Origin of the sequence: Winslowiella sp. 2C04 (assembly GCF_050037805.1) — a bacterium.
Lineage (GTDB): Bacteria > Pseudomonadota > Gammaproteobacteria > Enterobacterales > Enterobacteriaceae > Erwinia > Erwinia toletana_A.
Genome location: NZ_CP188300.1, coordinates 2,530,838 through 2,587,672 on the forward strand (window position 1 = coordinate 2,530,838; position 56,835 = coordinate 2,587,672).

Annotated in this window: 53 protein-coding genes, 3 tRNA genes and 1 other annotated feature (2 of these 57 only partly in view); of the genes, 26 read left to right on the forward strand and 30 right to left on the reverse strand. The window is 52.8% G+C overall.

Going from position 1 to position 56,835, the window contains the following annotated elements:
• Window positions 1–72: the end of a lactoylglutathione lyase gene (gene gloA / locus ACP3TC_RS11265; protein WP_313857352.1), read on the forward strand. Its footprint begins 336 nt before the window's first position; 72 of the gene's 408 nt are visible here — the last part of the coding sequence; its start codon lies off the left edge, out of view; it ends in the stop codon at window positions 70–72.
• 106 nt (window positions 73–178) lie between these two features.
• Window positions 179–835 (forward strand): ribonuclease T, encoded by a 657-nt coding sequence (rnt, locus tag ACP3TC_RS11270; RefSeq protein WP_313857351.1) that lies wholly within the window; start codon window positions 179–181, stop codon window positions 833–835.
• Window positions 836–897: 62 nt separating this feature from the next.
• Here rnt and ACP3TC_RS11275 read toward each other — a convergent pair whose 3' ends face one another.
• A complete protein-coding gene (locus ACP3TC_RS11275) occupies window positions 898–1,230 on the reverse strand; it encodes a Grx4 family monothiol glutaredoxin (protein WP_313857350.1) in 333 nt (110 codons plus the stop codon).
• A gap of 407 nt (window positions 1,231–1,637) precedes the next feature.
• On the opposite strand from ACP3TC_RS11275, the gene ACP3TC_RS11280 reads away from it, so the two are divergent.
• Window positions 1,638–2,426 carry a C40 family peptidase gene (locus ACP3TC_RS11280; RefSeq protein ID WP_426816472.1) on the forward strand — a complete coding sequence of 263 codons (789 nt, stop codon included), beginning with the start codon at window positions 1,638–1,640 and terminating at the stop codon, window positions 2,424–2,426.
• Window positions 2,427–2,485: 59 nt separating this feature from the next.
• Here the strand turns inward: ACP3TC_RS11280 and ybiO are convergent, their stop codons facing one another.
• On the reverse strand, window positions 2,486–4,768 hold the full coding sequence (gene ybiO, locus ACP3TC_RS11285) for a mechanosensitive channel protein (RefSeq protein ID WP_426816473.1): 2,283 nt from the start codon (window positions 4,766–4,768) through the stop codon (window positions 2,486–2,488).
• Window positions 4,769–4,961: 193 nt separating this feature from the next.
• Window positions 4,962–5,051, reverse strand: a complete 90-nt coding sequence (locus ACP3TC_RS11290; RefSeq protein ID WP_156322070.1) for a YnhF family membrane protein — start codon at window positions 5,049–5,051, stop codon at window positions 4,962–4,964.
• Window positions 5,052–5,334: 283 nt separating this feature from the next.
• Between ACP3TC_RS11290 and purR the strand changes: the two genes are divergently transcribed.
• Complete coding sequence (gene purR / locus ACP3TC_RS11295; protein WP_313857347.1) at window positions 5,335–6,360, forward strand: HTH-type transcriptional repressor PurR; 1,026 nt, start codon at window positions 5,335–5,337, stop codon at window positions 6,358–6,360.
• A 31-nt stretch (window positions 6,361–6,391) separates the two neighbouring features.
• Here the strand turns inward: purR and punR are convergent, their stop codons facing one another.
• On the reverse strand, window positions 6,392–7,300 hold the full coding sequence (punR, locus tag ACP3TC_RS11300) for a DNA-binding transcriptional activator PunR (protein WP_313857346.1): 909 nt from the start codon (window positions 7,298–7,300) through the stop codon (window positions 6,392–6,394).
• A 118-nt stretch (window positions 7,301–7,418) separates the two neighbouring features.
• On the opposite strand from punR, the gene punC reads away from it, so the two are divergent.
• Entirely contained in the window at window positions 7,419–8,627 is a 1,209-nt protein-coding gene (punC, locus tag ACP3TC_RS11305) for a purine nucleoside transporter PunC (RefSeq protein ID WP_426816474.1), read from the forward strand.
• 425 nt (window positions 8,628–9,052) lie between these two features.
• Window positions 9,053–10,201, forward strand: a complete 1,149-nt coding sequence (gene cfa, locus ACP3TC_RS11310; protein ID WP_313857344.1) for a cyclopropane fatty acyl phospholipid synthase — start codon at window positions 9,053–9,055, stop codon at window positions 10,199–10,201.
• Window positions 10,202–10,278: 77 nt separating this feature from the next.
• Here the strand turns inward: cfa and ACP3TC_RS11315 are convergent, their stop codons facing one another.
• The gene (locus ACP3TC_RS11315; RefSeq protein WP_313857342.1) at window positions 10,279–10,929 is read right to left on the reverse strand and encodes a riboflavin synthase subunit alpha; all 651 of its coding nucleotides are present in this window, start codon (window positions 10,927–10,929) and stop codon (window positions 10,279–10,281) included.
• 233 nt (window positions 10,930–11,162) lie between these two features.
• Between ACP3TC_RS11315 and ACP3TC_RS11320 the strand changes: the two genes are divergently transcribed.
• The 6 genes from ACP3TC_RS11320 (at window position 11,163) to ACP3TC_RS11345 (ending at window position 15,317) form a co-directional block, all read left to right on the forward strand.
• Window positions 11,163–12,536, forward strand: coding sequence for an MATE family efflux transporter (locus ACP3TC_RS11320; RefSeq protein WP_426816475.1), 1,374 nt, complete (start codon window positions 11,163–11,165; stop codon window positions 12,534–12,536).
• 151 nt (window positions 12,537–12,687) lie between these two features.
• Window positions 12,688–12,764: transfer RNA gene (locus ACP3TC_RS11325), tRNA-Val, on the forward strand.
• Between the two features lie 40 nt (window positions 12,765–12,804).
• A tRNA-Val gene (locus ACP3TC_RS11330) sits at window positions 12,805–12,881 on the forward strand.
• A gap of 23 nt (window positions 12,882–12,904) precedes the next feature.
• Window positions 12,905–12,981, forward strand: a tRNA-Val gene (locus ACP3TC_RS11335).
• A gap of 383 nt (window positions 12,982–13,364) precedes the next feature.
• On the forward strand, window positions 13,365–14,777 hold the full coding sequence (gene pykF / locus ACP3TC_RS11340) for a pyruvate kinase PykF (RefSeq protein WP_313857340.1): 1,413 nt from the start codon (window positions 13,365–13,367) through the stop codon (window positions 14,775–14,777).
• A gap of 303 nt (window positions 14,778–15,080) precedes the next feature.
• Window positions 15,081–15,317, forward strand: coding sequence for a major outer membrane lipoprotein (locus ACP3TC_RS11345; protein ID WP_052898670.1), 237 nt, complete (start codon window positions 15,081–15,083; stop codon window positions 15,315–15,317).
• Between the two features lie 124 nt (window positions 15,318–15,441).
• Here the strand turns inward: ACP3TC_RS11345 and ACP3TC_RS11350 are convergent, their stop codons facing one another.
• From ACP3TC_RS11350 to sufA, 7 genes are all read right to left on the reverse strand, one after another.
• A complete protein-coding gene (locus ACP3TC_RS11350) occupies window positions 15,442–16,482 on the reverse strand; it encodes a L,D-transpeptidase family protein (RefSeq protein WP_313857338.1) in 1,041 nt (346 codons plus the stop codon).
• 68 nt (window positions 16,483–16,550) lie between these two features.
• Window positions 16,551–16,967 carry a cysteine desulfuration protein SufE gene (sufE, locus tag ACP3TC_RS11355; protein WP_313857337.1) on the reverse strand — a complete coding sequence of 139 codons (417 nt, stop codon included), beginning with the start codon at window positions 16,965–16,967 and terminating at the stop codon, window positions 16,551–16,553.
• Between the two features lie 29 nt (window positions 16,968–16,996).
• Window positions 16,997–18,220: a cysteine desulfurase SufS gene (sufS, locus tag ACP3TC_RS11360; protein ID WP_313857336.1), complete on the reverse strand. Its 1,224-nt coding sequence runs from the start codon at window positions 18,218–18,220 to the stop codon at window positions 16,997–16,999.
• The gene (gene sufD / locus ACP3TC_RS11365) at window positions 18,210–19,499 is read right to left on the reverse strand and encodes a Fe-S cluster assembly protein SufD (RefSeq protein WP_426816476.1); all 1,290 of its coding nucleotides are present in this window, start codon (window positions 19,497–19,499) and stop codon (window positions 18,210–18,212) included. The genes sufS and sufD overlap by 11 nt, the downstream gene beginning before the upstream one ends.
• Complete coding sequence (gene sufC, locus ACP3TC_RS11370) at window positions 19,474–20,220, reverse strand: Fe-S cluster assembly ATPase SufC (protein WP_313857333.1); 747 nt, start codon at window positions 20,218–20,220, stop codon at window positions 19,474–19,476. The genes sufD and sufC overlap by 26 nt, the downstream gene beginning before the upstream one ends.
• Window positions 20,221–20,271: 51 nt before the next feature.
• Entirely contained in the window at window positions 20,272–21,768 is a 1,497-nt protein-coding gene (gene sufB, locus ACP3TC_RS11375; RefSeq protein ID WP_313857332.1) for a Fe-S cluster assembly protein SufB, read from the reverse strand.
• An 8-nt stretch (window positions 21,769–21,776) separates the two neighbouring features.
• On the reverse strand, window positions 21,777–22,151 hold the full coding sequence (gene sufA / locus ACP3TC_RS11380) for a Fe-S cluster assembly scaffold SufA (RefSeq protein WP_313857331.1): 375 nt from the start codon (window positions 22,149–22,151) through the stop codon (window positions 21,777–21,779).
• Window positions 22,152–22,545: 394 nt separating this feature from the next.
• On the opposite strand from sufA, the gene ACP3TC_RS11385 reads away from it, so the two are divergent.
• From ACP3TC_RS11385 to ACP3TC_RS11400, 4 genes are all read left to right on the forward strand, one after another.
• Window positions 22,546–22,953 carry a hypothetical protein gene (locus tag ACP3TC_RS11385; RefSeq protein WP_313857329.1) on the forward strand — a complete coding sequence of 136 codons (408 nt, stop codon included), beginning with the start codon at window positions 22,546–22,548 and terminating at the stop codon, window positions 22,951–22,953.
• 752 nt (window positions 22,954–23,705) lie between these two features.
• Entirely contained in the window at window positions 23,706–25,130 is a 1,425-nt protein-coding gene (locus ACP3TC_RS11390; protein ID WP_313857328.1) for a cytochrome ubiquinol oxidase subunit I, read from the forward strand.
• A gap of 1 nt (window position 25,131) precedes the next feature.
• A complete protein-coding gene (gene cydB / locus ACP3TC_RS11395; protein WP_313857327.1) occupies window positions 25,132–26,139 on the forward strand; it encodes a cytochrome d ubiquinol oxidase subunit II in 1,008 nt (335 codons plus the stop codon).
• A gap of 59 nt (window positions 26,140–26,198) precedes the next feature.
• Window positions 26,199–26,348, forward strand: coding sequence for a DUF2474 domain-containing protein (locus tag ACP3TC_RS11400; protein WP_313857326.1), 150 nt, complete (start codon window positions 26,199–26,201; stop codon window positions 26,346–26,348).
• Window positions 26,349–26,357: 9 nt separating this feature from the next.
• Here the strand turns inward: ACP3TC_RS11400 and ACP3TC_RS11405 are convergent, their stop codons facing one another.
• Both ACP3TC_RS11405 and ydiJ read right to left on the reverse strand, forming a co-directional pair.
• Window positions 26,358–26,792 carry a hotdog fold thioesterase gene (locus tag ACP3TC_RS11405; protein ID WP_426816477.1) on the reverse strand — a complete coding sequence of 145 codons (435 nt, stop codon included), beginning with the start codon at window positions 26,790–26,792 and terminating at the stop codon, window positions 26,358–26,360.
• Window positions 26,792–29,845 (reverse strand): D-2-hydroxyglutarate dehydrogenase YdiJ, encoded by a 3,054-nt coding sequence (ydiJ, locus tag ACP3TC_RS11410; protein ID WP_313857324.1) that lies wholly within the window; start codon window positions 29,843–29,845, stop codon window positions 26,792–26,794. Before ydiJ ends, ACP3TC_RS11405 begins: the two co-directional genes overlap by 1 nt.
• 301 nt (window positions 29,846–30,146) lie before the next feature.
• On the opposite strand from ydiJ, the gene ydiK reads away from it, so the two are divergent.
• Entirely contained in the window at window positions 30,147–31,280 is a 1,134-nt protein-coding gene (gene ydiK / locus ACP3TC_RS11415; RefSeq protein ID WP_313857321.1) for an AI-2E family transporter YdiK, read from the forward strand.
• A gap of 391 nt (window positions 31,281–31,671) precedes the next feature.
• On the opposite strand, the gene ACP3TC_RS11420 is transcribed toward ydiK, so the two are convergent.
• Window positions 31,672–32,826 (reverse strand): RHS repeat-associated core domain-containing protein, encoded by a 1,155-nt coding sequence (locus ACP3TC_RS11420; RefSeq protein ID WP_313857319.1) that lies wholly within the window; start codon window positions 32,824–32,826, stop codon window positions 31,672–31,674.
• A gap of 208 nt (window positions 32,827–33,034) precedes the next feature.
• The gene (gene ppsA / locus ACP3TC_RS11425) at window positions 33,035–35,410 is read right to left on the reverse strand and encodes a phosphoenolpyruvate synthase (RefSeq protein WP_426816478.1); all 2,376 of its coding nucleotides are present in this window, start codon (window positions 35,408–35,410) and stop codon (window positions 33,035–33,037) included.
• A gap of 474 nt (window positions 35,411–35,884) precedes the next feature.
• On the opposite strand from ppsA, the gene ppsR reads away from it, so the two are divergent.
• The 8 genes from ppsR (at window position 35,885) to ACP3TC_RS11465 (ending at window position 44,044) form a co-directional block, all read left to right on the forward strand.
• Window positions 35,885–36,718: a posphoenolpyruvate synthetase regulatory kinase/phosphorylase PpsR gene (gene ppsR, locus ACP3TC_RS11430; protein ID WP_313857315.1), complete on the forward strand. Its 834-nt coding sequence runs from the start codon at window positions 35,885–35,887 to the stop codon at window positions 36,716–36,718.
• Between the two features lie 158 nt (window positions 36,719–36,876).
• Window positions 36,877–37,923 carry a 3-deoxy-7-phosphoheptulonate synthase gene (locus ACP3TC_RS11435; RefSeq protein ID WP_426816479.1) on the forward strand — a complete coding sequence of 349 codons (1,047 nt, stop codon included), beginning with the start codon at window positions 36,877–36,879 and terminating at the stop codon, window positions 37,921–37,923.
• Window positions 37,924–38,082: 159 nt separating this feature from the next.
• Window positions 38,083–38,250, forward strand: coding sequence for a hemin uptake protein HemP (hemP, locus tag ACP3TC_RS11440; protein WP_313857311.1), 168 nt, complete (start codon window positions 38,083–38,085; stop codon window positions 38,248–38,250).
• Window positions 38,251–38,358: 108 nt separating this feature from the next.
• Entirely contained in the window at window positions 38,359–40,374 is a 2,016-nt protein-coding gene (locus ACP3TC_RS11445) for a TonB-dependent hemoglobin/transferrin/lactoferrin family receptor (protein ID WP_426816480.1), read from the forward strand.
• 53 nt (window positions 40,375–40,427) lie between these two features.
• Entirely contained in the window at window positions 40,428–41,459 is a 1,032-nt protein-coding gene (locus tag ACP3TC_RS11450) for a hemin-degrading factor (protein WP_313857308.1), read from the forward strand.
• Window positions 41,456–42,274 carry a heme/hemin ABC transporter substrate-binding protein gene (locus tag ACP3TC_RS11455; RefSeq protein WP_313857307.1) on the forward strand — a complete coding sequence of 273 codons (819 nt, stop codon included), beginning with the start codon at window positions 41,456–41,458 and terminating at the stop codon, window positions 42,272–42,274. Before ACP3TC_RS11450 ends, ACP3TC_RS11455 begins: the two co-directional genes overlap by 4 nt.
• The gene (locus tag ACP3TC_RS11460; protein ID WP_313857305.1) at window positions 42,271–43,272 is read left to right on the forward strand and encodes a FecCD family ABC transporter permease; all 1,002 of its coding nucleotides are present in this window, start codon (window positions 42,271–42,273) and stop codon (window positions 43,270–43,272) included. The genes ACP3TC_RS11455 and ACP3TC_RS11460 overlap by 4 nt, the downstream gene beginning before the upstream one ends.
• On the forward strand, window positions 43,265–44,044 hold the full coding sequence (locus tag ACP3TC_RS11465) for a heme ABC transporter ATP-binding protein (RefSeq protein ID WP_313857304.1): 780 nt from the start codon (window positions 43,265–43,267) through the stop codon (window positions 44,042–44,044). The genes ACP3TC_RS11460 and ACP3TC_RS11465 overlap by 8 nt, the downstream gene beginning before the upstream one ends.
• Here the strand turns inward: ACP3TC_RS11465 and ACP3TC_RS11470 are convergent.
• The 9 genes from ACP3TC_RS11470 to mdtJ form a co-directional block, all read right to left on the reverse strand.
• Complete coding sequence (locus tag ACP3TC_RS11470) at window positions 44,041–45,480, reverse strand: protein adenylyltransferase SelO (RefSeq protein WP_426816481.1); 1,440 nt, start codon at window positions 45,478–45,480, stop codon at window positions 44,041–44,043. The two genes, ACP3TC_RS11465 and ACP3TC_RS11470, sit on opposite strands and share 4 nt — an antisense overlap.
• Window positions 45,481–45,595: 115 nt before the next feature.
• Complete coding sequence (locus tag ACP3TC_RS11475) at window positions 45,596–46,342, reverse strand: EAL domain-containing protein (RefSeq protein ID WP_426816482.1); 747 nt, start codon at window positions 46,340–46,342, stop codon at window positions 45,596–45,598.
• Window positions 46,343–46,723: 381 nt separating this feature from the next.
• Window positions 46,724–47,182: an NlpC/P60 family protein gene (locus tag ACP3TC_RS11480; RefSeq protein ID WP_313857300.1), complete on the reverse strand. Its 459-nt coding sequence runs from the start codon at window positions 47,180–47,182 to the stop codon at window positions 46,724–46,726.
• Between the two features lie 73 nt (window positions 47,183–47,255).
• Window positions 47,256–48,008: a vitamin B12 ABC transporter ATP-binding protein BtuD gene (btuD, locus tag ACP3TC_RS11485; RefSeq protein ID WP_426816483.1), complete on the reverse strand. Its 753-nt coding sequence runs from the start codon at window positions 48,006–48,008 to the stop codon at window positions 47,256–47,258.
• The gene (locus ACP3TC_RS11490) at window positions 48,009–48,554 is read right to left on the reverse strand and encodes a glutathione peroxidase (protein WP_313857297.1); all 546 of its coding nucleotides are present in this window, start codon (window positions 48,552–48,554) and stop codon (window positions 48,009–48,011) included.
• Window positions 48,555–48,593: 39 nt separating this feature from the next.
• Window positions 48,594–49,577, reverse strand: coding sequence for a vitamin B12 ABC transporter permease BtuC (gene btuC / locus ACP3TC_RS11495; RefSeq protein ID WP_390902513.1), 984 nt, complete (start codon window positions 49,575–49,577; stop codon window positions 48,594–48,596).
• A gap of 92 nt (window positions 49,578–49,669) precedes the next feature.
• Entirely contained in the window at window positions 49,670–50,056 is a 387-nt protein-coding gene (locus tag ACP3TC_RS11500; RefSeq protein WP_426816484.1) for a DUF2502 domain-containing protein, read from the reverse strand.
• A 171-nt stretch (window positions 50,057–50,227) separates the two neighbouring features.
• Complete coding sequence (gene mdtI / locus ACP3TC_RS11505) at window positions 50,228–50,548, reverse strand: multidrug/spermidine efflux SMR transporter subunit MdtI (protein ID WP_313857294.1); 321 nt, start codon at window positions 50,546–50,548, stop codon at window positions 50,228–50,230.
• Window positions 50,538–50,897: a multidrug/spermidine efflux SMR transporter subunit MdtJ gene (mdtJ, locus tag ACP3TC_RS11510; RefSeq protein WP_313857293.1), complete on the reverse strand. Its 360-nt coding sequence runs from the start codon at window positions 50,895–50,897 to the stop codon at window positions 50,538–50,540. The genes mdtI and mdtJ overlap by 11 nt, the downstream gene beginning before the upstream one ends.
• Window positions 50,898–52,183: 1,286 nt before the next feature.
• Here mdtJ and ACP3TC_RS11515 point away from each other — a divergent pair.
• On the forward strand, window positions 52,184–52,552 hold the full coding sequence (locus ACP3TC_RS11515) for a hypothetical protein (protein WP_313857291.1): 369 nt from the start codon (window positions 52,184–52,186) through the stop codon (window positions 52,550–52,552).
• Window positions 52,553–52,662: 110 nt separating this feature from the next.
• On the opposite strand, the gene ihfA is transcribed toward ACP3TC_RS11515, so the two are convergent.
• The 5 genes from ihfA to rplT form a co-directional block, all read right to left on the reverse strand.
• Window positions 52,663–52,962 (reverse strand): integration host factor subunit alpha, encoded by a 300-nt coding sequence (gene ihfA, locus ACP3TC_RS11520; RefSeq protein WP_017802142.1) that lies wholly within the window; start codon window positions 52,960–52,962, stop codon window positions 52,663–52,665.
• A 4-nt stretch (window positions 52,963–52,966) separates the two neighbouring features.
• The gene (pheT, locus tag ACP3TC_RS11525; protein WP_426816485.1) at window positions 52,967–55,354 is read right to left on the reverse strand and encodes a phenylalanine--tRNA ligase subunit beta; all 2,388 of its coding nucleotides are present in this window, start codon (window positions 55,352–55,354) and stop codon (window positions 52,967–52,969) included.
• A gap of 15 nt (window positions 55,355–55,369) precedes the next feature.
• On the reverse strand, window positions 55,370–56,353 hold the full coding sequence (pheS, locus tag ACP3TC_RS11530) for a phenylalanine--tRNA ligase subunit alpha (protein WP_313857288.1): 984 nt from the start codon (window positions 56,351–56,353) through the stop codon (window positions 55,370–55,372).
• A 76-nt stretch (window positions 56,354–56,429) separates the two neighbouring features.
• Window positions 56,430–56,555, reverse strand: a sequence feature (Phe leader region).
• Window positions 56,506–56,550, reverse strand: a complete 45-nt coding sequence (gene pheM, locus ACP3TC_RS11535; RefSeq protein ID WP_106120997.1) for a pheST operon leader peptide PheM — start codon at window positions 56,548–56,550, stop codon at window positions 56,506–56,508. Its footprint overlaps the feature before it by 45 nt.
• 188 nt (window positions 56,556–56,743) lie before the next feature.
• Window positions 56,744–56,835: the final stretch of a 50S ribosomal protein L20 gene (rplT, locus tag ACP3TC_RS11540; RefSeq protein ID WP_052901887.1), read on the reverse strand. 265 nt of this gene lie beyond the right edge of the window; 92 of the gene's 357 nt are visible here — the last part of the coding sequence; its start codon lies beyond the right edge, outside the window; its stop codon occupies window positions 56,744–56,746.

Here is a 56,835-nt window from a genome sequence, read left to right on the forward strand (position 1 = left end):
GTTGAAGATCCGGATGGCTATAAAGTGGAACTGATTGAAAACAAACATGCCGGTCACGGCCTCGGCAATTAATGCCGTCGGGGTGCCTTAATGGCACCCTGCTCCTCGTATCCCCTGCTGCAAGCCTTTCTGAAATTTGCCATAATACGCGCTGCATTTTTCCGTCAACGAGATCCCGATGCCTGAATCGAAAGAATTGAATACCCTAAGCGAGCGTTTTCGCGGTTTTTATCCGGTCGTAATCGATGTAGAAACGGCGGGTTTTAATGCGAAAACCGACGCGCTGCTGGAAATTGCGGCCGTGACCTTAAAAATGGATGAGAACGGCTGGCTGGAAAAAGATGAGACGCTTCATTTCCATGTAGAGCCGTTCGAAGGGGCAATTCTTCAGCCGGAAGCGCTGGCGTTTAACGGCATCGACCCGCACAATCCGCTGCGCGGTGCCGTCAGTGAATATGAAGCGCTGCATGCGATATTCAAAGTGGTGCGTAAAGGCATCAAAGATAAAGGGTGTAACCGGGCGATTATGGTGGCGCACAACGCCACGTTCGATCTGAACTTTATGAGTGCTGCCGCTGAACGGGCCAGCCTGAAGCGCAATCCGTTTCACCCTTTTGTCACCTTTGATACTGCGGCGCTGAGCGGACTGGTGGTCGGACAAACCGTGCTGGCAAAAGCCTGTAAGGCCGCCGGCATTCCGTTTGACAGCACCAAAGCACACTCGGCGCTGTACGACACTGAACAAACTGCCGATCTGTTTTGTGAGCTGGTCAACCGCTGGAAACGCCTGGGCGGCTGGCCGCTGGTGCCGGCACAAGAAGAATCTGAAGAATAAAAAAAGGGAGCCTGATGGCTCCCTTTTTTACGACCTCAATGGCGTTATCGCCGCCGTTGAATTTATTCTGCTTCTTTATACTTCTCAGCAGTTTCTTTGATCAGCGACTGAAGTTCGCCACGCTGATACATCTCAATTACGATATCGCAACCACCAACCAGCTCCCCATCAACCCACAGCTGCGGGAAAGTTGGCCAGTTAGCATATTTTGGCAGTTCAGCACGAATGTCCGGATTTTGCAGAATATCGACATACGCAAAGCGTTCGCCGCAAGCTGAAAGAGCCTGAACCGTCTGGGCAGAGAACCCGCAGCTTGGCAGCTTCGGTGAACCTTTCATGTACAGCAGGATTGGGTTTTCTGCGATCTGACGCTGAATTTTTTCAACAGTACTCATTTTTGACTTCCTTAATTCGTTACTTCGTGTCTATTACTATAACGATTCTCTGTGCCGACTGAAAACGACATTTTGCCCACGGCGAATCACTTAAGGCTCATTATGCCAAATGCGGCGCAGAAAATAACAATTTCTTATCATTACCACTGATTAATCGGTTAATAATTAGCAATACTATTGGTGAGATAAGCGTCTGATCTGGCTCATTTATAATACTAATAACGTGAATGAACTGATTAATTTAAAAAGGCCTTACCTTTTGTGAAAAAGTTAGATTAGAATTGTTTTAAGCCCTGTTTTAGGGCAAACAATTTTAACATGGACCCCAGGCATGCGAACCACGTTCGACGCCGGGAATGTAGTGTGGTCCTCTCGGTTGCAAATGAGAGCCTAACCTGTAACGGACAATGCGTTTACTCATCACACTTTTCCTACTGGCTTTTGCTCAGATGATCTTTAATTTGGCGCACGCATCGCCACACACCGCTATTAATGCCAGTCAGCATAAGGCAGAAAAGAGTAGCGCCCGTGATGACGATCGCCGAAAGCGACGTCAGCAGGTAAAAACCCCGGTAAAGAAACCCCGCCAGATTTCGGAACAGAAACCGAAGCTGAAGAAAAAGAGTAAAGTGCAGACCGCTTCGCTCAGCTCACCGAAAAGTACCCTCACCACGAAGAAACTGGCCAAACGCTATGGTCATAAGCGCAATCGCAAAACCAGCGATGTTGCCACCACTGCCAGTATCAACAATGGTCCGCTTAAGATGAGTAAAGCCCATCGCGTGCGCTATCAGAAAGCACGTGAAACGGCGATGAATAAGCTCATGGGCCAGTTAGGTAAACCTTATCTGTGGGGTGGCGCATCGCCACGAACCGGCTTCGACTGCAGCGGTCTGGTGTGGTACGCCTATAAAGATCTGGTGAAATTCAAGATCCCGCGCACTGCCAATGAGATGTATCACCTGCGCGATGCCGCCCAGGTCAAACGCGAGTCACTGGAAAAAGGTGATTTGGTGTTCTTTCGCATCAATAACCGCGGGGCTGCCGATCATGTCGGCGTTTACCTTGGTAACGGTAAATTTATTCAGTCGCCACGCACCGGCAAAGATATTCAGATTAGCGCGTTAAGCGAAGATTACTGGCAGCGCCACTATGTAGGCGCGCGTCGGGTAATGACGCCAAAAACCATTCGTTAAACGCTTCCGACAGCTTTGATTTAAATGAAACGGGCGGCCTGTGCCGCCCGTTACTGTAATTACGAAGCCGGATTCACTTCGTTCTCACTCTGTTGCATTAACTGTGGATGTTGCCCGGCGCGCGACAGCTGCATCGCCTGTTGCGGCATACTGATCCCTGCACGGTCAAAGTGAATTTTAACCAGGCGATCCAGCGCATACTGCACCACCCACTGTTTGAGCGCCAGCGTGCGCACCGTTACCCTGGTGGTAAACGAGCGGTCGCCCAGGGCCACCACGCCGTTAAACACCGGCTCGCCAATCAGGAAGAATTTCACCTGCTCATCCTGCTTCAGCTCTTCAATTGCCTGATGCAGCACCTGATTAACATGATCGATATCTTCATCACGACTCACGGTGTAATTAGCACGATACACCCCGAATTCACGCGCATAGTTAGCCAGCGTCGTCATCGAAGAGTAAGGCACGATATGGTAGACACCATAGTCATCCCGCAGGCCAACAGAACGGATCGTCATACGCTCGACGGTGCCGGTAATGCCACCCACCGTGACATATTCACTGGTGTTCATGCCGTTCTCGAACTGGATAAACACGCCGGTAATCACATCTTTCACTAACGTCTGTGCACCGAAACTGATTGCCAGTCCGAGCGCACCGGCACCGGCCAACAGCGGCGCGATATTGATGCCTACCTGCGACAACACAATCATAATGGTGATGGTGCTGATAACAATCGCCAGCACATTGCGAAACAGCGTCAGCAGCGTGCGTTCGCGCGCGCTGGGGCGAGTGCCGTTACTCATCTCCAGTACCAGGCGATGCTCAATAATACTGGCCAGAATCGTCCAGCTAAAGGTGGCGATCAGCAGAATAAGCAGAATATGTAACAGGCCGCCGATAACTTTACCGCCGGTCTCGCTGCTGGCCCACTGTTGCAAATTAAACAGATGCCAGGCATCCAGCAGGAACAGTGATACCGCCAGCACCACCATTACGCGCAGAATTTTCAGCCCGTTGGGTATATAAGAGTTGATACGGCGTTCCAGCATCGGATAACGCAGATTCATTTGATCCGGCAGTGAAATCCGCCGGGCGATCCAGCGCGTCATCATACCGGACAACAGTGCGCCAAGCCCAATGACCAGCAGGCTCTTCACCGTGGCACCCATCATAAAGCTCAGGCTGTTGCCGAAATCAAACTGCGAGAGGAAAAACAGCATCAGGAAATAGGCAATCGCCAGCAGGTGCCAGATGTGGCCAAAGCCGCGGAGTATCACACTGAAAAACGCCATTGACCGTTCTGCCAGCAAATCGATTTGGTTATGGATCGATTTACGGTTACGCATAATCAGAGTCAGTGCATAGACCGTCAGCGCCAGCATTACAACCAAATTGACCGCCGCGGCTGCCTGATAACTGATTTGCGTCGCCACCACCGGCACCACCACCATCAGGCCATAACCGATTAAACCACTCAGCCAGGCAAGACGCTGATTCCAGTAGCGCGCGGTGGCATCACTGAACGGGAACGGGCGCAGATAAGCGAAACCGGGCGCGAAAATCAGCCGCAGAACCGCTTTAAAGAACTCTATTACCGCAAAAGCACCGAGGAACAGCGACTGTTGATGAGCGATCACCGCACTGCCGTTGTTGAACTGGTGAGAAAACAGTTTGCCACCTGCCAGCACCAGCATCAGTACTAACAGATCGATGATAAACGCGCCGAGAATGGCGGCCGGTAATTTGTACCACGGTCCACCGTGATCCTTGGCGTTACGACCCCAGCTGCCAATTCGATTGTACAGCGGGCCCACCAGCCGGCGAATCAGATGGAATATGGCAAAAGTCACCACCACCATCAGCAAAAAATAGCCGAGGGCGTGGAAAAATGCACTGGGATCAAACGTGCGCTGCGGCCCGGATTCGACCACTTTCTGCAAGGCGTTCACCCGCTGACTCAGCGCCTGTAACGTCTGTTGCGCAAACTGGCTGACGCTGTCGCTTAAGCTGGTCGCACCGCTGGGTGCGGCAACTTGCGGCACAGCATCCGCCGCCTGAGTTTTAGACTGCGCTTCCGCGGCGCGCTGTAACTGATCAATTAATGCATCACGCGCCTTTTCATCTTTAAGGATGCCCGCCAGCGCGGCGTAAGGAATATCCTGCTCAGTTTGCTGCGCGGTATCGGCAGCAGGCGCGGGTTGCGCAACAGCAACCGGTGAGATAACGCTGATTAACAGCAGCAATAATACGGCGATGAAGGGAAAAAATCCCGACGGGTGCGCTCGCCCTGGCGCCCGACAGCAGATAGTTGATGACATGGTATTCTCGAATAATTTCATTAGCACAATCAAGTGAGTAACAGACCGTCAGCGGCGCATAACAATCCCGCCACTGAGCATATTGCAGCATGCAGGCGCTGTTTAACTCCGCGTGCGCATGGCCATTAAATAGCCAATTTGCGCAAAAAAAAACGTCTGAGGGAATTCATCAGACGTTTTAAAAGGGTTAATCCTGAAGATTAACCGATGTTTATCAATTCATTACCGCGGTGAAACTGAAGGCAATAATTACCAGCAGCGCGCCGACGGTGGTCAGCAGAGAAAACTTCAGATTGGTGTCCATACTTCACTCCTTAAAGACCTTACAATTAATAACTCTCACTATTTTCCCATATAAACAGGTAAAAATCTCGTTTTCTGCTCACAGCCTTGATAGAATTCTGTTTTTCCGTTGCGCAACAACTGCAACACCGCGTCACTTGCCGTGTTTCCTGACGTCAATCTCCTGCCCGACGTCACTCAGATTGCAACAATGAAACCGATCGCGCCAGAAAACGCGAAGCATACGCAAACGTTTAACATGATGCTTATCAATCCTTTAAGATAAGCGCAGGAGTACCATTTTAATGGCAACAATTAAAGATGTGGCGAAACGCGCCGGTGTTTCTACCACCACCGTTTCTCATGTCATCAATAAAACCCGCTTCGTGGCTGAAGAGACCCGCGAAGCCGTTTGGGCCGCCATCAAAGAGCTGCACTATTCGCCCAGCGCCGTTGCGCGCAGCCTGAAAGTGAACCATACCAAATCGATTGGTTTGCTGGCGACTTCCAGTGAAGCGCCCTATTTTGCTGAAATTATTGAAGCAGTTGAAACGCGCTGCTTTGCCAAGGGCTATACCTTGATCCTCGGCAATGCTCATAATGATCTCCAAAAACAGCAGGCTTATCTGTCGATGATGGCGCAAAAGCGCGTCGATGGTCTGCTGGTGATGTGCTCGGAATATCCTGACGAGCTGCTGAAGATGCTGGAAGACAATCGCAACATTCCGATGGTGGTGATGGACTGGGGCGAATCACGCGGCGATTTCACCGATACCGTGCTGGATAACGCTTTTGAAGGCGGTTACCTGGTGGGACGCTATCTGATTGAGCGTGGTCACCGTGATATTGGTGCGATCCCGGGTCAACTTGAGCGAAACACCGGCGGTGGGCGCCATGCCGGTTTTCTCAAAGCGCTGGCCGAGGCCAATATTGCCGTGCGCGATGAGTGGGTTGTGCAAGGCGACTTTGAGCCGGAATCCGGATATCGCGCGATGCAGCAGATTTTATCGCAGAAACAGCGGCCAACCGCGGTATTCTGCGGCGGCGATATTATGGCGATGGGCGCCATTTGTGCAGCAGATGAAATGGGCCTGCGGGTGCCGCAGGATATTTCGGTGATCGGTTATGACAATGTGCGCAACGCGCGCTATTTCACGCCAGCGTTGACGACCGTCCATCAGCCGAAAGAGCGCCTCGGCGAAACCGCATTTGATATGCTGCTGGATCGCATCACCAGTAAACGCGAAGAGCCGCAGACGATTGAAGTACATCCTTCATTAATCGAGCGCCGCTCGGTGGCTGACGGTCCGTTCCGCGACTACCGTCGTTAATCCGCTACCGGCCACCCGTTGGCCGGTCAGTTTATCCTTCGCGAAGCCACTCCTGATTCATGGTCTCCGGTGTACCCAGATACTCCAGCAACCAGCTCAGCGCCGGTGAAGCACTCTGCTCAGCCCAGCTGACGCAGCACGGGCTGTCGGGGAATTCGGCCGGTAGCGTTAATTCGGCCAGCGAACCTTCAGCAATCAGCGGCGCAGCAAAATGCCCGGGAACCATACCCACGCATAACCCTGCCAGCAGGCAATCAAACGCCGATTCCCAGTCCGGTGCCACCAGCCTTCGCTGGTTGTCCAGTGTCCAGGTAATGCGTTTTGGCAGGCTGCGCGAGGTGTCTTCCAGCACCAGCGACGGCCACTGGCGAATTGTATCATCATCAATGCTTCCCACTTGCTGCGCCAGCGGATGGTCGGCTCTGACCACGCAGCGCCAGTTAAGTGCGCCCATATCACGGAAACCAAAGCGACCACCGACCGGGATCGCCTGGGTAGCGCCAATCGCGACATCGACTCGCCCGTCAACCAGCGCATCCCAGACGCCATTAAACACTTCATGCCAGACCAGCAGCTCCATATCCGGGAAATGGCGATAAAAATCGAGCACCAGCTGGCGGGTGCGCTGGGGTTTAACAATTAGATCCACTGCAATGCTCAGCTGTCCGCGCCAGCCGTTAGCGACCTGCTGACACTGACGGCGCGTGGCAAGCATTTTTTTGATAACAGTGCGCCCTTCCTGTATAAATACTTTCCCCGCATCGGTTAATACCACATCGCGATGACGCCGCTGAAACAGCGGAACCGCCAGCCACTCCTCCAGCTGACGCACGGTATAACTTACCGCCGAGGGCACACGATGCAGCTCGGCGGCGGCGGCAGTAAAGCTGCCGGTACGCGCTACTGCATCAACAACTTCAAGAGAATGTTCCGACCACATAGCTTGCCTGCAAAATTTTTGAACGCAATGTGCAAATATTAGCGTTTCACAAGCGACAACGCACGCGATTACACTCTGCAGCGTTAAAATCACCTGCACTAAAATAAAGAGTTAACTGATGATTAAATCAAAAGGATTTATTATTTACCTGGCGGTACTGAGCATGCTGGGTTTCCTTGCTACCGATATGTATCTTCCGGCGTTTGGCGCAATGCAGCAAGATCTGCAGACCCATCCCGGCGCCATCAGCGCCAGCCTGAGTATTTTCCTGGCCGGTTTTGCCTGCGCCCAGCTGCTCTGGGGGCCACTCTCCGATCGTATCGGGCGTAAGCCGGTACTGTTAATCGGCCTGAGTATGTTTGCTGTCGGCTGCGCCGGCATTCTGTGGGTAGAAAATGCCACCATGCTGCTGGTACTGCGATTTGTGCAGGCGATTGGCGTCTGTTCTGCCACCGTAAGCTGGCAGGCACTGGTGGTCGATCGCTACCGTGGTGCACAGGCCAACCGTGTTTTTGCCACCATTATGCCGCTGGTTGCGCTGTCACCGGCGCTGGCCCCCCTGCTGGGTGCCTGGCTGCTGAACCACTTTGACTGGCGCTCGATTTTCGTCGCCCTGCTGCTGATCACCCTGGGGTTACTGATTCCTACCCTGCGCCTGAAAGCTAGCGGAAAGCCAGCGTCAGCGGCTGATGAACCCAAAGTGGGCTTCTTGTCGCTGCTGAAATCTCGCATTTACAGCGGTAACGTCCTGATGTATGCCGCCTGTTCTGCCAGCTTCTTCGCATGGCTAACCGGCTCACCCTTTATTCTGTCTGATTTAGGCCTGACGCCAGGGGATATTGGTCTGAGTTATATCCCGCAAACGCTGGCATTTTTGATTGGTGGTTTTGGCTGTCGCTCACTGCTGCAACGGGTCGAAGGTCGTACCCTGCTACCGTGGCTGCTGCTCGGTTATGCCGTCAGTATCAGCGCAATTTTTGCCGTTGCTCTGTCGGGTCACGTGACGCTCACCGCGCTGTTGATTCCCTTCTGTGGCATGGCCATGGCCAATGGCGCGCTTTATCCTATTGTGGTGGCGAACGCGCTGCTGCCGTTCCCGCAGGCTACCGGCAAAGCCGCAGCATTACAGAATACGCTGCAACTTGGTCTCTGCTTTGTCGCCAGTATGGCGGTCTCCGCGCTGATTTCTCAGCCGCTGCTGACCACCACGGCGATTATGTTGTCGACGGTTGTGCTGGCGTTTATCGGATTCGCACTACAATTTCAGCGTAAGTTGAGTGAAAATCATACTGCAAAAACGGCAGATACCGCGACGCAAAAGGGTTAATCACTTTTAGTTAGCACGCTTACAATAATGCATTGAATATTGCCTCACGTGAGCATATACTCATCTGAGGCATTAATTTATAACAAAAAATCAACATTATTTACCGGGCCCCCATTCCGTTGTACAGGGTCCGGACCTGACAGGGTTGTCGTGGTGTTGTCTGGCGTGGCATTCGTGACGCTTCTCTGCAGGACTCTGGTCGACGATCGTAAACTGGCTTTATAGCTTCCTTGCTCATTGCATCCGGTAAGTGTGGCGGGAGTGCGGTGGCCAAAGCCAGTGACCCGAGTCATTTTCATTAAATTCAATCCTCTGTTTAACGTCGGATAACTGGCGCACGGATAATCCGTGAGTTCTCTCACAATCCTGTAGAAATTGACTATTCTATTTCTCAGGTTCGTATCACAACAGGTGATGGAGAAGCTATGAGTTCATCGTGTATAGAAGAAGTGGGCTTAAAAGAAAATAATTGGTATCGCATCGTCCGCGAAATGTTGCAGACTGCCGATGTCGAGGTAAACGGTTCACGGCCCTGGGATATTCAGGTAAAAAATCCGCAATTTTTCCGTCGGGTATTGCAGGAAGGCTCGCTGGGGCTGGGTGAAAGTTATATGGACGGCTGGTGGGAGTGTGATCAGCTGGATATGTTTTTTTATCGGGTGTTAAAGCACCGACTCGATCAGCAATTACCTCATCATTTTAAAGATACCCTGCGCATCGCCGCGGCCCGCCTGACTAATCTGCAATCAAAAAAACGCGCCTGGATTGTTGGCAAAGAACATTACGATCTTGGCAACGATCTTTTTAGCCTGATGCTCGATTCGCATATGCAGTATTCATGTGGCTACTGGAAACAGGCTGATTCGCTGGAACAGGCGCAACATGCCAAACTGACCATGATCTGCGATAAATTACAGCTGCAACCGGGCATGACGCTGCTGGATATTGGCTGCGGCTGGGGCGGGCTGGCGGAATTCGCCGCGCGTCATTATGGCGTCAGCGTGGTGGGCGTAACGATTTCTGCTGAACAACAGAAACTGGCGCAGGACCGCTGTGCCGGCCTTGATGTTTCCATCCTGTTGCAAGACTACCGCGATCTGAATCAGCAGTTTGACCGTATTGTTTCCGTCGGAATGTTTGAACACGTCGGGCCGAAGAATTACGCCACTTATTTTGAGGTGGTGAACCGTAATTTAAAACCGGACGGTCTTTTCCTGCTGCATACCATCGGCGCGATTCGCACTGATATGCATGTCGACCCATGGATTGATAAGTATATTTTCCCCAATGGTTGTTTACCTTCGGTGCGCCATATTGCCGACGCCAGTGAACCGCACTTTGTGATGGAAGACTGGCATAACTTTGGTGCGGATTATGACACCACCTTAATGGCGTGGTATCAGCGCTTTCTGGAGGCATGGCCGCAGCTGGAAAATAATTACGACGAACGTTTTAAACGAATGTTTAGCTACTATCTTAACGCTTGTGCCGGTGCATTTCGCGCGCGCGATATTCAGCTATGGCAGGTGGTATTCAGTCATGGCGTAGATGGTGGGTTGCGCGTTCCGCATTAAGTAGCTGTCGTATTGGGCGGCGGCAGCGCCGCCCAATACGACGATTGTTATTTCTGTTGCCTGCGGCTGCACCTTGCTCAGTCGGAAATCTGCTCGGCCGCTGCGGCCAGCAATGCCGCTTCGCGCTGTGCCAACACGCGCTCAACGGTTTCAACAATCGCCTGGGTATGAGGATCGATTTCAATATTGACCCGCTGGCCGAGTTTTTTCTTGCCCAGCGTGGTGCGCGCCAGCGTTTCAGGAATTAAATGCACGCAAAATTTGCTTTTGGTCACATCCCCTACCGTCAGGCTAATACCATCAATGCCGATAAAACCTTTATGCAGGATATACTTCATTTGCGAAGCATCTTGCGGTTTAAACCAGATTTCACGGTTATTCTCGGAATTAACGATCTTACAGATCTCTGCGGTGGTCATAATATGACCTGACATTAAATGTCCGCCAATTTCATCACTGAATTTTGCCGCACGCTCGACGTTAATCTGGTCGCCTGGCTGCAAGTCGCCGAGATTAGTAATACGCAACGTCTCTTTTACCAAATCGAAACTGACCCGATCGCCGTCTACCGCAGTGACCGTCAGACAGCAGCCGTTATGGGATACCGACGCACCTAACTCCAGCCCCGGCAGCATTTCAGCCGGTAATCTAACAATATGAGTTCGGAAATTGGTTTTCTCTTCAATCGACAACACCTCTGCGGTGCCCTGCACAATACCGGTAAACATGCTTAATGCCTCAGTCTGTTTTTTTGATCATCCTACCATAAATGCAGGCTGGCACGGGTAACAAGGGATAGCAATCTGTGCTACCGCAAAAACATATTCTGCATATCCTGATGCTGGTCATTGGCTTAATGCGTGGCGACCGTTAAACTGAGCGACTTAATCTGCCGATTTTTATTCAGACGCCCGCCCGGGCGTTAATTTCGTTCATCCTTAATAAACAGACAGGTGTATACGTGCAGAAGTATCTGACAGAAGCGCGTCAATTATTAGCGCTCGCGATCCCGGTGATTCTTGCGCAAGTTGCGCAAACATCCATGGGCTTCGTGGATACCATTATGGCTGGTGCCGTCAGCGCGACCGACATGGCCGCGGTTGCGGTAGGAACCTCAATCTGGCTGCCGGCAATTCTGTTCGGTCACGGTTTGCTGCTGGCGTTAACCCCAACCGTTGCGCAACTTAACGGTTCCGGTCGACGTGACCGCATTGCGCATCAGGTGCGCCAGGCTTACTGGCTGGCCGCTCTGGTTTCACTGCTGATTATGCTGGTGCTGTATAACGCCGGCTATATGATTGCGGCGATGCACGGCATTGATGCCAAAATGGCTGAGATTGCCGTCGGCTATCTGCACGCCCTGCTTTGGGGCGCACCGGGCTATCTGTTTTTCCAGGTGGCACGCAACCAGTGTGAAGGACTGTCGAAGACCAAACCCGGTATGGTGCTGGGCTTTATTGGCCTGCTGGTGAATATTCCGGTTAACTACATCTTCATCTACGGTCATTTTGGCATGCCTGCACTCGGCGGCGTTGGCTGTGGCGTTGCCACCGCATCGGTCTACTGGGTGATGTTTATTCTGATGAAAATCTGGGTTGGCCGCGCCGGTTCGATGCGTGATATTAAACTGGCTACTCGCTTCGATGCGCCGGACTGGAAAGTGCTGTATCGCCTGAGCAGCCTCGGCCTGCCGGTGGCGCTGGCGCTGTTTTTTGAAGTCACGCTGTTTGCAGTGGTGGCGCTGCTGGTGTCACCACTGGGTATCGTCAAGGTGGCCGGTCACCAGATTGCGCTGAACTTCAGTTCGCTGATGTTTGTTCTGCCGCTCTCGCTCGGCGTCGCGGCGACCATTCGCGTCGGCTATCGCCTTGGGCAAGGCTCGGCGGAAGCTGCGCGCGTCGCCGCCTGGACCGCACAAGGCGTCGGCGTAATAATGGCAGCATTCACTGCGACCTTCACGGTGATTTTTCGCGAACAGATAGCCCAGCTTTATACCGACAATCCTGAAGTGATTACGCTGGCGACACAGCTGATGCTGCTGGCCGCGATTTATCAGTTCTCTGATTCGATTCAGGTCATTGGCAGCGGTATTTTGCGCGGCTATAAAGATACCCGCTCGATTTTCTTTATCACCTTTATCGCTTACTGGATACTCGGCCTGCCAGTCGGCTATCTGCTGGGGATGACCGACTGGGTCGTGCCGGCAATGGGTCCGGCCGGATTCTGGTGCGGCTTTATTATTGGCCTGACTTCATCGGCGGTGATGATGATCTGGCGGATGCGTCGTCTGCAACGATTGCCGGCGGAAGTGATCCTCGCACGCGCAGCGCGTTAATTTTAGGGCCATTTATGGCCCTTCTCGTTTAAAAAAACGGCGGGTCGCACAGTAGATCGTCAGTCAGTAACAAAAATGCATGTTTCCACTTGCCAGCGATGTACGCTGCCGTTAATATTCGTCCCCGCTGTCACCCAGACAGCAGCCTAATGCGTTCTTAGCTCAGTTGGTTAGAGCACCACCTTGACATGGTGGGGGTCGGAGGTTCGAGTCCTCTAGAACGCACCAGATTTTCAGGCAAAGTCATTGAAGTTGTAGTGATGTATGTGCGTCCGTAGCTCAGTTGGTTAGAGCACCACCTTGACATGGTGGGGGTCGGTGGTTCGAGTCCACTCGGACGCACCAATCATCAGTGATTGTTCAGGTTTGCGTTCTTAGCTCAGTTGGTTAGAGCACCACCTTGACATGGTGGGGGTCGGAGGTTCGAGTCCTCTAGAACGCACCACTCCCCTTATTTTTCCGCCCGTAAAACACATTCAGCTTATCACCCAGCGTTTGCGCAACATCACTTTTTCTTGATCTGATACCTGTACCATGACAGCTTTTTAATTGGTTTTCGCACACTTAGCGATTATAATGGCAGGCGTTGTTTCACTTGAATGGTTTCAGCCAATTGACGTGCCCTTACTTACAACGATCACAGCTTGCGCAACACAGCCCGGCGGGCATGCTGAACCATCCGCACAACTTCCTCTGCACGCTTTATATCTGTCACCTATCCTTACTGAGTAGATTACGTTCTCTTACCAGGCACCACTTTCTCATTCGCTGGCATCGCCGTCGAAATCAATCCTTTAACATCCATCACAACTTATAGAAAACTTGCTCATGAAAAAGACCAAGATTGTATGTACTATCGGCCCGAAAACTGAATCGGAAGAAATGCTGACCAGCCTGCTTGACGCTGGCATGAACGTCATGCGCCTGAACTTCTCTCATGGCGATTACGATGAACACGGTAAACGCATCGCAAACATGCGTGCGGTGATGAGCAAAACCGGCCACCAGGCTGCGATTCTGCTCGACACCAAAGGTCCGGAAATTCGTACTATGAAGCTGGAAGGCGGCGTTGATGCTGCACTGAAAGCGGGCCAGACCTTTACCTTTACTACCGATCAGTCAGTGATCGGCAATGCCGAACGCGTGGCAGTCACCTACCCGGGTTTCGCGGCTGACCTGAAAATCGGTAATACCGTGCTGGTTGACGACGGCCTGATCGGTATGGAAGTCATTGAAGTCACCGAAAACACCGTGGTATGTAAAGTGCTGAATAACGGCGACCTTGGTGAAAATAAAGGCGTTAACCTGCCAGGCGTTTCTATCCAGCTGCCTGCGCTGGCCGAAAAAGACAAACGCGACCTGATCTTCGGTTGCGAACAGGGCGTGGACTTTGTCGCCGCCTCGTTTATTCGTAAACGTTCTGACGTGCTGGAAATTCGCGAACACCTGAAACAGCACGGCGGCGCGCACATTCAGATCATCTCCAAGATCGAAAACCAGGAAGGCCTGAACAACTTCGACGAAATCCTCGATGCTTCTGATGGCATCATGGTAGCGCGTGGCGACCTCGGCGTAGAGATCCCGGTTGAAGAAGTGATCTTCGCGCAGAAGATGATGATCAAAAAATGTAACCGTGCACGTAAAGTGGTCATCACCGCCACCCAGATGCTCGATTCAATGATCAAAAACCCGCGCCCTACCCGTGCGGAAGCCGGCGACGTGGCTAACGCCATTCTCGACGGTACTGATGCAGTGATGCTGTCTGGTGAAAGCGCCAAGGGTAAATACCCGCTGGAGTCGGTCACCATTATGGCGACCATCTGTGAGCGTACAGACCGTGTGATGAAAAGCCGTATCGACTCCCAGCAAGATAACCGCAAAATGCGTATCACCGAAGCGGTGTGTCGCAGCGCGGTAGAAACCGCTGAGAAACTGGAAGCGCCAGTCATTGTGGTGGCAACCGAAGGCGGTAAATCTGCTAAGTCAGTGCGTAAATACTTCCCTAACGCCACCATCCTGGCGCTGACCACCAATGAGCAGACTGCACGTCAGTTGATTCTCACCAAAGGTGTGGTTACCCATATCGTGAAAGAGATCGCTTCTACCGACGATTTCTACCGTATTGGTAAAGAAGCCGCGCTGGAAAGTGGCTACGCATTGAAGGGCGAAGTGGTCGTCATGGTATCCGGTGCTCTGGTACCAAGCGGCACTACCAATACCTCTTCAGTACACGTTCTGTAATTAAACAATGCCATTAAATTTAAAAAGCGCCTCAGGGCGCTTTTTTTTGGCAGTTGCGTAACTGAAAATTGAGAAATTTCCAATCGATAATAACTATTCAATTTTGGAAATTACAAAGATTAACCCGATTAAATCTGCCTGTTTTCTTTTAATTTTTTATCTTTTTGCGGCAATCAGATGCTTCTTTGAGCGAACGATCAACTTTAGGCATGTTCTCATCAAAAATATATTCTCATTAGAAAAAACTTTGTGTAATACTTGTAACGCTACATGGAGATTAACTCAATCTAGAGGGTATAAATAATGAATCGTACTAAACTGGTACTGGGCGCGGTAATCCTGGGTTCTACTCTGCTGGCTGGTTGTTCTAGCAATGCTAAAATCGACCAACTGTCTACTGACGTTCAGACTCTGAACGCTAAAGTTGACCAGCTGAGCAACGACGTGAACGCAGTGCGTTCTGACGTTCAGGCTGCTAAAGATGACGCAGCTCGTGCAAACCAGCGTCTGGACAACCAGGCTCACTCTTACCGTAAGTAAGAGTTCTGGTTGTAAAAATGGCGCACATTGTGCGCCATTTTTTTTGTCCTGATTTCCGGTTATCTTCCCTTGCTGTTTTCCAGTTACACCCTTACCCAGCAATAGCCATCCATGGCCCCCTGCATCACCGTATGACGCGTACTCCCTCCGCCTGAGAGATGGTAGCGGGTACACGCCCGGACGGCGCAGAGCCCGTCTGCGGCGATATTATCGCAGGCAGTGGCGTATGCTGATCGACAGGCTCACCGCTGTTAACCAATACCGGCATCCCGGAACGCCGCTCGATGGCCTGGTTAATCAGCCCGGAATCACTGAGCTGACTGTCGATAAACGCTTTCGCCGTGTTGCTCAACGCAATTTTCTTGGTTTGAGGATCGTCGCTCTCACTCTTTGACAGCGGCTGGTGCACTTCAACGTAGCGCTTACCATCCGGTTCAATGGCGTATTTAATCGGCTGATTAATCACCTCTACCCGCGTCCCTCTCGGCACGTCATTAAATAACGCCTCGATATCCTCGTTACGTAAACGAATACAACCCGAACTGACGCGCATACCGATGCCAAAATTAGCATTGGTACCGTGAATCAGATAGTGGCCGGCACCGTACGCCAGGCGCAGCGCAAACAGTCCCATTGGATTATCCGGCCCGGCAGGGACCGTACCCGGCAGGGTAATCCCCCGTTCGGCATAGCGCTTGCGGATATTGACGGTGGGTGTCCAGGTTGGATTAGGAATTTTTTGGCTGATACTGGTCACCATGATTGGTGTATTGGCACCCAGCTGGCCAATGCCGATCGGATAAACGATGACTTTATTCTCATCCTTGGGGTAGTAATAGAGTCGCAGCTCCGCGAGGTTAATCACTATCCCTTCGCGTTTGGTGTCAGGTAACAACATTTGGCTGGGAATCGTCAGCTGGCTACCGGCTCTTGGCAACCACGGGTCAGTGCCGGGATTCGCTTGTAGCATGCTCAGCAGTCCAATTTTGTATTCAGCGGCAATCCGTTCCAGCGAACGGTTATCCGCCGGCACCACGTAGATACTGTTCTCGCCGATTAGGCGGCTGTTATCTGGTGGCAAAGGGTATTCTGTCGCGCTGACAACGCGCGTCCCGGCGATCAGCGTCAGGGCAAAAAATGCTGCAAGGCGTAACAAAGGTTTCATGCGCAATCTCTCGTAAGGAATAAAACACCCCGTTATATGTAACGAGGTGTGTTACGAGATATTGTAGCTCAGCTGAGGGCTTGTGCTCTATGGCGAATCGCGCGAATCATCGCTTCCAGCCCCTGCGAACGGGATGGCGTAAGGTGTTGCGTCAGGGCAAGTTGCTCAAACCACGGGCGAACATCAAAGCGGGCAATTTCAGCCGCAGTCATCCCCTGATAAAGGATAAAGACGATAGCAATCAGGCCTTTAACAATTGCCGCATCACTGTCACCCTGCAACTGAATTTTGCCATCGCTGGCCTCATCCATCACAATCCACACCTGGCTTTGACAGCCAGAAATAATGTACTCGGGCTGACGAAATGAATCGGACAATTCAGGCAAAACCGCGCCCAGTTCAATCACGTACAGGTACTTCTCTTCCCAGTTGGCGCAACGATTAAAATTGCGTACCAGCTTTTCTTTGTCTGGCAGTGTTGCCATCAGTTCCTCCCTTGCCTGCTGGCGGTCTGTCAGCCGCCCAGCAAACGATGAATACGTGTCAGACCCGCTACCAGCCGGTCCGCTTCCTCTTCGCTATTGTACATCGCAAAAGAAGCGCGACACATCGCCGGAACCTGGTAATAGTTCATCAGCGGCATAGCACAGTGATGGCCGGTGCGAATCGCAATACCGTACTGGTCGAGGAAACTTCCCACATCATAGGCGTGATGGCGACCGAGATTGAATGCGATCACCCCGGCGCGATTTTGCGGCCCGTAGATAATTAAATCAGGCACCGCGGCCAGCTTATCCAGCGCGTAACGCATCAGCATCTGTTCGTGCTGATGGATATTCTCCAGCCCCAGTTCTTCAACATAGCTCAGCGCCGCACCCAGACCGATAATCGCCGCAGTATTGGGCGTCCCCGCCTCAAAGCGCCATGGCGCAGCAGCAAAAGTCGTCTCTTCGGTCAGGCTGACGTTAGCGATCATCGAACCGCCCCCTTCCCACGGCGGCATCTGGTCCAGCAGCGCTTTGCGGCCGTACAGAATACCAATGCCGGTAGGCCCATAAATTTTATGGCCAGAGAACACATAGAAGTCGCAGTCGATATCCTGGACATCAACCTGGTGATGCATCACCGCCTGGGCACCGTCGATCAGCGTGGTAACCCCCGCGGCTTTCGCTTGCGCCACCAGCTGTTTTACCGGATTTATCGAACCGAGCACGTTGGAGACCTGGGTCACCGCCAGCATCCGGGTGCGACTGTCGATAAGCGTTGGCAACACGGCAATATCCAGCTCGCCTTGCGGCGTCAGCGGCAGCACACGCACTTCAGCGCCAACGCGCTTCGCGACCATCTGCCACGGCACGATATTGGCGTGGTGCTCCATCTGGGTGATGATAATATTATCACCCGCCTGTAACTGACTGCCGCCCCAGCTGCTGGCCACCAGGTTAATACCTTCGGTGGTGCCCTTCACGAACACGATCTCTTCCGGCGAAGCCGCATTCAGAAAACGCGCCGCCTGATTGCGCACGTTTTCCATATCAGTGGTCGCTTCAGCACTCAGCGTGTGAATGCCGCGATGTACCGCGGCATAGCCATGCTGATAAAAATGGCTTTCAGCGTTAATCACCGCTAACGGTTTTTGTGCGCTGGCGGCGCTGTCGAGATAGGCCAACGGCTGACCGTTGACCTCGCGCGCCAGAATCGGAAAATCAGCTCTGACACGCGCCAGATCAAAACTCATTCGTTGCCTCCGGGAAACGCTGGGCGATGCGTTGCAGCACCACCTCTTTCAGCGTTTCATCAGCGATCGCTTCGGTCAGCTCAGCGGCAAACGCGTGAATAATCATTTGCTCTGCCAGCGGCTTATCGATACCGCGCGAGCGCAGATAGAACATCTGCTCGTCGTCAATGCGGCCAATGGTGGCACCATGGCTACATTTCACGTCATCGGCGTAAATTTCCAGCTGCGGCTTGGTGTCCACTTCGGCCAGGCGACCCAACAGCAGGTTGTTGTTGGTCATCTGTCCGTCGGTTTTCAGCGCATGCTTCGCCACTTTAATCATGCCGTTAAACACCGCACGGGCACGGTCGCGCACGATAGTTTTATGCAGCTGACGGCTCTGGCAGTAGCCTTTATTGTGTTCAAGGTAAGTGCGGGTATCACACACTTCTTTGCCCACCGGCAGCACCAGGCTGTTAATCGACAGATTAGTGTTCTCACCGTTCAGCTGTGAACTGGTGTTGTGCCGCGTCAGGCCAGCACCCAGCAGGAAGCTCTGGCTGCTGACGTTAGCATCGCGCAGCAAGATAATGTCGTTGTGCGCAAAGTGATAGCTGCCAACATTCTCAAACGCCAGTTTGGTGTGCGTCAGCTGCGCGTTATTGCCAACCGACATGGTCAGACGCGCGCCGGTAAAGTGCACCGCATCATTCAGGCTGACGTAGTGCTCGATCACTTCTGCCTGCGCGCCATCGTCAATTTGCACATGGTGACGATAGTGCGAAGTATTCATCTGTTCGTCGCCGCTGCCGCTGCTGATATGCAGCAGATACAGCGGACGCGGTGCCACTTTGCCACGCGCCAGCTGTATGGTGGTAGCCTGCTCGGCGAGACTTTCGGTCAGATGCAGAAACACTTCAGGCTGCACCGGCGCGTCAAATGCGCGACGTTCAGCGGCCTGAGAAATCTGTACATCAAACAGATCGAAGTTGCTGTCACTCAGTTCCGCGCTTAATTTGCCGTCAATATAGACCAGACGAACCGCATCAAGCGGCAGTGCAATTTGCGCCAGATCGTCTGCGCTGACGTTACCCGCCTGCGGCAGCACAAAGCTCTCGCTGAACAGCGTCTCCAGCGGAGTGTATTTCCAGTTTTCCTGCTTACGCGTCGGTAAACCTAAGCGCAGCAGTTGCTGCCAGTGCTGCTGTGCCTGCAAGGAGCGATTTTCACCGCGTGACTCAAACAGGTGGTGCCACTGTTGCAGCGCGTTTTCGCTACTCTTCGTCGGTAAGCCAGCCATAGCCCTGCTCCTCCAACTGTTTCACTAAGCTAAAGTCGCCTGATTTAACGATCTTGCCCTGATAAAGCACGTGGACGAAATCAGGTTTGATGTAATCAAGAATACGCTGATAGTGAGTCACGATAATAAATGAGCGGTTACCGTCACGCAGGGTATTGACCCCGTTGGCAACAATTTTCAGCGCATCGATATCCAGACCGGAGTCGGTCTCATCGAGAATGCACAGTTCCGGCTCCAGGGCTGCCATCTGCAGGATGTCATTACGTTTTTTCTCACCGCCAGAGAAGCCAACATTGACTGAACGGGTCAGCAAATCTTCCGGCATCTTCAGCAGTTGAATTTTATCTTCGATAAAGTCCTGGAAATCGAAACGGTCAAGCGCGTCCTGCCCACGGTATTTACGCACCGAGTTCACCGCAGTTTGCAGGAAGAACTGGTTGCTGACGCCCGGGATCTCTACCGGATACTGGAACGCCATAAAGATACCTTCACCGGCACGATCTTCCGGAGCCAGCTCCAGCAGATCTTTGCCTTTAAAACTGATTTCGCCGCCGATCACTTCATACTCTTCGCGTCCGGCCAGAGTCGCGGAAAGCGTACTTTTTCCTGAGCCATTCGGGCCCATAATGGCATGTACTTCGCCCGGCTTCACGTCGAGGTTCAGGCCGCGCAAAATCTGCTTATCTTCAATACTTACCTGTAGATCTTTGATACTTAACATAGAATTTCCTTCGCATTGCCGACGGGCAACGGTTCTTATCGCGACGCGGGTTTAACCCACGCTATGTTCCAGACTGATGGCCAGTAATTTTTGCGCTTCGACAGCGAATTCCAGCGGCAGCTCGGAGAAGACGTCCTTACAGAAACCGTTAACAATCATCGAGATTGCGTCATCTTCGCTGATACCGCGCTGCACACAATAGAACAATTGATCTTCACCGATACGTGAGGTGGTGGCTTCATGCTCCAGCTGCGCGCTGTTATTACGCACTTCAACATACGGGAAGGTATGCGCACCACAATCCGCGCCAATCAGCATTGAATCACACTGGGTGAAGTTACGCGCATTGGTCGCCGTCGGCATAATTTTCACCAGACCACGATAGGTATTTTCACTTTTACCGGCCGAAATCCCTTTCGAGATAATGGTTGATTTAGTGTTTTTACCAATGTGAATCATCTTGGTGCCGGTATCGGCCTGCTGATGACCGCTGGTCAGCGCCACCGAGAAAAATTCACCGATGGAATTATCACCGCGCAGGATCACGCTCGGGTATTTCCAGGTAATCGCCGAACCGGTTTCCGACTGAGTCCACGACATTTTGCTGCCGTCGCCTTCACACAGTGCGCGTTTGGTCACGAAGTTGAGAATGCCACCTTCCGCTTCGCCGCCGGCGAACCAGTTCTGCACCGTTGAATATTTAACTTCGGCATTTTTGTGGATAATCACTTCCACTACCGCCGCGTGCAGCTGATAGGTATCGCGCACCGGTGCAGAACACCCTTCGATATAACTGACGTAACTGTCTTCATCGGCCACCAGAATGGTACGCTCGAACTGACCGGTTTTTGCCGCGTTAATACGGAAATAGGTCGACAGCTCCATCGGGCAACGTACGCCTTTCGGGATGTAGACAAAAGTGCCATCAGAGGCAACGGCGGAGTTCAGCGCGGCAAAGAAGTTATCGTTGGCCGGCACCACGGTGCCAAGGTACTTTTGCACCAGTTCAGGGTGATCGTGAATCGCTTCGCTAAAGGAACAGAAGATGATGCCCTGCTCCGCCAGCTTAGAACGGTAGGTGGTGGAAACTGATACCGAGTCAAAAATCGCATCAACGGCGACTTCCTGGCCTTCACGCACCGGCACGCCCAGCTGTTTAAACGCCTCTTCCACTTCCTGCGTCAGATAGTTGCTGGCCGGCTCGCTGCCGGAGGCCTGGGTGGCGCCCGGCTCAGAAGCGCAGCTGTCATCACAGTTACCGCAGGACGGTGCCGAGTAGTAACTGTAATCCTGGTAATCCAGTGGCTTATATTTGGCTTTCAGCCAGTGAGGCTCTTCCATCTTCAGCCAGGCTTCATAGGCTTTCAGGCGGAATTCCAGCATCCATTCAGGTTCATTACGCTTGGCGGAAATGGCCCGCACCACATCTTCACTGATGCCGTGTGCCAGCTCATCGGTTTGCAGATGGGTAAAGAAGCCCTCTTTGTAACCCTTGTGGCCGCCTTCCCAAATTTGTACATCATCAGATGCATCACTGTGTCGAGACATAACGTTAATTACTCTACGCCAAAGCTTTCACCACAGCCGCAGGCGTGTTGAGCTTTGGGGTTATTGAATTTGAAAATCTGATTCAGGCCTTCACGAACGAAATCAACTTCGGTGCCATCAACAAAAGGCATCGCCTGAAGCGGAACAAACAAGCTGGCACCCTGGTGGGTAAACTGAAGATCATCAGCGGCTGGCTCTTTGACCAGCTCCATCACATATCCGAAACCGGCGCAGCCAGACTGCTTCACGCCAAGCTTAAGGCCCTGGACGTGCGGATCGCTGGCAGACAGCGCAATAATTTGCTGTGCCGCGCTGTCGGTGAGCTTGAGTCCTTTCCAGACGAAGTCGTCAGGAGAGAACGATGCTGGATTAGCAGATTGCATAATTAAGTACCTCGCGATGCGATAGCCCTTCGGGCTAATATCCCTATGTTAGTGATAATGGATATCGCTTCAACCTCTTGTTTTGCAGGGATAAGCCTAAAACGGCATTTTTCTTACCCATTTAATAAGGATAGACCCTACAAAGACGATTGCGATCTGCGCCTCATGCTGCAGAACCGAAGAGATAACCTGTTAAAAAACAACAACTAAATAGTTAACACAACGTAGCGAATAAGAATAATACTCATTTTACCCCTTTATACGCTGCGAAGTATCGTTAATATCAATTTAATTAACAGGCAGCATTTATCGATAAATTTGTCACTGGATTCTCTTGAACATTCCAGGCATTATAATATGATAATGATTATCATTACCGTAATTAGGTGATTGCATGAATGTCTCGATGAGTGCCTGGCTGCAGTACAAAATTGACGAATACAAATTTTCAGTACGTGACATCACGGTTGACTTTTATATGGCGCAAGCAAAACTCAACCGTCCGGACTGCTCACTCGATCAGCTACGCAAATTTAACGACACCTGTTTAGACATGGCTGAATTATGCCAACTCAACGGCGATGATCAAAGCTATCTGCACGCTTTAGGTAAATTACATCACCGGTTAGTGACAGAAATGGTCAATAATGAGCGAGATCGGTTATTTCGTATGCAGGCGTGGCAGCTGGCCAGGCACACCCTGACCCGTTTGTGCCATCAGCTGGCATTGAGCGGCGAGTGGGATAAAGCCACAGTGTTACAGAGTGATTTCGTAAAGCACGCTTCGTGGAACAATATGTAGAATGGCTTTTTCTCCACGGTTTGGGAGCCGTCAGCAGCTCATGCCGGTTACTTTTCTGCAGGGCGACGATTTCGCCGCCCGCGTCAACATTTTCGTTCCTGCATTGATCCCGGACAAACAACATCTACTCTCCGGCAAGATGAAAGTAAGCAAATGTTTCTTAAGGTATCAAAATATTATTATAAAATGTTAAATTTACAAATAAAGGTTTAGCCGGTATTAACTCCGCTGAATTATCACTTCACTGTATAATGTATATTACTCTTCTGCCGTACCCTCTCTCGCCTGCCTGATTTAAATTCCGCTATCGAAAATGCTTACCGCCTGAGTTTAAACAACTAAAATCGCCGTTTATTGTCACGCCTGTCACTTAACTGTTGAATAACTCTCCCAGTCTACATTGCCAGATTTGGCTTAATGACAGATCGGCTTGCGATTAATCGCGGCGCGGCAATCCCGCGCAGCCCGAAAAAAAACCTCGCGCTTACATGCCGTTATCAATCTCGCGCGTTAATTTAACAAACCCGATCCCGGGATTAACAAAGACGGAAAACATATCATCACAATTATCATGGCTGTTATATCCCCAGGTGCCACGACTGATCCTGTTTCTTACCTTATCTCAGGCGTAACATCCTTTTTGCGTTGATATTGCCGTTCAGCTGCAAAGCGCGGGGAAATAAATCCTGGCACTTTGCTCATGAACGACGAATAAAAAAACTAATAAAGTTTGAGTAAGACAGGGGCATGCAATGTTTGGATTAGATGCGTTTCACCTGGCAAGGATTCAATTCGCTTTTACCGTCTCCTTCCATATTATTTTCCCGGCTATTACCATCGGGCTGGCAAGTTACCTTGCCGTGCTCGAAGGTCTGTGGCTGAAAAGCAAAAATGAGGTCTATCGCGACCTTTATCACTTCTGGTCGAAAATTTTCGCCGTTAACTTCGGTATGGGCGTAGTTTCCGGGCTGGTAATGGCCTACCAGTTCGGCACCAACTGGAGTGGATTTTCGCAGTTTGCCGGCAGCATTACCGGGCCGCTGCTGACCTATGAAGTACTGACGGCCTTCTTCCTCGAGGCCGGTTTTCTTGGCGTGATGCTGTTTGGCTGGAACCGCGTTGGTCGTGGCCTGCACTTCTTTGCGACCTGCATGGTGGCGCTCGGCACCATTATTTCCACCTTCTGGATTCTGGCGTCGAACAGCTGGATGCAAACCCCGCAGGGCTACGCAATTCAGGATGGCGTGGTTATCCCGGTTGACTGGATGGCCATCGTATTTAACCCGTCGTTTCCGTACCGCCTGATGCATATGGCAACCGCCGCCTTCCTCGCCAGCGCCTTCTTTGTCGGTGCATCGGCAGCCTGGCATCTGCTGCGTAAAAACGACACGCCAGCCATTCGCAAAATGTTGTCAATGGCGCTGTGGATGGCACTGATCGTTTCGCCAATCCAGGCGATGCTCGGTGATATGCACGGCCTGAACACGCTGAAATATCAACCGGCTAAAATTGCCGCGATTGAGGGACACTGGGAAAATCCGGCTGATGAACCGACGCCGCTGATACTGTTTGGCCTGCCGGATATGGAGCAGGAAAAAACCCGCTACGCGCTGGAAATACCTTATCTCGGTAGCCTGATCCTGACCCACAGCCTGCACCAGCAGGTGCCGGCGCTGAAAAGCTTTCCCAAAGAAGATCGTCCGAACTCCACCATTATCTTCTGGTCGTTCCGCATTATGGCCGGTCTCGGCATGCTGATGGTGCTGCTGGGAGTCGTCAGCCTGTGGCTGCGCTTCCGCAACCGTCTTTACAGCTCGCGTCCGTTCCTGTGGTTTACCCTGTTAATGGGGCCGTCCGGGCTGATCGCCATTCTCGCAGGCTGGTTTACCACGGAAATTGGCCGTCAGCCATGGGTAGTTTATGGACTGATGCGTACCAAAGATGCGGTTTCTGCCCACGGCGATATGCATATGAGCCTCAGCCTGCTGGCGTTTATCGTCGTGTATATGTCGGTGTTTGGCGTCGGCTATCTCTACCTGGTCAAACTGATTAAGAAAGGCCCACAGTCAGGTGAAGGTGGACATACGCCAGAAGGCGGCCCGGGTACTTCCCATACCGCTTCCCGCCCACTGTCTGCGGTGCAGGAAAACTTAAGCGCTTCACAGGAGAAAAAATAAGATGGGTGTCGATCTGTCAATTATCTGGTTTACCATCATTATCTTTTCCACCCTGATGTATATCGTGATGGATGGTTTTGATCTCGGTATCGGCATCCTGTTTCCATTTAATAAGGATGCTGTTGAGCGCGATATGATGGTCAATACCGTTGCGCCGGTCTGGGATGGTAACGAGACCTGGCTGGTGCTGGGCGGTGCAGCGCTGTATGGCGCTTTTCCGCTGGCCTATGCAGTGATTCTTGATGCGCTGACGGTACCGCTAACGGTGATGCTGATCGGCCTGATTTTCCGTGGCGTGGCGTTTGAGTTTCGCTTTAAAGCCACCCCGGAGCATCGTCCGTTCTGGGATAAATCATTTATCGTCGGTTCGATTGTCGCGACGTTCAGCCAGGGCGTGGTGCTTGGTACTCTGATTAACGGACTGGAAGTGACCAACCGTACCTATAGCGGACCGGCACTGGTCTGGTTAACGCCCTTTGCGCTGTTCTGCGGCCTGGGCCTGGTGGTGGCCTATGCGCTGCTGGGTAGCACCTGGCTGATCATGAAAACCGAGAAAGAACTGCATCGTAAGATGACCGCGCTGGCGAAGCCACTGCTGCTGACGCTGTTGGCGATTATCGCCATTGTCAGTATCTGGACGCCGCTGGAGCATGCCGACATTATGCAGCGCTGGTTCAGTCTGCCAAATCTGTTCTGGTTCCTGCCGGTTCCGGTCCTGGTGCTGGCGGTCTCATGGGCACTGCTGCGCGCGCTGAAGCGTCATGCCCACTATGCGCCGTTTCTGCTGACGCTGGCGCTGGTGTTCCTCGGCTTTACCGGTTTAGGTATCAGCATCTGGCCAAATATCATTCCGCCGCACATCACGATCTGGCAGGCAGCGTCACCGCCACAAAGCCAGGGCTTTATGCTGGTCGGCGGCCTGCTGATTATCCCGGTGATTCTGGTGTATACCTTCTGGAGCTACTACGTGTTCCGCGGAAAAATCACGCCGGACGAAGGCTATCACTGATTGTTGTTCTGTGTTCCACCCGGGTGGTGGAACACAACTGAATATTATGGAGGTAAGCGATGGAACAGAGTCAAACTCAGCCCGTCAGCCGCTGGTGGAAACGTGTGTTATGGCTGGTGGTAATTTATGGCGGCAGCGTGCTGGCCCTGGGCCTGGTGGCTACGCTGTTTCGCCTGATGATGACGGCAGCGGGTATGAAGTCGCACTAAGCGAAAACATCAACGCTGCTCAGGTTTGGCCGTTATTACTGAGGTCGTTAGCCGGGATATGCAACACAAGCGCTGCTGCCGATCAAAAATCTCAATTTGCCACACCTGGTGCGAACGGCCAAGATGCAGCGCGCGGCAGACGCCGCGCACCTCACCTTCGCGCGCAGAGCGCAGATGGTTGGCATTAATCTCCAGCCCAACCACCTGCTGCTCCCCGCAAGTACAAAGATAACCCGCCATTGAACCCAGCGTCTCTGCCAGCAACGCGGATGCACCGCCGTGCAGCAGACCAAATGGCTGAGTGGTGCGCTGATCCACCGGCATCACCGCTTCGAGGCTGTCATCATTGAGGGCGATAAAGCGAATCCCGAGATGCCCGACCATACAATCCGCGCTGCGCTGATTCAGTTGTTCCAGCGTCGCCTCGCGTTGCCATATTGCCATTAAATCATCTCCAGCAGCGCCTGCAGAGGATGGCGCATTCCGTTACCTTCGATCCGCTTGACCTGGCTGCGACAAGAGTAGCCGGTCGCCAGACAGCGCTGTCGCGGTAACTTCTGTAACGCCGGATGCCATGACAGCTCATAAATTCCCAACGAGTTATCAAGATTTTTAGTTTCATGACCGTAGGTGCCTGCCATACCGCAGCAGCCCACGCTGATGTTTTCCAGTTTCGCACCAAAGCGGGCAAAAATTCCCTGCCACTGGTTCGGCGTGGCTGGCAGCGCGGTAACTTCAGTACAGTGACCAAACAGATACCAGGCTTCGCCACTGGCAACAGACGTTTCGCGACGATCGAGCGCGGTTGACAGCCACTCATGCACCAGTTGCACATGAAACTCTCCGCGCTGTTCGCCCAGCACCTGACGGTATTCGTCACGGTAGCAGAGCACTAACGCCGGATCGACACCGACCAACGGCATGCCCAGTACGGCAACGCGATTCAGGAAGTCAGCGGTTTTCTGTGCGGTACGGGCGAAGCGTTGCAGGAAACCTTTAATGTGCTGGGCTTTGCCGTTAGGGGAGAACGGCAGCAGCACCGGTTGATACCCAAGCTTTTCAATCAGGCGGACAAAATCTGCCACCAGCTGCGCTTCGTAGTAACTGGTGAACGGGTCCTGCACCACCAGCACGGTTTTCTCGCGCTGTTCGGCGCTCAGCTGCTCGAGGCTTTCCAGCGTGATATTACCAGCACGGTGTCCGGCCAGCTGCTGCTTCAGCGTAGGCGAGGAGAGCAACGGCAGATCGACCATGCCGATATGCTTCTTACTCAGCTCGCGCAGCCACGGCTGCTTCAGGAAGAAGTTAAAGGTTTTTGGCGCGCGCGCCATCAACGGCGCATAACTTTCCACGCTGGCGACCAGGTGATCGCTCACCGGGCGCAGGTAGCGGGTGTGATACAGCTGCAGGAAACGCGAGCGGAAGCCCGGCACATCGATCTTGATCGGGCACTGGGTCGAGCAGGCTTTACAGGCCAGACAGCCAGACATCGCCTCCTTCACTTCATGCGAGAAATCATACTCGCCCTTCTTCGCATGCCAGCTGTTGCGAGTACGCTCAATCAGACCGCGCAGGCTAACACCGGCGGTCGGCAGTTGTCTTTCCAACAGCAGCGGATCGACGCCCCGCTCAGCCAGCAGGCGCAACCATTCACGCGTCAGGGTGGCACGGCCTTTCGGCGAGTGGATACGGTTGCGGGTAATCTTCATTGACGGGCACATCGGGCTGCGCACATCAAAGTTAAAGCACAGGCCGTTACCGTTACACTCCATAGCTCCGCGCCAGTCACTCCGCACATTCACCGGGATTTGCCGATCGTAAGACCCGCGCTTATCCGCATCCACTTTCATCATCGGATCGTCAACGCCGTAAGGGGCGCAGATTTTACCCGGATTCAGCCGGTTAGCGGGATCAAACGCCGCTTTGATACGGCGCAGCTCGTTATACAGCGTCTCGCCAAAGAACGCCGGGCTGTATTCAGCGCGGAAGCCCTTACCGTGTTCGCCCCATAACAGACCGCCGTAGCGTGCGGTCAGCGCGACGACCTCATCGGAGATCTGTTTCATCAGCATCTCCTGTTGAGGGTCGCACATATCCAGCGCCGGGCGCACATGCAGCACGCCCGCATCGACATGGCCAAACATACCGTAGCTCAGGTTGTGGCTATCGAGCAATGCGCGAAACTCAACAATATAATCGGCCAGTTGCTCCGGCGGCACCGCCGTATCCTCGACAAACGGGATCGGTTTGGCGCGCCCTTTAGCATTACCCAGCAGGCCAACGGCTTTTTTACGCATCGCATAAATACGCTCGATGCCGTCAAGGTCGTGACACAGCTGCCAGCCAATCACTCCACCCTGACGTTCGGCCATCAGGCTATCCAGCCGCTGGCACAACGCGGTGACCTGACCGTCAATCAGCGCCTGATCATCGCCGGCGAATTCTACAATATTCAACCCAAGCATCTGCCGATCCGGCACATCGGTAATCAGTTCCTGCACCGAATGCCAGACAATATCCTCACGCGCCAGGTTGAGCACTTTTGAGTCGACGGTTTCTACCGACAGCGCTTGCGCCTCCACCATCAGTGGCGCATTGCGTAGCGCAGAGTCAAACGCATCGTATTTAATATTAACCAGACGGCGGACTTTCGGCAGTGGCGTAATATCCAGCCGCGCTTCGCTGATAAACGCCAGCGTTCCCTCAGCGCCGCACAGAATACGGGTCAGGTCAAAGCGTTGCAGGTCGTCGCTCAGCACATGCCGCAGGTCGTATCCGGTAAGAAAGCGGTTCAGTTTCGGGAACTTTTCAACAATCAGACTGCGCTGCTGGCGACAGCGTTCCAGCACCGTGCGGTAAATCACACCTTCCGGCGACGATTCTCCGGCCAGCACCTCCGCCAGCTCAACCGGCATCTCGCGGGTATCAAGGATTTCGCCCCCCAGCAGTACCGCACGCAGACCCAGCACATGGTCGGAGGTTTTACCGTACACCAGTGAGCCCTGGCCGGAAGCATCGGTATTAATCATCCCGCCGAGAGTCGCGCGGTTACTGGTAGACAGCTCAGGAGAGAAGAAATAGCCGTAAGGTTTCAGATAAGCATTAAGCTGATCTTTAATGACCCCGGCTTCGACCCTGACCCAGCCCTCTTCGGCATTGATCTCCAGAATCCGGTTCATATGGCGTGACATATCGACCACGATGCCCTGATTCAGTGACTGGCCGTTGGTGCCGGTTCCCCCGCCGCGCGGCGTAAACACCAGGCTGGCAAAGCGTGGCTCGGCGGCAACGCGGGCAATCAGCGCAACATCGGCGGTGGAACGAGGGAAAAGAACGGCATCCGGTAACAGCTGGTAAATACTGTTATCCGTTGACATGGTAAGGCGGTCGGCGTAGCTGGTAGCGCTGTCGCCGGTAAAGCCTTGCTGCTGTAAAGCTTCCAAAAACGTCAGCACCAGCTGAACGAGGCCAGGTGCCTGAGAAATTTGTGGGATCATTATCGGGTGACCAGCATGTTGTGTTAATCGTTTGCGTTTGCTTTTTATCAGTGAGTTATCCGTTTTATCATATTTTTTTATCACCTGCCGTTTTTTCAAGAAACGTAAAATCACTTTTTGCTCCAGCACTGTCGCAAAGTGAATAAATGCATCATGATTAGCAAAGTGGCACCGGTTGCCATGGTTATGGAAAAGATATCCCGAATAACTCAGTTGCAAAGGTGGGCACAACCCCGCCACCTGCAATATGAAGCCGGACGGTTATCATCATTAAGGAATTCTTTGAGGTACTGATTTTCGTATGAAAAATCTGGAACGCGGGATCGACTATCCGCAGATAGTATTTACGCTGATGCTCATTACCCTGCTGATCGTCGCGTGTTTTTGGGTCGTACAGCCGTTTATCCTTGGCTTTGCCTGGGCCAGCATGGTGGTGATTGCGACCTGGCCGCTGATGATCAAGCTACAAGGCTTACTGTGGGGTCGCCGCTCGCTGGCGGTGGTCGCCATGACGTTGATTCTGATCTTACTGTTTATTATTCCCATCGCGCTGTTGGTTAACAGCCTGATTGATAATAGTGCGCCGGTGATCCAGTGGGCGACCTCAGGGCAAATGCAGATTCCCCGGCTGGAATGGCTAAAAGAGATCCCGATGATTGGGGATAAGCTTTTTTCGAGCTATCACAAACTGGTGGCTGGCGGCGGCGGCGCGCTGATGACCCAGATACAACCTTATATCGGTCGCACCACTGGATTCTTTGTTGCTCAGGCGGGGCATTTTGGTCGATTAATGATCCACCTTGGCCTGATGCTGCTGTTCAGCGTGCTGCTCTACTGGCGTGGTGAGCAGGTGGGTAACGGCATCCGGCATTTCGCTTTCCGCCTCGCCTCGCGTCGTGGTGATGCGGCGGTATTACTGGCCGGTCAGGCGATCCGTGCTGTGGCGCTGGGCGTGGTGGTTACCGCGCTGGTACAAGGCGTGCTGGGCGGTATTGGCCTGGCGATCTCCGGTATCCCCTACGCCACGCTGTTAACCGTGTTAATGATTCTGTTCTGTCTGGTTCAGCTCGGCCCGCTGCTGGTGCTGGTTCCGGCGATCGTCTGGCTTTACTGGAGCGGTGATACCACCTGGGGCACCGTGCTGCTGGTGTGGAGTTGTGTCGTCGGTACGCTGGATAATGTGCTGCGCCCGGTACTGATCAGGATGGGGGCCGATCTGCCGATGATTCTGATCCTGTCAGGCGTTATCGGTGGCCTGTTCGCCTTTGGCATGATTGGCCTGTTTATCGGTCCGGTGGTGCTGGCGGTCTCCTATCGTCTGGTTTCCGTCTGGATGCATGAAGCCCCTGCGCCGGATGAAGATCCGCAGGAGGTGGTTGAAGAGCTGGCGGAATTTGTCGCGGATCACGAAGCGGATAAAATCCCGTCAAAGTAGTCACTCTCTGCTTATGACTACCGGTAAACGGCCAGCCAATGCTGGCCGTTTACACAATTATTTCGTGACGAATTTATTTAGAAACTTTTATCAGTAAAAGCGTGAATCAACGCACTCCTGCTTAAATCCCAACCCATTGATTACTTTTAATACAGCTTTCATCCTGACTTTAGCTTTTGCGCCTGACAAAAGATTATCAGCTTTAAACTAATGAGAGGATTCTTAAAGACGCGTTACGTGATGCTGCATAGTATGAGGCCTATGTTCAGAATCAACCCCATGATTTCTCAACAACCTTTTCCCTGAGTAAGTAACGAATTGCTGTGTGTAGTCTTTGCCCATCCACGTGATGGGCTTTTTTTTTCGCCGAACTGAGCGTCAGTTACTGAGATCAGATACTGAATCCACCCAGCTCACCGTCCACCTGTAATGCGCGGTTTCGCTCCAGCGAGAAAAAGGTCACCGGTTGGTAGTTATCGTCCAGGCCATTTCCGATTCTGAAATAAGCACGACCAGCGCCATCAAACAGTGAGAAACTGCGTTGTGAATTTCGGTAATTGATCACCTTATGCTCAACTATCCGGCTAATAAAGCGCAAATTCTGTGTAGATGCGCGATAGGGATTACGCTGTAACTGATAGACCTCTCTGATATCTGACGGCAGTTCGCCGTAGCTGGTAACTTTGCCGCGAAAGCCGGTGGTAATTAATCCTGTGGTCTCTCTGAATTGATCGGCAAGGCTGACGACACCGTCTGCGGAGTGACAAATAATGGTTCTGGCGCAGCCATATTCACTAATATTTACCTGCTGCATAATCTCCAGCGCCAGTCTGCGTCCGTTAAATTCCACACCACTGCGTAATAAGATTCTGGCGCTAAAGTCTCGTGCCGTAAATTGGCTATGCGCCATGACGTTCAGCCGCCGCAGACCGTGATGCATATCCGTAAAAATGGTAACCGGGCTCAATGTATCTCTGGGTTCAGCAATCAGCTTAACGTCCTGAATGGAATCCCATCCCCAGACGGTTTTATTCAGCGATGTGGTCATGCGACTAACGCCTGCAGCCAGTTCACTGGCTAAAGAGAGCAGCCCGCTGGCAAAAGAGATCCAGCCCAATACCGCCGAAGCATGAGGATCGCGATGCGCTAACCCCACGCTGGCGATCGCGGTCATATCGGCCACCAGCGCGCTGCCGCCGACCGTCAGGGATGCCAGCGACGCGCTGGTCAGTGCTGCACTGAGGCTGCCTGCCGCCACCAGTGAGCTACCGCCGGTAAAAATGGCACCCAGCACGCCGAGAATGCTGAAACCAATACCCAATGCCGCCTGCCAGTTAAAATGCCCACTGGGATCGGCGCGATTAATCGGATCGCCAGCGCAAAAAATATAGGGGTTAATTCCTCCTGCGCCAAACGGACTCCAGCTATCCGGCGCGTTAAAGCGGTGTAACTGAGGATTATAGGCCCGATAACCGTTTCCCAGGTGATAAGCGCCACTAAGCGGATCCCGGCGCTCACCGTTAAATGCCAGAAGATAGCTGTTCATTTTGACTCCTTGTCTGCTGTCTGTTTTATTAATTAATAAGCATCCTTTTATTTAAATAACTAACAAGCTCCGGGCTGAGCGTAAAGACAATCAACAACACAGCACGGCGACGTGTTGAAGTTTATTTTTTTGTGCTTAAGCGGATGGACAGGCAAAAAAAAACAGCAGCGACAGGTTGCTGCTGTTTAATCGCGTTTACAGGAAGGGATTATTTAATTTGCGCCAGGCTCAGCCAGGTCTGTACCACGGTATCCGGGTTAAGTGACAAACTGTCGATGCCCTCTTCCATCAGCCACGCGGCAAAATCTTCGTGATCGGATGGCCCCTGGCCGCAGATGCCGACATATTTACCCTGCTTCTTCGCCGCGCGAATCGCCATTGACAGCAGCGCTTTCACCGCCTCATTGCGCTCGTCAAACAGCTCGGATACCACGCCGGAGTCTCGATCCAGACCTAACGCCAACTGAGTCATATCGTTAGAGCCAATCGAGAAGCCATCGAAATACTCAAGGAACTGCTCGGCAAGTAAGGCATTTGATGGGATCTCACACATCATGATCAGCTTCAGACCGTCCTCGCCGCGCTTTAGCCCCTGACGTGCCAGCTCCTCGACCACCGCCTTCGCCTGCGCCACGGTACGTACAAACGGCACCATGATCTCAACGTTGGTCAGCCCCATCTCATTACGCACCCGCTTGACCGCTTTGCACTCGAGGGCAAAACAGTCGCGGAAGCTGTCTGAAACGTAGCGCCCGGCACCACGGAAACCGAGCATCGGGTTTTCCTCTTCCGGCTCATAGCGCTCGCCGCCCACCAGGTTGGCGTACTCATTGGATTTAAAGTCAGAGAGACGCACGATCACCCGCTTGGGTGCAAAGGCCGCGCCCAACGTGGCGATGCCTTCGGTCAGGCGGGCAATATAGAATTCAACCGGATCGTCGAAACCTTTCATCATCTCGCGAATCTGCTGTTGCAGTTGCGGGGTCTGTTGATCGAATTCCAGCAGCGCCCTGGGATGCACGCCAATCATACGGTTAATAATAAACTCCAGCCGCGCCAGGCCAACACCTTCATTCGGCAGACAGGCGAAATCAAAGGCACGATCCGGGTTGCCGACGTTCATCATAATTTTCAGCGGCAGGTCCGGCATTTTATCCACCTGCGAACTGGTCACGTCGAAATCAAGCAGATCGTCATAGACGTAGCCGGTATCACCTTCGGCACAGGAAACCGTAACATTATGCCCTTCACTCAGGCGCTCAGTGGCATCACCGCAGCCCACTACCGCCGGAATCCCCAGCTCACGGGCGATAATCGCCGCATGGCAGGTACGCCCGCCCCGGTTGGTGACAATCGCCGAGGCCTTTTTCATGATCGGTTCCCAGTCCGGGTCAGTCATGTCAGTAACCAGCACGTCGCCTTTTTCAATGCGGTTCATTTCACTGATATCGTGAATCACTTTTACCGCACCGGCACCGATGCGATGGCCGATAGCACGGCCTTCAACCACCACCTTGCCTTTGCCCTGTAAGCTGTAGCGCTCCATCACCTGGCCGTTGGAACGCACGGTTTCAGGGCGCGCCTGCACGATAAACAGCTTGCCGGTATGGCCATCCTTCGCCCATTCAATATCCATCGGCCGCTGGTAGTGTTGCTCGATTTGTACCGCCTGCTGCGCCAGCGCCTGCACTTCGTCATCGGACAGGCAGAAACGGTCACGCTGCTGCTGCGGCACATCTTCGATACGAACTTGCTCACCATGCTGTTTCGAGTCAGCATAAACCATGCGAATTTTTTTCGAACCCATATTGCGCCGCACAATTGACGGCCGACCGGCTGCCAGCGTCGGTTTGTGCACGTAAAATTCATCAGGGTTAACCGCGCCCTGCACCACCATTTCTCCCAGTCCCAGAGCAGCGGTGATAAACACCACCTGATCAAAACCGGATTCGGTATCAATGGTAAACATCACGCCTGAGGAAGCGAGGTCAGAACGCACCATGCGCTGCACCCCGGTGGAGAGCGCCACGCCACGATGGTCGTAGCCCTGATGCACACGATAAGAGATGGCCCGATCGTTAAATAATGAAGCGTAAACGTGTTTCACCGCCACCATCACCGCCTCAATGCCCTGCACATTCAGGAAAGTCTCCTGCTGGCCGGCAAACGACGCGTCGGGCATATCTTCTGCGGTAGCCGAGGAGCGCACGGCAAATGAGGCATCGGCGTCATCGGCAGAGAGTTGTTGATAGGCAGCAAGAATGGCCTGCTCCAGTTCCGGCTGGAAGGGGGTATCAACGATCCACTGACGGATCTGTTTCCCGGCTTTTGCCAGTTCATCAACATCATCAATATTGGTGTTATCCAGCAACTGATAAATCCGCTGGTTGACGCCACTTTGGTCCAGAAATTGATTGAAAGCATCGGAGGTGGTAGCAAAGCCGTTTGGCACTGACACACCCAGTGAAGACAAATTGGTAATCATTTCACCCAGAGAAGCATTTTTGCCTCCCACCCGATCAACATCATTCATGCCGAGCTGGTTGTACCAAAGCACTAGCGGCACTTCGCCTATATTGGACATTGAAGCAATCCTTTTCAGTTTAATGAGGGGGCGCAAGTCACATTCTGCGGTGCAGATATCACGTCATCAGCCTGGCACAGAGAGAATGCAAAGAGGAAGTGGTGAATCGTTCAAGCAAATTAAAAAAGTGTTTTTAAGAAAACTCCGCGCTAAACTCATTTCGTTGCGCAACGAGCAAAAATCAATAAAAAAACATTATAATCAGATGGTTAGTTAAACACCCTTTAATCAGAGCTCTATTTCTTTTGCGCAACAAAATCCGAGCTAAATAACCGTTTCACACCAGAGAAAGCGTTATAATCAACAATTAAAAAAAAGAAACGCCATTTCATTTATTATGATTTAATTCAATATCGAAAGGTTAAAAATAAATCATTCACTTTATTTAAATGTGAATGATTCATTCTGTCAGGTGGCGTTAATCCTCTTCACCGATACAATCAGATGCAGCAGAGATCATTAGCAGGAGATAAAATGGACGCAGCAGGTGAACGAAGTGTTTTCTACATCTCGGATGGTACGGCGATTACTGCTGAAGTGCTGGGTCACGCGGTGATGTCGCAATTTCCGGTAGCCATGAACAGCGTCACGCTACCTTTTGTTGAGAATGTCCAGCGGGCGCAGGCGGTAAAGGGTCAGATTAACGCCATCTATCAAAAAAGCGGTATTCGACCGCTGGTGTTTTTCTCGATTGTCACGCCGGACGTACGTGAAATCATTATGCAAAGCGACGGCTTTTGCCAGGATATTGTTCAGTCGCTGGTTGCTCCGCTACAGGAAGAGCTGGGTATGGCTCCGGCTCCGGTGGCACACCGCACCCACGGCCTGACTGCCAGCAACCTCGGCAAGTATGATGCGCGTATCGCCGCCATTGATTACGCACTGGCGCATGATGATGGCATTTCGCTGCGCGGGCTGGAAGACGCGCAGGTCATTCTGTTAGGCGTATCGCGCTGCGGTAAGACCCCCACCAGCCTGTATCTGGCCATGCAGTTTGGCGTGCGTGCCGCCAACTATCCGTTTATTGCCGATGATATGGATAATCTGAAATTGCCACCGGCGCTAAAAGCGCATCAGCAGAAGCTGTTCGGGCTGACTATCGATCCGGAACGCCTGTCGGCGATTCGTCAGGAACGGGCGGAAAACACCCGCTACGCCTCAATGCGGCAATGCCGGATGGAGGTAGGCGAAGTCGAAGCGCTGTTCCGCACCCACCAGATTCGTTACCTCAACAGTACCAACTACTCGGTGGAGGAAATTGCCACCAAAATCCTCGATATCATGGGGCTGAACCGCCATATGTATTAGCTCAGCTCGCCAACAGAGCCGCTTTGTCGCGGCTTTTTGTGGCAGATGCCGCGTTTTAACTCTTCAGCCAGTTGAATTCATCGCTATTTGGGCTATTGTGATCGCCATCACTTCCCGGCACTTTTGCCGTTGAGAAGAAAAAAATTTCAGAGATGCAGATGAATAAAACAGATGAACTGCGAACCGCGCGCATCGAGAGCCTGATTACGCCTGAGCAACTGGCGTTAAAGCATCCGATAACCGCCGCCATTGCAGAAAACGTGACAGCGTCACGTAAACGCATTGCCCGTATCCTGACCGGGGAAGATAAACGCCTGTTGGTCGTGATTGGCCCCTGCTCACTGCACGATCCCAAAGCTGCCGTTGAGTATGCTACCCGACTTAACGCTTTACGGGTTAAACACCAGCATCGGCTGGAAATCGTAATGCGCACCTATTTCGAAAAGCCGCGTACCGTGGTCGGCTGGAAAGGACTGATCTCCGATCCCGATCTCGATGGCAGCTTTCGCGTCAATCATGGCCTTGAAATCGCCCGTAAGCAGCTGCTGGATATCAATGCGCTGGGAATGCCAACCGCCACCGAATTTCTTGATATGGTGATCGGCCAGTTTATTTCCGACCTGATCAGCTGGGGTGCCATCGGCGCGCGTACCACTGAAAGCCAGATTCACCGCGAGATGGCGTCGGCTCTCTCCTGCCCGGTCGGCTTTAAAAATGGGACCGATGGCAACACGCAAATCGCCGTCGATGCCATCCGTGCGGCGCGTGCCAGCCATATGTTTCTGTCATCCGATAAATACGGGCAGATGACTATTTATCAGACCAGCGGCAATCCGTACGGTCATATCATTATGCGCGGCGGTAAACAGCCTAACTATCATGCGGAAGATATTGCCGCCGCCGCTGCCAGCCTGCGCGAGTTTCACCTGCCGCAACAGCTGGTCGTCGACTTCAGCCATGCCAACTGTCTGAAACAACATCGCCGCCAGCGCGACGTGGCAGAATCGGTGGCGCAACAGATCCGCGACGGATCGCAGGCGATTGCTGGCGTGATGATTGAAAGCTTCCTGCAGGAAGGTACGCAAAAAGTGATTGCCGGACAACCGCTGGTTTATGGCCAGTCAATTACCGATCCCTGCCTCGGCTGGGAAGACAGTGAAGCCGTGCTGGCCCTGCTGGCGCAAGCCATCGACTGCCGCTTCTGATCCCCCGACGCTGGCGGGAAAACCGCCAGCGTTATTAGCATAAAGTTGCAAATTCGCCAACATTCCCTCGCTTTGACAATTTTATCCTTGCCTGGATGAAACATTTGTTGATAATGATTATCATTGTGAAAACAATTTACATTATTAACAGGTAGCTTTATGGATAAATCCCCTTCCACCTGCGCCATACCGGAAACCGGGCACAGCCTGCGGCAGGTCGACAGCAAATTGCTGTTAGGCAGTGAAGGTCGCGTTGTCATCCTGCATCAGGGTCAGCAATACATTTTGCGTCAGACCCAGGCCGGTAAACTTATCCTGACGAAGTAACCTAAAAATCTCATAACCGCCAGCCACCCAGGCATTAAGCCAAGGCAGCCAGCTCCTGACACTTCCCGAGGCTATCCCCGGGAAACCATAATATGGAGAGTTGCATTGATGCCTCACTTACCTTCAGCCGGTCCGCGCCTGTCGCGTTTAACGCTGGCTATTTCCTGTGCTTTACCGCTTTTCGCACAGGCAGCTGACACCGCCAGCGATCGCAACCAAACTAACGCAAAAAACGATCAAATGACGGTGGTCGCTACCGGTAACTCGCGCAGCAGCTTTGAAGCACCGATGATGGTGACGGTGATTGATGGCAATTCGCCTGAGTCACAAACCGCCTCTTCTGCCGCCGATATGCTGCGCAACGTTCCGGGGATAACCATCAGCGGTACGGGTCGTACTAATGGCCAGGACCTGAGTATGCGTGGCTACGATCGCCGCGGCGTTTTAACGCTGGTAGACGGCATTCGTCAGGGAACCGATACTGGCCACCTGAACAGTGTGTTTCTTGATCCGGCGTTAATTAAACGCATCGAAGTGGTGCGTGGCCCTTCAGCGCTACTGTATGGCAGCGGCGCGCTGGGCGGCGTTATCTCGTATGAAACGGTGGATGCCGCCGATTTGCTGGAACCGGGTAAAAACAGTGGTTATCGCGTATTCAGCAACGCGGCAACCGGCGATCACAGCTTCGGTTTAGGCGCCAGCGCCTTTGGCCGTACTGACGATCTTGATGGCGTGCTGTCGTGGAGCAGCCGCGACCGCGGTGATATTCGACAAAGCAGCGGTGCTGATGCGCCAAACGATGAAAGTATCAGTAATCTGCTGGCAAAAGGCAGCTGGAAACTGGATCCGGCACAAACCTTAAGCGGCAGCCTGCGTTACTACAACAACAACGCTCAGGAACCGGTTAACCCACAGGTGGTTCAGCCTGGCACCGGTAACCTGATGACCGATCGTTCCACCATTCAGCGCGATGTACAGCTGGGTTATCACCTCGATCCAAGCGATATGGAGTGGCTGAATACCAACCTGACCACCTACTGGTCTGAAACCCGAATTAATGCCGGAACCCGTGATACCGGCAGTCAGTATCGCGAACAGACCACCAAAGGACTGAAGCTGGACAACCGCAGCCGCCTGTTTGCCGACAGTTTTGCTTCTCACCTGTTCACTTATGGCGGCGAATACTACCGCCAGGAGCAGCATCCGGGCGGAACCACCACCAGCTTCCCACAGGCGAAAATCGACTTCTCTTCCGGCTGGTTGCAGGATGAAATTACCCTGCGCGATATTCCGGCTTCACTGGTGCTCGGTACTCGCTACGATAACTATAGCGGCAGCAGCGATGGCTATGCCGATGTCGATGCCGATAAATGGTCCTCACGCGCCGCGCTCTCTGTGACGCCAACCGACTGGCTGATGCTCTTCGGCTCCTATGCGCAGGCGTTCCGCGCGCCAACCATGGGCGAGATGTATAACGACGACGTACACTTCTCGTTCCCGGGCTACGTTAACCGCTGGGTGCCAAATCCGAACCTGCGCCCTGAGACCAACTCAACGCGTGAAGCCGGTTTTGGTTTACGCTTTGACGACCTGCTGATGGCTAACGACGGAATCGAATTTAAGGCCAGTTATTTCGATACCGAAGCGAAGGATTACATTTCGACCACCGTCGATTTTGCCGCCGCCACGACCCAGTCTTACAACGTGCCGCAGGCGAAAATCTGGGGCTGGGATATGTCTCTGAAGTACAACACCGACGTGTTCAGCTGGGATCTGGCCTATAACCGTACTCGTGGTAAAGACAGCGATACCGGCGAGTGGATCTCCAGCCTGAACCCAGACACCGTTACCAGCATCCTCGATGTGCCGATTGCCCAGACTGCCTTCTCGGTCGGCTGGGTCGGCACCTTTGTTGAGCGTTCAACGCATATAAGTTCAACCTATGCCAACCAACCTGGCTACGCGGTCAATGATTTCTACCTGCGCTATAAAGGTCAGGATCGCCTGAAAGGCTTGACCACTACTCTGGTGTTGGCTAATGCCTTTGAAAAAGAGTACTACTCTACGCAGGGCATTCCGCAGGATGGGATCAACGGCAAAGTATTCGTCAGTTACCAGTGGTAATAATTGCGCCCTGCCAGAAACCGCAGGGCGAATTTGAAACAAGGAAGCAGTCAATGAACATGATTTATCAGCAATACCAGGCTTTGAAAGCCGCTAATCCAAAAAAATATGCCCGCGATCTGGCGGCGGATATGGCGATCAGCGAAGCAGAGCTGACCCATTCCCGCGTCGGACATGATGCACAGCAGCTGCGCAATGAGATGCGTGAAATGCTTCAGGCACTGGAAGCGGTCGGTGAAACCAAATCCATTACCCGCAATGAATACGCGGTGCACGAGCAGGTGGGTCACTACAGTAACCTGCATCTCAGCGACCATGCCGGACTGGTGCTGAATCCACGCGCGCTGGACCAACGTTTGTTCGTTAATCAGTGGCACAGTGCCTTTGCACTGAAGGAGCAAAATGCGCGCGGCGAACGTCAGAGCCTGCAATTCTTTGATGCACAGGGCGATGCGGTACTGAAAGTCTATACCACCGATAAAACCGATCTTGCCGCATGGCAGGCGCTGGTTGAACGCTTTGTACAACCGCAAGCCAGCGATCTGATCGTGACGCCGCTGGTTACCGAGGCGACCAGTGAGGTCACCGATGCCGCGTTGATTGAGCAAGAGTGGCGCGCAATGACCGACGTGCATCAGTTTTTTCGCCTGCTGAAGCGTCACAATATCAGCCGCCAGCAAGCCTTCCACGCAGTAGCCAGCGATCTGGCCTGTCAGGTCAGCAATCAGTCGCTGCGCCAGATTCTTGAAGTGGCAAAAACTGACGCTAACGAAATTATGATCTTCGTTGGCAACCGCGGCTGCGTGCAGATCTTTACCGGCAACGTTGAAAAGCTGATGCCGATGGATAACTGGATCAATATCTTCAACCGTGAATTTACCCTGCATCTGATTGAGGATGCCATTGCCGAAAGCTGGGTAACCCGCAAACCGACCGCTGACGGTTTTGTCACCAGTCTCGAGCTGTTTGCTGCCGACGGCACGCAAATTGCCCAACTGTATGGTCAGCGTAGCGAGGGGCAACCTGAGCAGACGCAGTGGCGTGAACAGCTGGCGGCGTTAACCCGCGAAGGAGTTGCCGCATGAAACGCTGGCTAATCGCCCTGCTCGCTCTGCCGCTTTCGGCACTGGCGACTGAGCGCGTGGTATCGATTGGCGGCGACGTCACGCAGATTGTCTATGCACTCGACGCCCAGCAAAATCTGGTGGGTCGCGACAGTACCAGCCTGCATCCGGCGCTGGCGACCAAACTGCCGGATGTCGGCTATATGCGCCAGCTTAATGCCGAAGGCATTCTGGCATTAAAACCGACGCTGGTACTGGTCAGTGAGCTGGCTAAACCCTCGATGGCGCTGGAGCAGGTGCAGCAAGCCGGTGTAAAAGTGGTGACCGTCAGCGGTAAAGCCGATATCAAGGCTATCGACGATAAAATCAGCACGATTGCTCAGGCACTGCAGCGCGAAGAGGCGGGCAAAAGTTTGCAGCAACGCCTTGATAAACAGCTGGCTACGCTGAATCGCCAGCCGCTGCCGGTGAAAGTGCTGTTTATCATGGCGCACAACGGCGTCACCACCATGAGTGCCGGACGTGGCACGGCGGCCGACGCAGCGATCCAGACCGCTGGGTTGCAGAATGCGATGGGCAATGTGCAGCGTTACCAGCCACTTTCACAGGAAGGGGTGATTGCCAGCGCGCCGCAGCTGGTGGTGGTGGGTGAAGATGGCCTGCGCACGCTGGGTGGCAAAGACAACCTGTGGAAGCTGCCGGGGCTGGCAATGACGCCTGCCGGACAGCAGCACCAGCTGCTGGTGGTGGATGATATGGCGCTGCTCGGCTTTGGCATCGACACACCTTCGGCCATCCTTAAGTTGCGTAAAGCGGCGGAAGCAATAGCAAAATGATTGCGCGTTTACCGCTACGCTGGCTGTTCGCCATGCTGATTACGCTGTTAGTACTGGCGGTGCTGGCGGCCAATATTGGCGCAATGCGCCTGTCGTTACCGATGCTGTGGGCCGCGCCAGCCGACAGCATGCTGTGGCAAATCTGGCTGAATATTCGTCTGCCACGCGTGCTGCTGGCGATGCTGGTCGGCGCGGCGCTGGCGCTGTCAGGTGCCGTGATGCAGGGGCTGTTTCGCAATCCGCTGGCCGATCCCGGCCTGCTGGGTATCAGTAGCGGAGCGGCACTGGCGGTAGCACTTGCGTTAGTACTGCCGCTGGCGCTGCCCGCCATCCTCGCCCTTTATCTGCCGATGCTGGCAGCATTTATCGGCAGCATGGCGATTACGCTGATTATCTTTGCGCTGACCCGCTCGGGTCAGGCGGGATTATCCCGTCTGTTACTGGTAGGGATTGCCATCAACGCCCTTTGTGGCGCGGCGGTTGGCGTATTGTCATGGGTCAGTAACGATCAGCAGCTGCGTCAGTTATCGCTGTGGGGAATGGGCAGTCTCGGACAAGCTCAGTGGTCAACCTTACTGGCCTCTGCCTCACTGATTATTCCCGCCGCACTACTGATTCAGTGGCTGGCCGCACGGCTGAATCTGCTACAGCTTGGTGAAGAGGAAGCCCATTATCTCGGCGTGGATGTGCAGCGTACCCAGCGTCATTTATTAATTCTCAGCGCACTGCTGGTCGCCGCTGCGGTGGCAGTTAGCGGTATCATCGGCTTTATTGGTCTGGTCGTGCCGCATCTGATGCGCATCTGTCTCGGTGCCGATCACCGCTGGATGTTGCCGGGTTCAGTGCTGGCTGGCGCAATTTTATTGCTGGTTGCCGATACGCTGGCACGCACGTTGGTGGCACCGGCGGAAATGCCGGTCGGACTGTTAACCAGCCTACTGGGCGGCCCGTGGTTTCTGTGGCTGATTTTACGTCGTCAGGGAAGCAGCCATGCATAACCAGTTACAGGCCAGTTCCCTCAGTTATCGCGTTGCCGGACGCACGCTGATTGACGACGTCTCATTGCAGCTGCGCGCCGGTGAGATGGTATCGCTGATTGGCCCAAACGGTGCCGGTAAATCAACGCTCTTGCGCCTGCTTACCGGTTATCTGATGGCTTCTGACGGCAGTTGCCAGCTACAGCAGATACCGCTCGATCGCTGGCCGCGTCAATCTCTGGCACAGCAACGTGCAGTCATGCGTCAGCAGAGCGCGGTAGCATTTCCGTTGGCGGTTGAAGATGTGGTTGCGATGGGTCGCGCGCCCTGGCCGCAGCAGCCGGCAGCACCGGTAGTCAGAGAAGTGATGGCATTAACCGGCTGTGATGTGCTGGCAAAGCGCGATTATCGGCAGCTTTCCGGCGGCGAACAGCAGCGGGTGCAGTTAGCCAGAGCGCTGGCACAACTCTGGCACGACGACGGTCCGCAAGGCTGGTTATTTCTCGATGAGCCGACTTCGGCGCTCGATCTTTACCATCAGCAACACGCCTTGCGCCTGCTGCATCAGCTGACGCGTAATGGCAAGCTAACGGTATGCTGCGTGCTGCACGACCTGAACCTGGCTGCACTGTGGTCAGATCGCATGATGCTGTTGCATTGCGGCAAGCTGGTTGCCAGCGGCACGCCAGCTGAGGTGATGACCGAATCGATTCTGACGCGCTGGTACCAGGCCGACCTGATGGTATTGCCTCACGCCAGTGAAGCCGTGCCCCAGATCGCCCTGCGCCGTTAACTTGAACAGCTCACTTCCAGCTTCTTACCCCAGTCTGGCGGACGTTTCGCCAAATCCGCAAATTCAGGCGCATCGTCAAACGGACGGGCGAGCGCCTGATGCAACCGCGTCAGTACGCTGATATCATCCTGCTCCGCACGCTCAATTGCCTGCTGCGCCAGATAGTTACGCAGAATAATCGCCGGATTAACCGATTTCATTAGCTGCTGACGTTCAGCATCACTCTTCTCGTCGCGCAGCAGTCGCTGACGATAGTCGTGATACCAGTGGTCAAAGGCATCGCGGTCGATAAACTCATCACGCAGTGGCGAGCGCGTTTCATCCTGCTGTGTGGCACTGAGCAGACGGAAGGTACGGGTATAATCACTGCCCTCTTTGGTCATCAGCGACAACAGCCCGGTAAGAATGTCGTTATCGCTTTTATCCTGTGTCAACAGTCCCAGTTTGGCACGCATCTTCTCGCCCCAGGCACGCATCAGTTCTGGCTCATACTCAGCCAGCGCCAGTTTTAACTGTTCCGGGGTCATCAGCCCGGAAAGCGCATGCGCCAGGCGATTGAGGTTCCACAGCCCCACCACGGGCTGATTATCAAATGCATATCGCCCCTGATGGTCAGAGTGATTACAGATAAAGTCCGGCTGATAGTCGTCGAGAAAGCCATAAGGGCCGTAATCCAGCGTGATACCAATAATCGACATATTATCGGTATTCATCACGCCGTGAGCAAAGCCGATGCTCTGCCAGTGAGCAATCAGTCGCGCCGTGCGTTTCACCACATCGGTAAACCACTGCTGATAGCGATCAGATTCATCGACCAGTGTCGGCCAGTGATGCGCGATAGCATAGTCTGCCAGCTGCTGAACTTTTTGCTGCTGGCCGTGATAGAAAAAGTGCTCAAAATGACCAAATCGCAGATGGCTTTCGGCCACACGCAACAGCATCGCACCACGCTCGGCGCTTTCACGGTAAACCGGCTCTTCACTGGTGACCACGGTTAAGGCCCGAGAAGTTGGCACCCCGAGATGATGCATCGCTTCTGAAGCGAGAAACTCCCGCAGCGTTGAACGCAGTACGGCACGTCCGTCGCCCATCCGTGAGTAAGGCGTCAGCCCTGCTCCCTTCAGATGCCAGTCAACTTTACGTCCGTCCGGCAATTGCTGTTCTGCCAGCAGAATACCCCGCCCGTCACCGAGTTGCCCGGCCCAGACGCCAAACTGATGGCCACTGTAAACCTGCGCCAGCGGCTGCATGCCAGGCAACAGCGTCTCGCCGCTCCAGATAGCGGCTTTATCCTGGCTGAACCAGCTTTCATCAAGGCCCAACTCCTGTGCCAGTGACCTGCTGTGATAAAGCAGACGCGGATTTTTCAACGGGGTGGGATTCAGTGCGGTATAAAAGCCCGGCAGCTCGTTAAACCAGCTGTTATTGAACTGCATGGTGCCTCCTTAAGACATCGCTGGGGCCTTTTCTGATAAGAATCAGTCAGTAAAACGGCCACAATGCTGTCAGTGTAAACCCTGTGCGTGCTAATTTACAGGGCATACATTCCGTTTACGGTGACTCTGCGGGCGGCATCAGTAACGCTGGAGTCTTCAGCAAAGCCGCTAAAGAGAGTTCATCCGCCGCCGGAAATAACGCACTCTGAATTCCGGCAAAAGGATACTGACGAATGGTTGCCAGCGCCTGATTATCATCAATTCCCTGTACAATCACCTGCTGGCAGTGTGGCGTTATATTATCCAGTATGGCATTAATAAACGGTGCAAATGAGCGCCGTTTGATATTGTGCTGGATAAATCCCTTATCTAATTTGATACGATTAAACAGGTCATCGTATACCGCTTTCGCCGTCGCTTTTCCTGCGCCAAAATTATCCAGACTGAGAGAAAAATGATCATTTAGCGCAGCCAGTAAAGGATTATCTTTACCAGCGGATAAATCAGTAAAACTTTCATTTATTTCCAGTTCCAGGCAATCCAGCAGGCCTAACTTGTGTAAAAGAAACTCACTTTCTAAAATCGCCTGCGCGATAATTTCATCAATATTAATCGCGACATATAGATCGTGATAGCTGAAAAATTCCCGATATTTCTCCACCAGCGTTATTTGACTTTGCAGTAGCGATATACGCTGTTCGAATGTCAGTTGCGGAATCAGCATCTCTGCCGGAATCGCAACATTGGCGTTTTCGTCCGAGAACCATGAGATCAGCTCTACAGCAGTCAGCCTACCCGTAAGGGTATATACCGGATAAAATGCTGCGTTACTACGGTAGTCGGCAGCTAAATGGATTTTCATTTTGATAAGCCATTATTAAGTGGCAGTTTGTGCATCCTATAACAACAATTTATGACAATCAATAGTGCTAATGCGCTATCAGACACTTAGTCATTTTTCGGCAGAAAAAAAACCGAAAGATGCTTAAATAAAATTAATCTTTAAATTGTCGTAAATCGAGCAGTTGCTGAGATTTCAGATGCGTGTAAGGCAGGTTTTCTGACAGCGTCAGTGATGAAAAAAGAAAAAATATGGCTTAAGTAAATATAAAACCGCCATCTAATACAAATTAATCTCATTCACTTCGCCGAAAACCAGCATTCATCATGCTCTATTTTTTCCGGCGAAGAAATACGCATTTATCCTAAATTCTTCTCAGTTTATTAATTACTACAACACTTATTAAATGCGTCGCGCCTGCCAGAATACTTTACGCCAATAAACATTATCGAGTGAAGATCGAATCACTCCCTTGCTGGTTGAGGCGTGAATAAACTGATTATCAGTATCATAAATGCCGACGTGCAGGCCGTTTTCTCCACGGCCGGTTTTGAAAAATACCAGATCGCCTGGCAGCAACTGATCTTTATCAATGCGGGTGCCGATATCCGTTTGATCGCTGGTTGAACGCGGTAATTGCAGGTCAAAACGATCGCGGAAGGTAAGATAAACAAAACCGGAGCAATCGACGCCGCCGCGACTCATCCCACCATAGCGGTATGGCGTTCCGCGCCACTGACCCAGTTGTTCATTAAGTTGGGCGATAACCATTATCGGATCTGACAAACGACCGTCAGGAGGAGGAGCATGGCGACTGCATCCAGCAAGAATAACCACAACCAGCAACAACCAGATCCGCATAACCGACATTCCCTGCAATCAGACAAAAACTTAATGTAGCGGTAAATCATTGATTCTGGCAAGGGACTGCCCGCTATTCCGTTAACGTGGTGAGAATTTGATGGCCTTCAACCGTCAGTTTGCGAAAGGGCACTTGATACACCTGTTCAAGACGTTCAGGTTGCATCACCGTGGCTGTTTCACCCTGCGCCACTAACTGACCATCGGCCATCAGCCACACCTGTTGCGCATGGCGCAGGCTGTGGTTAAGGTCATGGCCGCTCATAATAATGCTTATCCCGGCCAGGCACAGCGGTAATAGCAGGCGGTCGACTGCCGCCTGCTGAGCCACATCCAATCCGGCCATCGGCTCATCCAGCAGCAGCAATTTACCCTGGGAGTTTGCCGCCGGCGCGATCTGCAACAGCACAGCGGCCAGCCTTACTCGCTGCCACTCGCCACCGGACAACTGATTCAGCGGCCGCGCCAGCTTATCGCCAAGTTGCAATCCCTCAAGAACTTGCTGTAACACCGCTTCATAAGGTTGGTCGGCGTGCAGCAGATGCTGTTTCAGATAGTGAAAAACCGCCATCTGGCCGACGGGTAACTGCTGCTGATGCAACCAGCCGCGATGACGGGCAAGCTGACTGCCACTCCAGTCTTCAAGTGGCTTTCCCAGAAACTGAACCTTGCCGCTGCCGGGCAACAAACCCGACAAGCGCGCCAGCAGCGAACTTTTTCCGGCACCATTCGGCCCCAGCAGATGAATCAGTTGCCCACTGCTGACCTGCGCACTGAACGGGGCCAGTCGCCCGCCGACCGCAGCCAGTTCAATTTCCAGCAGCATTTACTTTGCCAGCGCCTGCTTGATGCTGTCGACGATCACCGCATCATCCGGGGTCATATCCGGCGAGAAGCGCTGAACCACCTTACCATCCCGACCGATAAGGAATTTCTCGAAGTTCCATAAAATATCCCCCGCTGCTTTCGGCGCGCGGCCTTTACTGGTCATTCGTTCAAGGAAGCCGCTGCCTTCTGGTGCTACCGCCTGCGGTTGTGCAGCCACCAGCTGAGCGTACAGCGGATGCCGGTTTTCACCATTAACCTCAATTTTGCTGAACATCGGGAAAGTAACGCCGTAGGTCGTGCTGCAGAAGGTTTTAATCTCTTCATTACTGCCCGGCTCCTGCTCAAGGAACGCATTGCACGGGAAACCCAGCACGCTGAACCCCTGATCCTGCCACTGTTTTTGTAGCTGCTCCAGCTGTTCATACTGGGGCGTTAAGCCACATTTAGAGGCCACATTAACCACTAACAGCACGTCGCCCTGCCACTGTTTCAGCGTGGTTTTCTCACCATCCAGCGTTTCCAGTTCTGTATCAAAAATGCTCATGCGGATTTCCTGTATCAGTAGTGTATTTGCCAGCCTGCGCTAGCGGCGATGGTTTACTAATAACCAGATAAATATGGGTGCCCCGAGCGTGGCCGTCACCACGCCAATCGGCAATTCAGCCGATCTCAGCACCAGCCGGGCGATGATATCAGCCGCCAGCAGCACCGTCGCGCCGGCGAAAGCACATCCCGGTAGCAGTATGCGGTGATCGGTCAGCCCTTTGAGCCGCAATATGTGCGGGATCACCAACCCAACAAAACCAATGGCGCCTGCCAGCGCCACGCTGACCCCTACCAGCCAGCCAATCGCCATCACCAGTAAGTTGCGCCACAGCGCCATCGGTAGCCCGAGCTGACGCGCGGAAATCTCGCCCAGCATCAGCAAATTCAGCGCGCGCCACTGGCAGGTCAGCCACAGCAGAATCGGCAGTAACGCCAGCATTAGCCAGCCGTAACGCCAGTCTATACCGCTAAAGCCGCCCATCATCCAGTACATTAACTGGCGCAGATCGAGGCTGGTGCTGAAGTAGACCGCCCAGGTCATTATCGCACTGCAAATAATTCCCAGCGCAACGCCGGCCAGCAGCAAACGGCTGGTAGAGAGATGATGCCGGGCAAATCGCAGCAGCAGCACCGTCACCAGTAAGGCACCGGCGATGGCGGCCAGACTCAGGCTCCACGGCTGGCCGCTTCCCAGCAGTACGCTTAATACCAAACCGACACCGGCTCCGTTCGATACGCCTAACAGCCCGGGTTCCGCCAGCGGGTTTTCAAACAGCGCCTGCATCACCGCGCCAGCCACCGCCAGTGACGCACCGACCAGTAATACCGCCAGCGTACGCGGTAAACGCAGCTGCCAGACAAACAGCTGCCCCTGCGGGCTGAACCAGTCGCCAGGGGCAATCCAGCTCTCCCCTGCGCACAGACTGATGGCTGCGGTGATCAACGTCAGCAGCAGCAGCACCATCAGCCAGCGCCGTCCGCGTCGTGCTGCCCGATGCGACAGTTCGGAAATCAGCGTCATCAGTGACTCTTTATCTGTGAAAACAAGGCTTTGATTGTAGTGGCTGATGCAGAAAAAGAAAGAGCCAGCATTGCTGGCCCTTAAGGGAGAAATTAATGACGCTGTTGCGCCGGAGGACGTTGATGAAGATTATCGTTACCCGCGCCAGGCTTATCATGATGATTATGCTGTGGTCGTTCCGGCTGGTGATGATTCTGTTGCTGCGGCCGTGAATGAGAGTGATGCTGCGGCGCATGTGGCTGCCAGCCATTGCCGTTCCAGTAATCACCGCGCGGGCCGCGCGCTCCAACATGACGGCCCTGCCAGTCATGCCACCACGCTGGCGCACGCCAGTCATAACCGTCCCAGTAATAACCACGCTGATCGCGATCGCCAAGCTGAATAGAAATTCCGGGTGAATGAATGTCAATCGACACGCCAGCATTTGCCAGCAGCGGCATCCCAGACAGGACGCAAAGTAATATAGCCATTTTTTTCATCAGGCTGACCTCTCTTTATTAGATGAGCCTGTTATAGCAATCACTTATAGCGCTAACTATCAGCTGACGGATGATTTTCACGTTACTTTCCCGCCGCTTACGCAATCCTGACACTGTGGAGCGACCGTGAAGCACAATACGTTCAGCCGCTGCGTGATTAACACTCTGGCATCACGCCAGTTTCAGCATCACCATCCCGGCCAGCAGCACAATCAGACCGATCCAGCCCTTTTTGTTCAGCCGCTGATTAAACAGAATCCAGCCAGCGGCGACGGTCGCGGCGATACCCAGCCCGCCCCAGAGCGCATAAGCCACCGCCAGATCGATACCTTTCACCGCCTGAGCCAGCGCGCTGAATGCGCCCAATACCGCCAGTAATGACAGCACGCCATATCCCCAGCGGCGGAAACCTTCCGATTTCTTCAGCATAATATTGGCAATAATCTCCAGCACTACCGCCAGCAACAGGTACAGCAGATGTTCAGCCTGCATGTTTCACCTCATTGCGTTTACGCTTAGGCATTTCAGTACCGGATTTAATCAGGGTGATGCCGGCCAGCAGCAGGATTAACGCTATCACTTTAACCAGCGACAGTGATTCACTGAACATCAGCACGCTAAACAGGGTAATCAGCAAAATGCCTGCCCCTTCCCACAGTGCGTAGGCCACGCCCAGTGCAATACGTTTAACCGCCACAGACAGCAGAATATAGGACGCCGCGATCAGCAAATACATCGCGATATGGCCGCTGATGCCGCCGTGCAGACTGGAGTATTTCATTGCCAGCGTACCAAGAATTTCACAAACGATGGCGACAGATAAAAAGATCCAATAGATCATAGTTTCCTCACAAAACAAAACACGTGATTAACCGCCGTTGCCGCAGCAACGCAGTGCTAAAAGTCGTTTTTAAACGTTTTGTGAAGTCGCTATAGCTCGCTGCACCATGCCAGAACGCTGGCCATGACCGCAGTGATAAAGAATTGAGATGTAGAAAGGGTAACGAGCATTCCTTTGGAGAAAGTCATTGGGTTTATGTTTTCGGCGGCAATCGCACCAGCCTCACATCCTCACGTTGCTAAGATAGTGCATATAATACCCGCCCCAGAATAATTAGCCAACTAAATCCTGATAAAGCAGTGTTTTTGATTATTTTGGTGGTTTTGAGCCAGAGAGGATGGATTTTTTAAAGAATGAAAAATGCCGTTTGCCAAATTTCAAGATCCTAATTGTGCAGCCGGATATGGTTTAGCGCCACATACGCCTAAGATCCGCTAACGCCTACATGGTTCTGTTCGTTTGATAAGGCGTGATAAAGCGGACGCAGAAAAAGCCGAACTTTCTCGATCTTTTTTGCGTTTAATGAGTGTGTTACAGCCCGGTTTGTGGGGGCTGTATTTTTCTATGTCACTGTCATGCGGCAGCATTTAGAACTATTCAGCCTGCTGGTTCTGCACGACGCATTCTACAGATGCCGGGGATTTTTTCTGTAGTCTGGACGGTTATGATGGGCAACAAATGTTCTCGACCGCTGATTGACTTAATGTCCGCAAGACGCCTAAAACGTTGGTTCATGACCTGCCTGCCGGCCAGGCACCTCATGTAATGCGCCACACGTTTGCGGATCGCTTTATGATCAACAGTGTCAACAACATATCGTTGCAAAAAATTCTTGGGCGCTCCACAATTTTACAGACGATAGTTTGTGCGTTTCGCGCCGGACTATCTGAACGATTTAGTAAAACTTAATCCATTGGAGCATATGTGATGAATAACAACATGGATGAATCGAAGCTTCTCAGTCTTATATCACCCGAAGTTTTTTCTGCCTTTCTGAGTGCCAAAAATGGCTCTCAGTGTTGTCTGTCCTGCGGCAGTCCCCATCTATTTGTACCCAGAGTGAATAATGTCGTGCACGGTGCCAGCCTGGATGGATCGTCATCCAACACCTCAAATGAATACGTAACTTATTATAAAATTCAAGAGTCTGAACCCGCTACTACTAACAACTGTGAGTATCGTGTTATATGTACCAATTGCGGCTTCACCAGCTATTACTGGGCCTTCATAGTATCTCTTTGGTTGGAAACAGATTGGTTCCCATCTGAAAATAAGGGGGACGCCAAATGAATACTGTAAAAGATAACCTTGTACGGCTTTTTGATAATAAAATAGACTCTGGTGTTAAAGATAATCCAACACCTAATGAACATGGCGGCGGTAGCGGAGGAGGCGGTATGATGGACAGATTAGAGAAGCGAGTCGAGAGGCTTGAAACTGACGTTACTCAGATTAAACTGGATTTGACTAAACTGACTATTCGTTCCGAAGAGTTTGCCACAAAATCTGGCCTTGCCGAGCTGGTTGCCCGTTCTAATGAATTCGCCACTAAGGGTGATTTGCATAAGGAGATTAGCGGCCAGACAAAATGGATCGCTGCCACCATCATAGGCGTGGCTGCTCTTTGTATGACTGCTGCGAAATTTCTTTTCTGAAACCCTTTTAACTCACTGCTGCAGTGCGGCAACTACTCTAAAATAATCCACATTTCATTTTTTTCAGGCATGAAAAAGGCCGCTTGCGCGGCCTTTTGTTGGTGAGTCAATCAGTCTTCTTTTGGCGAAGCGTTCTCAACCCGACTTTTTAATTTCTGACCCGGGCGGAACGTCACCACGCGCCGTGCCGTGATCGGAATATCTTCGCCAGTCTTAGGGTTACGTCCCGGACGTTGATTCTTGTCGCGAAGGTCAAAGTTGCCAAAACCGGACAGCTTAACCTGCTCACCATTTTCCAAAGCACGTCTGACTTCTTCGAAAAACAGCTCGACCAGCTCTTTGGCATCCCGCTTGCTAAGCCCAAGCTTCTCAAACAGGTATTCTGACATTTCAGCTTTTGTAAGCGCCATAGGTTCAATCCCTCAAGGATGCTTGGAATCGCTCTTTCAGTGCCTCTACACATCGTGCAACAGTAGCGGCAATCTCCTCTTCTTCGAGTGTCCGGCTGGTATCTTGTAAAATCAGGCTGATAGCGAGGCTCTTCTCACCCTCATTTACGCCCTTACCACGGTACACGTCAAACAAGTTTACGCCAACTACCTGATTTACGCCAACTTTCTTACACTCAGTGATAATATCTGCTGCAGGCACGTTTTCAGCCACTACGACAGCGATATCACGGCGGTTTGCCGGGAAGCGAGAAATCTCGCGCGCTTCAGGCAGCACGCGGTCTGCGACCTTATCCCAAAGCAGTTCAAACACTAAGGTTCGACCGTTAAGATCCAGTTTGCGTTCCAGCTCCGGATGCACCACACCGATAAATCCGATTTTTTCGCCGCGCAGATAAATCGCCGCACTCTGCCCCGGATGAAGCGCCGGATTGGCTTCTGCACGGAACTCGATGGACTCCAGTTTACCGGTCAGATCCAGAACAGACTCTAAATCACCTTTTAAATCATAGAAGTCTACTGTTTGTCGCGCCAGATCCCAATGCTCTTCATAGCGATTGCCGCTCAGCACGCCGGACAGCATAAGATCCTGACGAATACCGAGGTTTGCCTGCGTATCAGGAACAAAGCGCAGACCGCTCTCAAACAGACGTACACGCCCCTGCTGACGGTTCTGGTTATACACCACCGCTGACAGTAATCCGCTCCACAGCGACAAACGCATCGCCGACATATCTGCAGAGATCGGGCTTGGCAGCAGCAGGTTTTCTTCCCCCGGATGCAGCAGCGCCTGAATTTTAGGGTCAACAAAGCTGTAAGTGATCGCTTCCTGGTAGCCTTTATCGACCAGCATCGCTTTAGCGCGCTTCAGAGAAAGATTGGCCTCACGATGTTTAGTCATCACCAGGCTGGCATGCACCGGCACGTCCGGAATATTGTTATAACCGTAGACGCGCGCCACTTCTTCAACCAGATCCTCTTCGATCTGCATATCGAAACGCCAGCTTGGTGCAATCGCCTGCCACTCGCCGCTGCCAGTGGTCACTTTACAGCCCAGACGTTGCAGAATGTCGGTCACCTGGTGGTCAGCAATCACATGACCAATCAGGCGATCCAGTTTTTCACGACGCAGAGTGATAGAGGCCGCCTTCGGCAGCGCAGCCTGGTTAGTCACATCAATAACCGGGCCGGCTTCACCGCCGCAGATATCCAGCAACAGACGCGTCGCACGCTCAATTGCTTTATGTTGCAATGCGGAATCCACGCCGCGTTCGTAACGATGAGATGCATCGGTGTGCAGACCGTGACGACGCGCACGACCGGTAATCGACAGCGGGCTGAAGAAAGCACATTCGAACAGGACATTCTGTGTCTTTTCGTTGACGCCAGAGTGCGCGCCACCAAAAATACCGCCCATTGCCAGCGCCTGCTTCTCATCAGCAATCACCAGCGTGTCGCTGTTCAGTTTGACTTCATTGCCATCCAGCAGCGTCAGGGTTTCACCCTCTTCGGCCATACGCACCACAATCGCCGAATCAATACGATCGAGATCGAACGCGTGCATCGGCTGGCCCAGCTCAAGCAGCACATAGTTGGTGATATCTACCACCGGGTCGATAGAACGAATCCCGCAACGACGCAGTTTCTCACGCATCCACAGTGGCGTGGCGGCTTTCACATTAATGCCTTTTACCACACGACCGAGGTAGCGCGGACAGGCTTCGCCGGCCTCAACGCGAATCGGGAATGTCTCGTTCAGCGTCGCGGCAACCGGTTCGATGGCAGGCTCACTCAGCGGCAGCTGGTTCAGTACCGCCACATCACGGGCGACACCGATAATGCTCAGACAGTCAGCTCGGTTCGGCGTCACGCTGATTTCAATGGTATTGTCATTCAGCTGCAGATATTCGCGGATATCGCTGCCCACTGGCGCATCAGCCGGCAATTCAATAATGCCTGCATGATCGTCACTGATTCCCAGCTCGGAGAATGAGCACAACATGCCTTCAGAAGGCTCGCCGCGCAGTTTCGCCGCTTTAATTTTGAAATCACCCGGCAGCACGGCACCTACGGTCGCCACTGCGACTTTCAGCCCCTGACGGCAGTTTGGCGCGCCACAGACGATATCCAGCAGGCGTTCGCCGCCGACATTAACTTTTGTCACGCGCAGTTTATCGGCATTGGGATGCTGACCGCATTCCACCACTTCACCAACCACTACGCCATGAAAGGCACCGGCAACGGCGTCAACACCGTCAACTTCCAGCCCGGCCATGGTAATTTGATCGGACAACGCTTCACTGCTAATGGCTGGGTTTACCCATTCGCGTAACCAGAGTTCACTGAATTTCATTGGTATAACCTGCCCTTATTTAAACTGTTTGAGGAAACGTAAATCATTTTCGAAGAAGGCGCGTAAATCGGTCACGCCGTAACGCAGCATAGTCAGACGCTCCATGCCCATGCCGAAGGCGAAACCAGAATAAATTTCTGGATCGATACCGACGTTACGCAATACATTTGGATGCACCATGCCGCAACCCAGCACCTCCAGCCACTTGCCGTTTTTACCCATCACATCCACTTCCGCGGACGGTTCAGTAAACGGGAAGTAAGAAGGACGGAAGCGCACCTGCAAATCTTCCTCAAAGAAGTTGCGCAGGAATTCATGCAGCGTGCCTTTCAGATTGGAGAAGTTGATGTTTTTATCAACAATCAGCCCTTCCATCTGATGGAACATTGGGGTGTGGGTCTGATCGTAATCGTTACGATAGACGCGGCCCGGCGCAATAATACGGATTGGCGGCTGCTGGTTTTTCATGGTGCGGATCTGCACGCCAGAAGTCTGGGTGCGCAGCAGGCGCGTTGCATCAAACCAGAAGGTATCGTGATCGGCACGTGCCGGGTGGTGACCCGGAATATTCAGCGCATCGAAGTTATGGTAGTCATCTTCGATTTCCGGTCCGGTCATGACCGCGAAGCCCAGCTCACCGAAAAAGGTTTCAATACGATCGATGGTGCGGGTGACCGGATGCAAGCCGCCATTTTCAATGCGACGGCCTGGCAGTGAAACGTCGATAGTTTCCTGTGCCAGACGGGCATTCAGTGCAGCTGATTCCAGCGTATTTTTACGCTCGCTCAACACTTCCTGCACCTGCTGCTTGGCTTCATTGATTACCGCACCCGCCGCCGGACGCTCTTCTGCTGGCAATTCGCGCAGTGTGGTCATCTGGAGCGTCAGATGCCCTTTTTTACCTAAATATTCGACGCGTACCAGATCTAACGCGGCAACATCATGGGCATCTTCTATAGCTGCCTTGGCACTGGCAACCAGCTCTGCGAGATGTGGCATTGTTTCCTCTTCTTCCAGCCGTCACGGCCGGTCTGTTTTTTGTTGGGACAAAAAGTCCAATTATCATTTCGCCAGAAACAAAAAAGCCTCCACGTGGGAGGCTTTCAGCGCGATTTTTCGTTTCTCTTCTCTTGCGCAAAAGCCCCCGATTTTCAGGCGCTAAAGTAAAAAAAGAAACGGAAAATAGCAGCATTCATGCTTGCATTACCTTATCAGGAGTCTTGTCGGAAAATTTCTGTTGCTCTATTGAAAGGCCAGCAGGCAGAAATGTCAATCTTTTGCATGAGTTAGATAATAAAAGAGGGAGACAAGCCCCCTCTTTCACCTATCCTTTATCCTTCTGGCAGCAGATAAGTTGACTGCCGCCCGAAGTTTTCAGGATATTCTGACTTACGCCAGAGCTGATTTCGCTTTTTCAACCAGTGCAGAGAAAGTCACTTTGTCGAATACTGCGATGTCAGCCAGAATCTTACGGTCGATTT

Excerpts from the sequence above, each read along its gene's own strand:
- rnt (WP_313857351.1), top strand. The coding sequence starts at position 179 with ATGCCTGAATCGAAAGAATTGAATACCCTAAGCGAGCGTTTTCGCGGT.
- ACP3TC_RS11275 (WP_313857350.1), bottom strand. The coding sequence starts at position 1,230 with ATGAGTACTGTTGAAAAAATTCAGCGTCAGATCGCAGAAAACCCAATC.
- ACP3TC_RS11280 (WP_426816472.1), top strand. The coding sequence starts at position 1,638 with ATGCGTTTACTCATCACACTTTTCCTACTGGCTTTTGCTCAGATGATC.
- ybiO (WP_426816473.1), bottom strand. The coding sequence starts at position 4,768 with ATGAAATTATTCGAGAATACCATGTCATCAACTATCTGCTGTCGGGCG.
- ACP3TC_RS11290 (WP_156322070.1), bottom strand. The coding sequence starts at position 5,051 with ATGGACACCAATCTGAAGTTTTCTCTGCTGACCACCGTCGGCGCGCTG.
- purR (WP_313857347.1), top strand. The coding sequence starts at position 5,335 with ATGGCAACAATTAAAGATGTGGCGAAACGCGCCGGTGTTTCTACCACC.
- punR (WP_313857346.1), bottom strand. The coding sequence starts at position 7,300 with ATGTGGTCGGAACATTCTCTTGAAGTTGTTGATGCAGTAGCGCGTACC.
- punC (WP_426816474.1), top strand. The coding sequence starts at position 7,419 with ATGATTAAATCAAAAGGATTTATTATTTACCTGGCGGTACTGAGCATG.
- cfa (WP_313857344.1), top strand. The coding sequence starts at position 9,053 with ATGAGTTCATCGTGTATAGAAGAAGTGGGCTTAAAAGAAAATAATTGG.
- ACP3TC_RS11315 (WP_313857342.1), bottom strand. The coding sequence starts at position 10,929 with ATGTTTACCGGTATTGTGCAGGGCACCGCAGAGGTGTTGTCGATTGAA.
- pykF (WP_313857340.1), top strand. The coding sequence starts at position 13,365 with ATGAAAAAGACCAAGATTGTATGTACTATCGGCCCGAAAACTGAATCG.
- ACP3TC_RS11345 (WP_052898670.1), top strand. The coding sequence starts at position 15,081 with ATGAATCGTACTAAACTGGTACTGGGCGCGGTAATCCTGGGTTCTACT.
- ACP3TC_RS11350 (WP_313857338.1), bottom strand. The coding sequence starts at position 16,482 with ATGAAACCTTTGTTACGCCTTGCAGCATTTTTTGCCCTGACGCTGATC.
- sufE (WP_313857337.1), bottom strand. The coding sequence starts at position 16,967 with ATGGCAACACTGCCAGACAAAGAAAAGCTGGTACGCAATTTTAATCGT.
- sufS (WP_313857336.1), bottom strand. The coding sequence starts at position 18,220 with ATGAGTTTTGATCTGGCGCGTGTCAGAGCTGATTTTCCGATTCTGGCG.
- sufD (WP_426816476.1), bottom strand. The coding sequence starts at position 19,499 with ATGGCTGGCTTACCGACGAAGAGTAGCGAAAACGCGCTGCAACAGTGG.
- sufC (WP_313857333.1), bottom strand. The coding sequence starts at position 20,220 with ATGTTAAGTATCAAAGATCTACAGGTAAGTATTGAAGATAAGCAGATT.
- sufB (WP_313857332.1), bottom strand. The coding sequence starts at position 21,768 with ATGTCTCGACACAGTGATGCATCTGATGATGTACAAATTTGGGAAGGC.
- sufA (WP_313857331.1), bottom strand. The coding sequence starts at position 22,151 with ATGCAATCTGCTAATCCAGCATCGTTCTCTCCTGACGACTTCGTCTGG.
- ACP3TC_RS11385 (WP_313857329.1), top strand. The coding sequence starts at position 22,546 with ATGAATGTCTCGATGAGTGCCTGGCTGCAGTACAAAATTGACGAATAC.
- ACP3TC_RS11390 (WP_313857328.1), top strand. The coding sequence starts at position 23,706 with ATGTTTGGATTAGATGCGTTTCACCTGGCAAGGATTCAATTCGCTTTT.
- cydB (WP_313857327.1), top strand. The coding sequence starts at position 25,132 with ATGGGTGTCGATCTGTCAATTATCTGGTTTACCATCATTATCTTTTCC.
- ACP3TC_RS11400 (WP_313857326.1), top strand. The coding sequence starts at position 26,199 with ATGGAACAGAGTCAAACTCAGCCCGTCAGCCGCTGGTGGAAACGTGTG.
- ACP3TC_RS11405 (WP_426816477.1), bottom strand. The coding sequence starts at position 26,792 with ATGGCAATATGGCAACGCGAGGCGACGCTGGAACAACTGAATCAGCGC.
- ydiJ (WP_313857324.1), bottom strand. The coding sequence starts at position 29,845 with ATGATCCCACAAATTTCTCAGGCACCTGGCCTCGTTCAGCTGGTGCTG.
- ydiK (WP_313857321.1), top strand. The coding sequence starts at position 30,147 with ATGAAAAATCTGGAACGCGGGATCGACTATCCGCAGATAGTATTTACG.
- ACP3TC_RS11420 (WP_313857319.1), bottom strand. The coding sequence starts at position 32,826 with ATGAACAGCTATCTTCTGGCATTTAACGGTGAGCGCCGGGATCCGCTT.
- ppsA (WP_426816478.1), bottom strand. The coding sequence starts at position 35,410 with ATGTCCAATATAGGCGAAGTGCCGCTAGTGCTTTGGTACAACCAGCTC.
- ppsR (WP_313857315.1), top strand. The coding sequence starts at position 35,885 with ATGGACGCAGCAGGTGAACGAAGTGTTTTCTACATCTCGGATGGTACG.
- ACP3TC_RS11435 (WP_426816479.1), top strand. The coding sequence starts at position 36,877 with ATGAATAAAACAGATGAACTGCGAACCGCGCGCATCGAGAGCCTGATT.
- hemP (WP_313857311.1), top strand. The coding sequence starts at position 38,083 with ATGGATAAATCCCCTTCCACCTGCGCCATACCGGAAACCGGGCACAGC.
- ACP3TC_RS11445 (WP_426816480.1), top strand. The coding sequence starts at position 38,359 with ATGCCTCACTTACCTTCAGCCGGTCCGCGCCTGTCGCGTTTAACGCTG.
- ACP3TC_RS11450 (WP_313857308.1), top strand. The coding sequence starts at position 40,428 with ATGAACATGATTTATCAGCAATACCAGGCTTTGAAAGCCGCTAATCCA.
- ACP3TC_RS11455 (WP_313857307.1), top strand. The coding sequence starts at position 41,456 with ATGAAACGCTGGCTAATCGCCCTGCTCGCTCTGCCGCTTTCGGCACTG.
- ACP3TC_RS11460 (WP_313857305.1), top strand. The coding sequence starts at position 42,271 with ATGATTGCGCGTTTACCGCTACGCTGGCTGTTCGCCATGCTGATTACG.
- ACP3TC_RS11465 (WP_313857304.1), top strand. The coding sequence starts at position 43,265 with ATGCATAACCAGTTACAGGCCAGTTCCCTCAGTTATCGCGTTGCCGGA.
- ACP3TC_RS11470 (WP_426816481.1), bottom strand. The coding sequence starts at position 45,480 with ATGCAGTTCAATAACAGCTGGTTTAACGAGCTGCCGGGCTTTTATACC.
- ACP3TC_RS11475 (WP_426816482.1), bottom strand. The coding sequence starts at position 46,342 with ATGAAAATCCATTTAGCTGCCGACTACCGTAGTAACGCAGCATTTTAT.
- ACP3TC_RS11480 (WP_313857300.1), bottom strand. The coding sequence starts at position 47,182 with ATGCGGATCTGGTTGTTGCTGGTTGTGGTTATTCTTGCTGGATGCAGT.
- btuD (WP_426816483.1), bottom strand. The coding sequence starts at position 48,008 with ATGCTGCTGGAAATTGAACTGGCTGCGGTCGGCGGGCGACTGGCCCCG.
- ACP3TC_RS11490 (WP_313857297.1), bottom strand. The coding sequence starts at position 48,554 with ATGAGCATTTTTGATACAGAACTGGAAACGCTGGATGGTGAGAAAACC.
- btuC (WP_390902513.1), bottom strand. The coding sequence starts at position 49,577 with ATGACGCTGATTTCCGAACTGTCGCATCGGGCAGCACGACGCGGACGG.
- ACP3TC_RS11500 (WP_426816484.1), bottom strand. The coding sequence starts at position 50,056 with ATGAAAAAAATGGCTATATTACTTTGCGTCCTGTCTGGGATGCCGCTG.
- mdtI (WP_313857294.1), bottom strand. The coding sequence starts at position 50,548 with ATGCAGGCTGAACATCTGCTGTACCTGTTGCTGGCGGTAGTGCTGGAG.
- mdtJ (WP_313857293.1), bottom strand. The coding sequence starts at position 50,897 with ATGATCTATTGGATCTTTTTATCTGTCGCCATCGTTTGTGAAATTCTT.
- ACP3TC_RS11515 (WP_313857291.1), top strand. The coding sequence starts at position 52,184 with ATGAATACTGTAAAAGATAACCTTGTACGGCTTTTTGATAATAAAATA.
- ihfA (WP_017802142.1), bottom strand. The coding sequence starts at position 52,962 with ATGGCGCTTACAAAAGCTGAAATGTCAGAATACCTGTTTGAGAAGCTT.
- pheT (WP_426816485.1), bottom strand. The coding sequence starts at position 55,354 with ATGAAATTCAGTGAACTCTGGTTACGCGAATGGGTAAACCCAGCCATT.
- pheS (WP_313857288.1), bottom strand. The coding sequence starts at position 56,353 with ATGCCACATCTCGCAGAGCTGGTTGCCAGTGCCAAGGCAGCTATAGAA.